Origin of the sequence: Amycolatopsis rhizosphaerae (assembly GCF_007713715.1) — a bacterium.
Lineage (GTDB): Bacteria > Actinomycetota > Actinomycetes > Mycobacteriales > Pseudonocardiaceae > Amycolatopsis_E > Amycolatopsis_E rhizosphaerae.
In genome coordinates this window covers 1-54,458 of sequence record NZ_VJWX01000003.1, presented here as the reverse complement: position 1 = coordinate 54,458, position 54,458 = coordinate 1, and the positions used below count along the sequence as shown (strand labels likewise).

Here is a 54,458-nt window from a genome sequence, read left to right as displayed (position 1 = left end):
GGGAGGACCATCCTCCGTCCTCGTGGTCCGGGCGGGGTTCGGAGAAGAACTTCTCGATTGCGGTTTGCCAGTCCTCGACCGAGTCCCAGCGGGCGATGTTGACCACGGGATATTCGGCCTCGGGATCGAGGGAACGGTGCAGCCGGGTGCCTCGGAAGCCTTTCGCATCCCTGGACGACAGGGTGCTGCGCTCCCAGTCGGCCACGAACCTGTCCACCATCTCGGGGGGCATGGAGAAGAGGTTGATCAGCACGAGTGGCTCGTCCTGCGCGGTCATGATGACTCCTTGATGAATTCGTGGACAAGATTTCGCCAGGTCGACGATGGTGAGCGGGTACGCCGTGACCTTCCGCGAGTGATCTGAAGGTGGCTGCGGTGCCCCTTGGCGTCCCGAGACTCACTGTCACCGTAACTTTACTGCGACTGAAGCTTTGACCGCAAGCCGCGAACACTTCTGCCGCTAAAAAATTTGCCTTGCTGTACTTAGTGGGAGACTGGACTACACTGAGGCCGTGAGAGTGAAGACTGTGGACTGGACGGCCCGGTCCGGCGCCTCCGGGACCGAGGGGCTGCGCGAGCGCAAGAAGCGTCAACTGCGGCAGCAGTTGACCGACACCGCCACCGCGATGTTCCTCGAGCGTGGGTTCGAGGCCGTCCGCGTGGCGGAGATCGCCGAAGCCTGCGACGTATCCGAAAAGACCGTCTTCAACCACTTTCCCACCAAGGAGGCGCTGGTCCTGGACCAGCCCGACGCCACGATGGCCGCGCTGCGTACCGGGCTGGCCGACCGCGACGTCAGCCCCGTCGAGGCGGCCCTGCGGATCCTGGCCGGCGAGTTGAAGGCCATGACGTCCTGGCTGGCCACCCACGACGACCCCGCCGAGGCCGGCGTTCAGCTCAGCCGGTTCAACACCATGATCCAGACCACCCCGGCGTTGCGCGCGTACCAACACGAGATGACCGTGCAGCTCGCGGCTGTCGCCGCCGAGGTGCTGGCCGATCGGGCCGGGATGCGTGCCGAGGATCCCGAACCGCGGATCGCCGCGACCGCGCTGATGGGGCTCTGGCAGATCCAGTTCGCCGGCCTGCGAACACATCTGGACGGCAAACGAACACCAGGCCAGGTCGAACGCGCGGTCAGCGCCGACGTCCGGAGGGCGGCTCGGCTGATCGATGCCGGACTGGCGACGTTCGCCACCACCCAGCAGACCGTCGCGGGTTCTGCCGGGCAGCGCAGGAAGACCCCGGCGAGCGCCACGACCGGCGACAAGCGGGTGGCCCGCGCGTCGGCAACCGCCACCGGGACCGGCCGGCGGCGCAACCCGAAGTAGCGGCGGGCGTCCGGAGGCGGGGGAGGAGTGCCCCTCGCCGCGCAAACCACTCCGATACCGGCCTTAGCGGTCTTCGGGGGCGGTCGCGCCGGAGAGGCGTTCCAGCCAGCGATCGAGCAGTGCGGTCTCGGCGGGTTCCAGTGCGTCGGTGCCGGTGAGGGAGAGTTGGGCACGGAGGCGGACGGCCGCCGCGGGTACGGGATCGGTTCGCGCCGGTGGCGCGGGTTCGGTGAGGACCGTGCCGAACATCGCGTCCCGCATCCGGTGGGACAGGTTCGTGTCGTCGAACAGGTCCGGTTGCGCGATCAGGTTGAGTGCCACTCCCACGTTGGCCGACAGGATCAGCTGTGCGGCGGCCTCGGGTTCCACCTTGAGCGCCCCGGCGGCCGCGCAGCGGACGAGGCCGCCCTGCAGCAGGTCGAACACGCGCTGCCGGGCCGCCGAGCGTGATCGCGTGCGAGGCGCGAACATCAACTGGTAGAGCGCGGGGTTCCGGCGGGCGAAGTCCATGTGGTTGTCCCAGCCCGCCCGCAGGTCGGCCACCGGGTCGGCCGTCCGCGGCTGGGCCGCCTTGCCCGACGCATACCGCTCGAAGCCGTGCTCGGCGACCGCGTCGAGGAGACCTTCCTTGTCTCCGAACAGGCGGTAGAGCACCGGCTGGGTGACCCCGGCGGCGTCACACACCGGGTGGAGATGTCGTTGTCGGCGGATCCCGCGAGCTGCCGCTCCGCCGCCTACGCAGGTGGCTGACGTAACTGCTGTCTCACGAACATCCGGTAGCGGTACGGTGCTCGGCGTGACCGGGCGAGAGCACGATCAGGACGTGGACGGTGAGGGCCGGCAGGCTTGCGAGACACAGGCATCGGACGGTAGGGCACCTAAGGTGCGGATCGACTGGAGGCTGGATCGCCGGGACATCGATGACGGCGGCATCGACGGGCCGCCTCTCACGTACAAGGGCGTGCCGTTTACCGGCGAGGTGGTGGAGGCCATCGGTGATCAGTTGCTTTGGCAGGACTTCTATGTCGACGGCTACCGGCACGGACTGGCCCGCGAGTGGTGGGCTGACGGGCCGTTGATGGCCGAGGGCCTCATGGTCTGGGGTCATTGCCGCGGTGTGTTCCGGTCCTGGAACCACGATGGCACCCTGGCCAAGGAACAGGTCTTCGACGATGAGGAAGAGCTGATCGAAGTGCGCGAGGATTTCGGCCCGGCCCGTCCCGACGCACTGCCCAGGTCCTGCCCGCAGTGCGGGCAGGACCTGGTGCAGGAGATCACTCGTTATGCGGCCTACGGGGGCCACGAAGGCACCGACGAATGGTGGAGGTGCCCCGGCTGCGGGTTCCTGGGGCGTCCTGATCTCGGGGGTCGCTCGATCCTTCACCCCTTCGTGCGCCCGACCGGCGAAGACGGGGATTGCGTTTTCTGCGGCGGGGAGGAGTGCAACCGGGCGAGCGAGACGTTCGTCCGGGACGGCTGGCTGTGCGGGTGGATCGTCTGCGTGGCCTGCGGCCGGGAGAACGTACGCCGGATCAAGCGCGTCCGGTAGTCTCAGCGACGGGCGCACGTTGCCCCGCCCGAAGACGTTCCGTCCTTGTCCTTCTGGTTTGCCCGTGACCGATCGCGGACGCCGGGCCGAGCCCGGCGATCTCACGGGCGGCATCACCGCCGACCTCTTCGGCACCCCGAAGGACGTGGAGGCGAGGGTGGGGAGTGGATCCAACGGTGAAGTCTCCACGCCCGGAGTTGTTCCGCTCGGCGCGGGACCGGACGCTGTTCGTGAATGGGGACGGCCGGTCATTGGCTGTCACCGATCTCATGACACGGACTGGCCAAGGATCTCGGTGAACGCTCACGCGGCGAGCCGCGCGTGGGATGCAGCCGTATAGGGGGTCGAGGATCCACTTTCGAACAGGTCATAGCGGCTTCTGACCCAGTTTGGGGTAGTAGGTCAGCTGGTACGGCGACAGCTCGGAGACGGCCAGCTGGCCCGCGCCCCGGCAGATGGGGCAGACGTGTTTCCCGCCGCATTGGAGGCAGTTACTACGCCCGTGGGGCTCGCTGGGCACCCAGCCGCGTCCGCCGCAGTCGTGGCAGGCGCCGAGGCCGTCGCACTCATAGCAGAGCACGAAGCCGGACGTCAGGGTCTCGGGCGTTCGGACCGGCTCCGGCCACTGGAACTCCTCCAGTTCGTGCAGGGCCAGGGCGGGGGTCCACCCGGTGTAGAGCACGGACGAGCTGCGGTCGCTCGTGCGGATCTCTAGGTGAGTACCGTTGGAATGTCGGGCGGTGAGGACATACCTGCGCTTCGTGCCGTCGATCTCCTCTTCCGGCCCGGCGATGCTCCACACGGCCGGGTTGAACAGGCTGGCTGCCCTGGAGGCGACGTCGGCAACGCCGACCCCTTCGGGGCGTTTCCCACGGAACACGGCCGAGTAGCTGTAGCGCAAAGGCTCGTGCCAGTCGGCGACGTCCGGCCAATCGAGGAAGAGGAGGCCGAGGTCGGCACCCGGGGTCAGGTCGTTGATCAGCTCGACGAGGTGCGCACGCAGGGAACGCCCGAGCCGGTCCAACTCCTCACGCGCACCAGGTATTTCTCCCACGGGAGCCCCCTTCTCTCGCCTGATTACGGGCATCCTATGCGGGTGAGAACGGCGAAAACACAGGCAGAGGCACGTACTCAGCTGCTACGGCACTTCACGGAGACGCTCTGTGCGCTGCCCCCGGAAGTGTCGCTGGCGCTACGGCACCCGGACCTGCCCCACGCGGGCCTGCACGGCGGGGTTGTCCTGTCCGGGGACCTGAACCATCCCGAAGACGGGTGGGCCACCTTCGACATCAGGTACTGGATACTGGGAACCACGCCGAACACATGCGACCGATACTTCGACCTGGTCACAGGGGTGTGGCGCGAGTGGGGCTGGGCGATCAGGGACGAAGGGGATGCCCTTACACGCACGGGTTGGGCGGACACCCCCGACGGGTACGGCTTCGCCCTCACGCGGAGTGTGAACGGCTACTTGAGCATGGCCGGCTCGACACCGCTGTTCCTGCGGGACTCGGTCGTAGGGGAACCGATGCCGACGCGGATTGCTTGGCAGAACGGGGAGGCGGTGTCCTCCTTGTAGTCGGGCTCGCGGAGTGAGTGGTGCGCATCGTGAAGTGGCGGGTCACGAACCTGGTGTGCGTCGGTGCCACTTGTCCCACCGCAGGACGCCGCCTGCGGCACCCTGTCGTGCGGAATGGCCGAGCAACTCGGCCATTCCGCACGACGGCCCTCCCACCCAGCGGCGCGGCAGCCCGGGATCAACGGCCCAGTCCGGCCGGCGAGGAATGGCTGTGCGGGCTCCGATCAGCGGGCGGACTCGTAGAGGGGGTACTTGCCCGCGAGGGTGGCGACCCGGTCGCGCAGCAGCACCGTCGACTCGTCGCCGACCGGCGAGATCAGCGTGTCGGCGATGATGTCGGCGACCGCGCGGAAATCTTCGGCAGCGAAGCCGCGAGTGGCGAGCGCGGCCGTGCCGATCCGCAGACCGGAGGTGACCATCGGCGGCCGCGGGTCGAACGGCACGGTGTTGCGGTTCACCGAGATGCCGATCTCCTTCAGCCGATCCTCGGCCTGTTTGCCGGTGAGCTCGCTTTCCCGCAGGTCCACCAGCAGCAGGTGCACATCCGTGCCGCCGGTGAGGATCTTGATGCCTTCGGCGGCCAGATCGCTGCCCGCGAGCCGTTCGGCGACGATCCGCGCGCCTTCGATCGTGCGCCGCTGGATGTCCCGGAACTCCTCGCCGGCCGCGATCTTGAATGCGACCGCCTTCGCGGCGATCGTGTGCGCGAGCGGTGCCGCCTGCTGGCCGGGGAACACGGCGCTGTCGATGGCCTTGGCGAACCGCTCCCGGCACAGCACGAGGCCCCCACGCGGTCCGCCGAGCGTCTTGTGCGTCGTGGTGGTCACGACGTCGGCGTACGGCACGGGATTGGGGTGCTCCCCGGCCGCGACGAGTCCCGCGAAGTGAGCCATGTCCACGAGGAAACGGGCACCCACCTCGTCGGCTATCGCGCGGAACGCGGCGAAATCGAGGCGCCGGGAATAGGCGGACCAGCCCGCGACGATCAGTTTCGGCCGGTGTTCGCGGGCGAGCCGCGCGACCTCGTCCATGTCGACCTGCGCGTCGGCTTCGTTCACGTGGTAGTTGACGCAGTTGTAGAACTGCGCTGAGAAGTTGAGGCGCATGCCGTGGGTGAGGTGACCGCCGTGGGCGAGATCCATCGCGAGGATGGTGTCCCCTGGTTCGAGGAGCGCGGCGTAGGCGGCGGCGTTGGCCTGGGCGCCGGAATGCGGCTGGACGTTGGCGTGCTCGGCCCCGAACAGGGCCTTCGCGCGTTGCGTCGCGAGCTTCTCGATCACGTCGATGTGCTCGCACCCGCTGCAGTACCGGTGGTCGGCGTACCCTTCGGCGAGCTTGTTCATGAACGCCGAACCCTGCGCCGTCATCACCGCCAGGGGAGTGTAGTTCTCGGACGCGATCATGCTCAGGGTGGACTGCTGGCGGAGCAATTCCCCGGACAGCTCGGCGGCCACCGCCGGGTCGACTTCGCTGATCGTCCGGTCGAGTAGTCCGGTCTGGACCTTTACGGGCATGCGGGATCTCCTTCTGAATCGGGAAATGGTGTACGACGTCAGGCGTGCTCGACGGTGAGCACGAATTCCGAGAGAACCGGTGCGGTGAAAACGGCGTCGATATCGAGCGGCGTCGCGAGTTCGCTCCGCAGTCGCCGCACCACGTCGACCGCCTCCCGCGGATCTCCGCCCAGTTCGAAGAAGTGGTCGTCGGGGGCTATGCCGGCGAGCCGCAGCACTTCGCACCAGACGTCGGCGACCTTCCGCGCCACCGGACTGCGAGAAAACGCGTCGCCTTCCGTGGCCTGCTGCTCGGCGAAAAGGGTTCGCAGTGCGCGCCGGTCAAGTTTCCCGACGTCGTTGACCGGCAGATCGGGCAGGAGCCGGATGTGGTCGGGCAGCGCCGCAGGCGGAAGGTGCGCGCGCAGTGCCCGGCGGATCTCCGCGGGGGTCGTCGCGCGAGGGCGGTCGAGTACGACGAAGGCGGCGAACCGGGGAAGCGGCTCCGCGCGGTCCAGCCGCACCACCGCGGAAGCCCGGACGCCGCGCTGCCGGGCGAGCAGCGCATTGACCTGTTCGGGATCGACCTTGCCCGCACGGCCACGCTCGCCGTCCGACGAGCGGCCGAAAACCTCCAGCGTCCCGTTCGCCCGGAGTCGCGCCCGGTCGCCCGCCCGGAAGACGCGGGCAGCGGGATCGTCGCCGCTTCGGACGAAAGCCGAGTCGGTCCGTCCGATGTAGCCGGCACTGGCGTAGGGAGTGTGGATGTGCACCTCGCCGATCTCGCCGGGTCCGCACGATGTTCCGCTCGGCGTCCGCACGAGCAACTCCGCACCGGCCATCGCCTGTCCCGCCGGATGCACAAGGGTGTCCTGGCTCCGGCCGACACGGTGGAATGCCTGGATCATCGTGCATTCGCTGGTCCCGTACAGGTTGACCAGGCCGGCGCCCGGTGCCACGGCATGCCATCGGGTGGCGAGTGCCCCGGTCAGGGGTTCACCGGAGAAGAAGAGCAGCCGCAGGTCCTCCAGTGGGCCGACGGCCGCGGTCTCACCCAGCCAGCGGCTCGACAGTGCGGGCATGGTGTGAGCCCGCGTCACCGCCGATTTCTTGAGCCACCCGAGGATTGCGGGGTCGCTGGGGTGGACGGCGCCGTCGGCGGGGATGTGCACCGAGGATCCGCTGGCCAGCGGCGTGAAGATGTCGCGCAGCATGCCGTCGGTGAACAGGCTGGTCAGCTGCGCGCAGCGGTCGGACGGCCGGAACTCGAACTCTTCCTGCTGCCAGAGGATGAAATGCGACAGGCTGTTGTGCTCGCCGAGGAGCGCTTTCGGGGTTCCGGTGGTGCCCGAGGTGAAGAAGATGTAGGCCGGATCGTCGCCGGAGAACCGGGTCCCCGCGCTGCCGTCGCGGCGCACGGTCGAGAAGCCCTGTTCGTCGTCGAACACCACCACGGTGCGGGCTCGCGCCTGGTTCAGCCGTTGCTCGCGCGCCTGTCCGGAAAGCGCGGGGTCGACGAGCACGAGGACTCCGCCCGCGCGCCACACCCCCAGCAGGCTCGCGTACAGGTCGAAGCTGCGTGTCGCCGTGCACAGCGCCACGGTTTCTCCAGTACGGTGTCCCGCCGATCGCAGCCCCTCGGCGAACTCGCCCGCCCGCTCGTGGAGTTCGCGGTAGGACCACGAACGGTCGCCGCTCACGATCGCCGGGGCGCCGGGATCGTTCGCCATCGCCCGCTCCACGAGTTCGGTGACCCGCGGATACCGGCGCACCGTCCTTTGTGGTCCTCTCGGCTCGACGGCCGCGAGGCGCACATCCTGGACGGCCAGGCCGGGGTTCGCCGCCACGCGCTGCAGCAGCGTGCGATACGCACGCAGAAACGTGGTGGCGAAACCCTCGCTGTAGCGATCGGCGCGGTAGAGCAGTTCCACGATCGGCTCGCCGGCCAGCGCCTTGACGCGCAGTGTGAACGGGTATTCCGGGTTCGGGTGTGCGATGTCGAGGACAGTCATGCGGAGTCCGGCGGACTCGGCGCTCTCGGGAAGAGGAGCGGCGAACTCGAAACCCGCCTGTGCCAGCGGCCCGTGCGCGAGGTAGTGCTCTGGCGTGAGCTCGGCGAGCAGGATCTCAACCGGAACGCTGTCGTGTTCTCCGGCGGCTGTGACGACCGAATTCACCCTCCGTGCGGCCTGCCGGAACGCCGGATTGTCTGTGAGGTCGACGCGCAGCACCATGCCGGGCAGCGCGACGGTGAGGTCGTACTCTCCGGTGTACCGGGCAAGCAGCTGAACGTAGGCGGTCAGCAGGATCGCCGACAGCGGCGCCTCACCGGTCAGTCGTCCGGCGAGGCTCGTCAGCACCTGACGATCAAGCGAGACACTGCTTCGTCCGGTCTCGGCGGCCGGTTCGGCGGCCGGAGGCAGGTCCGGCGGTGGCACCACCCCGTAATCGGCGTCGGCGAGCTGCGTCAGCCAGAAGCCGAGGTCGGCGTCGCGGATCGGTGCCTGTTGCCCGCGCCGCGTCGGCGCAGGGCGATCCTCGCCCTCGGCCGGGCTCCGGTAGGCCGCGACAAGATCGTGGAAGAGGACGCGCATCGACCGCTCGTCCACCGCCGCGCGATGGGCCACGAGCACCAGTACGTGCTCACGTGCCCCCAGGGGCAGCAACACCGCGCGGAGTACGGGCGTCATCGGAAGCGGCTGACGGATGACTTCCCGGACCCACCGGGCCACCGATTCCGGATCGGACGACGTGGGCGCATTCGGACGATCGTCGAAGGCCAGTTCCGCGGCGTTCGCCGTCGCGACGGCGTCGAGCGCACGTCGCAGACTCGCCACCTCCAGTTGCCCGGCGAGCTCGACGACCAGTTGGGTGCGCTGCCGAACCTCGCCCGGGCGTGCCTGTTCGAGCAGCCAAAGGCGTTCCTGCGCGGGTGAAGAGGCGGTCGGTGTCATGTCGGCGATCACTTCACTCTCTGCCGGCCGTGTCGGGTTTCGGGCTTTCTGCGGGCAGGGGGAACCGGTGCCACGAAGAACTGGACCGTTGCCGCATCCGTCCAGTGGCGGACGACGGGAAGCACGACCGTGTCGGCGTGCATCAGCTCGGCGGCGGGCAGCTTGGCCAGCAACACCGCCGCGGCGGCCGAAAGGGTGACGACCAGCAGCGCCAGCCCGAAGATCGACGCGACGATGTTGAGCGTGGTGGCGAGCAGACCGGTGGCGATGGTCGGTATCGAGGCGCCGAGATACAGAGCGGCGAACAGGCGGGAACTCATGTGCGCCCGGGTCTCGGCGGGGCTACGGGCGAGCAGCCGGGTGCTGCCGGCACGCAGACAGAGACCGCCGCCGATACCGCACACCACGACGGCCAGAGCGAAAATCGGGAGCGAACCCAGAAACGCGGCCGCGCTCAACAGAGACGCCGCCAGCGGCAGCGGAATCACCGTCACGGCCGGGTTCCTCGCCGAGGTGATCCGCCCCGCGAGTAGCTGCCCGACCGCACCGGTGGTGAACAGCACCGCGGTGGCGATGCCCGAGACCGACGTGTTCGCCACGTGCATCAGCTGCTGGAGGATCTGGCCGGTCATGGCGGTCAGGAAACCGAACATGGCGAAGGCGGCGACCATGGTGGCGGCGGTGGCCCGGTAGGCCGTGCGGAGCCGGACCGGGATCCGTTTCTCCTGGTGCTGTCCGGCGAGCCGGGACGGCAAAACGGTCTCGGGAACGCGGGCCATCGGCACCAGTATCACCGGGGTGAGCAGGAGTAACCCGACGGCATACGGGGCCGCGAGCACGGAGTGTGTCAGCTCGTTCAGCCATCCGGCGAGGAAGGTGCCGAGTGCCTGGCCGCCCATGTTGGCCGCCACGCCGAGCGTGGTCGCGCGCCCGACATGGTCGTCCCCCGCCAGATCGGCGAGATGGGCGGGCAGAGCGGAGATCGCCAGCCCGACCGCGATTCCCGTCAGGACCCGGCTCACGTACAACCCGGGAAGTGACGGCGGCATCAACAGCACGGCCTCGCCGGAAGCAGCCAAAAGGACCGCCAGGTACAGCACGGGGAGCCGGCCGATCCGGTCCGACAAGAAGCCGAATCGGAGCAACGTCGCCAGTACCACGAGCGCGTAGCAGGCGTAGAGGACGGTGATGTCGAGCGCGGCCAGGCCGAGCCGCTGCCGGTAGATCGAGTACAGCGGGGTGGGCAGGGCGCTCGCCGCCATGATCGCCAGATAGATCCACGTCACCATCAGCTCGTGGCGCAGCCGTCCGCCCCGCATGAGATCCCCGCGAACTACCGCGGGCAACGTATCGTCGTACCGGTCGCCGCGGGTGCGTCCTGCCCATGTCTCCGGCGTACGAACCGGCCGCGAAGTCGCGGCGCTCATCACGATCCCCCTTCATTCGTCCACTTCGGACATCCAATGGCCGACGGGAAACGTCGGGTACGCGTGATCGCATGGCCGTGCCTTGCCTTCCCCGACTCCCGTTCATACAAGCCTCCCTTCGAGACGTACGCGACAGAGAAAAGGTTGCGTGCGTCTCCAACACCGCGGCACTACCGCACTGCTCCTGGGACCGATCGCCGTTCGGCCGGTCCGCAGGAGTTTCACCGGTCCGGGCAAGCGAATCCGCACGTATATCCTTCGGACTGTCGAAGTGGCAGGGGTGCTGGGTGAAGGAACGCGAACGTCCGCATCGGCACGCTGGCTTCCTTCCCGGCGATGCCGATGCTCCCGGAACGTCCTGACCGCACCAGAAGGGGCCGGGGATGGTGGCCCGGCGGATTTCCTCAGTGGACTCTTTCGGATGATCTTGCGATCAGCGTTGCAGACCCGGCGGGCGAGGGGCAAGGTTCGGCTGCGCAAGCTGGCCGAACGACCCGCGGGAATTGCCTCTCCAGGCATCGCCGCCGTGCCGGGGACCGGAGGCGGGTTCCTTCGTCGTTTCCCGTGTCCTATCCGTCGTGTTCGCGGCGTGCGGGCCGGCCGGGGCGGTTCACTCCCACCAGTCGAACAGAGCACCCGCCCTGCGGGCGGCCAGGACGTGCTGACCATGACCTGGGGTCGCGACGGCGTGCGACCGGTGAGCCGGCTCGAAGCCTGATCGGCACCGTCGTCATCGTCGCGGTCACTGATCGGTGATCCTGATGAGACTGTGGTGATCGAGCCGCGGTTCTGCCGGGAATGTGCGTTGTCGCTTCATGATTCGGCTGAGGCGGGCCGTGAGCGGCGCCAGGTGGTGGACGCGGGTCCGGTGCCACCGCTGGAGGTCACCGAGTGGCAGCGGGTGTCGAAGGTTTGTCCGGGGTGCGCGACGGTGATCGGCAAATTCACCGGTGTCCTGGTCCGCGACGGCTATCCCGGCTACGAGCACCTGACCCAGGCCGTGCATGCCTGGGTGCGGTGGTGTACGTGGCGTGCGCGATGTTTTCCGGGCCGTTCCGGGGTGGCCGGATCCCGCGTTGGTAGGACTCGCGCCACCCGGCATAGTAATACCGGGCGGTCGGCGTTCTTGTCGTGAACGCCGACCGCCTGTCATCCGCCTCGCGTGGATCGCTCACCCCGCGGTGATCGCGCTGCGGAAGCCCCGCAGCCGCAGGCTGTTACTGACGACGAACACGGAGCTGAACGCCATGGTCGCGCCGGCGATCATCGGGTTGAGCAGGCCGGCCGCGGCCAGTGGCAGCGCCGCGACGTTGTAGGCGAAGGCCCAGAACAGGTTGCCCCTGATCGTGCGGAGGGTCCGCCGGGACAGCCGGATCGCGTCGGCCGCGACCCTGAGGTCGCCGCGCACCAGGGTCAGGTCGCTGGCTTCGATGGCGACATCGGTGCCGGTGCCCATCGCGAGCCCGAGGTCGGCCTGGGCGAGTGCGGCTGCGTCGTTGACGCCGTCACCGACCATCGCCACGACCTTGCCCTCGGCCTGCAGCCCTTTGACGACCTCCACCTTGTCCTGGGGCAGGACCTCGGCGATCACCTGCTCGATGCCGACCTCGGCGGCGACGGCCTTCGCCACCGATGCGTTGTCCCCGGTCAGCAGGACCGGGGTGAGGCCGAGTTCGCGCAGCTGGCGGATCGCCTCGGCGGAGGTGGACTTGACGGTGTCCGCGACGATCAGCACGGCCCGGGCCTGGCCGTCCCAGCCCACCGCGACGGCCGTCCTGCCCTGCTGCTCGGCCATGGCCTTCGCCTGGGCCAACGTGGGTGGGAGGTGCTGACTCCAGTCCTCGAGCAGGCTGGTGCGGCCGACGAGGACGGCCTTGCCATCGACGATTCCCTGCACGCCGAGACCCTCGATGTTGGTGAAGCCTTCGACGGACGGCAGGTCGCCGACCCTGTCCCGCGCACCGTTCGCGACGGCCTGGGCGATCGGGTGCTCGGAGGCGTTCTCCAGCGCGCCCGCCAGCCGCAGCACCTCGCCGGGCTCGACGCCGTCGGCCGTGTGCACGTCGATGAGCGCCATCTTGCCGGTGGTGACCGTGCCGGTCTTGTCGAGCACGATCGTGTCGACCCGCCGGGTGGACTCCAGCACTTCCGGTCCCTTGATCAGGATGCCCAGCTGGGCTCCCCGGCCGGTTCCGACGAGCAGAGCGGTCGGCGTGGCGAGCCCGAGCGCGCAGGGGCACGCGATGATCAGCACCGCGACGGCCGCGGTGAAGGCCGCGGACGCGGTCCCGCCCGCGCCGAGCCAGAACGCCAGGGTCCCGACCGCGAGGGCGATCACGATCGGCACGAACACCCCGGAGATCCGGTCCGCGAGCCGCTGCACGGCCGCCTTGCCGGTCTGTGCCTCCTCGACCAGCTTCGCCATCTGCGACAGCTGCGTGTCCGAACCGACCCGGGTCGCCCGCACCACCAGCCGCCCGCCCGAGTTCACCGTCGCGCCGACGACCGGGTCACCAGGGCCGACCTCGACCGGCACCGACTCGCCCGTGAGCATGCTGGCGTCGACCGCGGAGCTGCCCTCCTCGATCACGCCGTCGGTGGCGATCTTCTCGCCGGGCCGGACCACGAAGCGGTCGCCCACCACCAGCCGCTCGACCGGGATGCGCTCTTCCCGATCGCCTCGCAGTACCGCCACCTCCTTGGCGCCGAGTTCGAGCAGCGTGCGCAGGGCGGCTCCGGCCCGCCGCTTGGAGCGGGCCTCGAAGTAGCGGCCGGCGAGGATGAACGTGGTGACCCCGGCGGCGACCTCGAGGTAGATATTGCCGTCGCCGCCGATGCGCTCGATGGTGAGCTCGAACGGGTGCGTCATGCCGGGTGTGCCGGCGCTGCCGAACAGCAGGGCGTACAGCGACCAGGCGAACGCGGCGAGGGTGCCCATCGAGATCAGCGTGTCCATTGTGGCCGCGCCGTGCCGCAGGTTCGTCCATGCCGCCTTGTGGAACGGCCAGGCGGCCCAGACGATCACTGGCGCGGCCAGCGTCAGCGAGATCCACTGCCAGTAGGTGAACTGCAGCGCCGGGACCATCGCCAGGGCGATCACCGGCACCGACAGCACGAGCGAACCGATCAGGCGCTGCCGCAGCGGTCGTGTCGGATCGTCCTCTTCGGCGTCCGTCTCCTTCCGTTCCGTGGATTCGGGCTGCGGCACGGTGGCCGAGTAGCCCGCCGCTTCGACCTGACTGACCAAAGTGGCCGGGTCCAGGCCGACGGGGAAAACGACCTTCGCCTTCTCGGTGGCGTAGTTGACGGTCGCGGTGACCCCGTCGAGCTTGTTCAGCTTGCGCTCGATGCGCATCGCGCAGGAGGCGCAGGTCATGCCGCCGATCGCCAGTTCGATGTCCCGCTGCTCGCCGGCGGGCCGCAAGTCGGGCGAAGTGGAAGTCATCGTGGTGTTCCCTTTCTCGATCGCCGGATCAGCCGTGGCCGCCGTGACCGTCGTCGGACGGTTCGGGGTGCGAAGACGCGGACTGCGGGTGGGGTTCGGTGGTGCCGGTGTCCGAATCGGACACGGTGGACACGGTGAATTCGGCCGTGTGGACCGTGCCCTCGTGCTGGAAGTCGAGGAACAACCGGTAGGTACCGGCTGAGGGGACTTCCGCGCGGAACGTCACATCCGGGCCGGGGCGGGTGGCCCCGTCGCCCGGCGACCCGTCGGGATGCACGTGGAGGTAAGCCAGGTCCCCGTCGCGAAGCGCGACCAGGTGCCCGTAGGCGCCGAGGTAGGGTTGCAGGTCGGTGATCTCCCGGCCGTCCTTGGTGACGGTCGCCGTCACCTTCGCGGTATGCCCCGGCGTCAGGTCACCGTCGAGGCGGACCTGGTAGCCCGCCACTTCCGCCACCCGCGACGGCGGGTAGGCCACCGGCTGGAAGTCTCCCGCCGCGGCCAGGTCGACCCCGAGCGTGGTGGCCCGCCCCCCGGTCGGGGCGAAGTCGGCGAAGGCGCGGTAGCTGCCCGGGTCCGCCACGGCCAGCGGGACGGTCCATGTGCCGTCGGCGGCCATCGCCGGGTGGACGTGCTGGAACCCGGCGGTGTCGCGGCGCACCACGATGAGGTGCATGCGCTTTTCGTGCTCGACGTCGAACCCGGTGACCGGCTTACCGTCGGGCCCGGTGATCCGGAAGGAGAACTCGTTGGTGGTTCTCGGGGTCAGCGTGGCGCTGGCGGGGGAGAGGGTGTAGCCGTCCTTGGACGACGACAGTCCCGCGGGTTGGTCGGGTGCGGTCTCCCCGGCGGTGGTGTGGTGGTGGTCCCCGTGCCCGGTGTCCTTGGTGCCGAGCGAGCCGGCTTCGCTGGTGAAGGGACCGGCAGCGGTGCCGATCGCCCAGCCGCCACCGGCGACCAGGGCGAGCGCCGCACCGTAGACGGAGAGCTTTCCTGCAGTGTTCATGACTTTCTTTCCTGTCCTCGGGCTGTCCGTTGTGCGGTCACCTACCCCTTACCGGTATTCCGGGGAGCGGCGGTGAGCTCGTTCGCCGACAGGGACATTTATACGGGTGGGGGGTATCGATGTCAAGATCGAATCTGTGATCGCCTGCTGGTGTCGGAGCCCTGAGGAGGACCACCTTCGGCAGATACCCCCCTGGTGTATTTGAAGATATGCGTGCTAGCGTGATCGACATACCCCCCACCCCTAGGGGGCAGTGAGTTGGATACGGCTGACCAGGAGGCAACTGATGAGCACCGCCGTCTACACCGTCAAGGGCATGACCTGCTCCGGCTGCATGAACAAGGTGACCACCGCGGTGACCGGCGTCGCGGGCATCACCGACGTCGACGTCGATATCGCGACCGGCGAGGTCACGGTGACCAGTGACGCGCCGATCGACGAGCGGCAGGTCACCACGGCGATCGCCGGTGCCGGTTACGAGGTCGTGAGCCGAGGATGAGTGAGCAGCCCCCGGCCCGGCCGGAGGTCGTGATCAAGACAGTGGACAACGGCCCGTACCAGATCAGGGGGCCGGTCCGCCTCGTCGACCACGACAACAACGTCTACGACCTCGGGCCCGGCCGGACGAAGCTCCTCTGCCGCTGCGGAATGTCGGCGAAGAAGCCCTTCTGCGACGGCGCTCATGCCAGGAACGGGTTCGTCGCAAGCGAGAGGTCGTCGTAGCCCGGTCACGTCAGGTGGTCCCGTGCGTCCTCGGCGCACGGGACCGCCTGCTGTTTTCATGGCCTGGTGGCGCGGGGAAGAGGGGCATGCCGAGGTTCGATCTGCGGTCGATTGTGGACGATTACATCGCGCTGGGTGCCATCAACCATGGCAGTGTCGTCGTGGACGCGATGTGCCCGCCTGTGGTCGGTTGCGCGCCGGCGCTGTGGCAGCAAACCTACAACTCGCACTACACCCAGGCGATGAACTCGATCCAGGAAACCTTCCCCGGGATCTCCTACACCAACATCTACACCCGCACCGACGAGTTCGTGCAGCCCAACCTCGACGATCACGGTACGACCAGCCTGCACGGTGGCGACGGTGCCATCACCAACGTCGCGATCCAGGAGGACGTGGGCTCGGACCTCGTCCCCCATGTGTTCGTCGCGATGCGCCTACCCGCATGAGGGGAAGACTGAACCGGGTTCGATCTCGACGGTGGAAAAGAAGTTGAACGTCGGCTGGAAGCACGTGGCCGGCTGAGGAAGCGGACCCAGCGACCGGTCCTGACTGGCGTTCTCGTTGGTCAGGACCGGTTTTCTTACCGACCCAATGGTCTAGACCGTAGCCGCACCGACTTGGGCACGAATGGCGAAGTCGAGGTCCGTGGCGGTCAGGCCGAAGGCCTGGGCCGTCTCGGTCGCGTCCATGTGGAACGGGGCATACCACTGGTAGTCCATCTCGGCCATCTCGCGGGCCATCGGCACGAACTGCCCGGTCACGCGCATGACGAAGCGCGGTAGCTGAATCAGCTTGATCGGGGGCTTGCCCGCGGCGGCGGCACAGCGCCGCGCGAACTCGCGGATGGTGATGGCCGGCGGGGACGGCACGTGCCACGCTCGGCCCCACGCCCGTTCGTCCAGGGCGAGCGTGACCAACGCTTTGGCCATGTCGCCGTTGTAGGTGAAGGTGTGCGGCATGTCCAGGTGCCCGGTGATGACGGCGGCGCGGCCCTTTTCCATGGCCGGGGCGATGAGCAGGGAGTAGATACCTGCCGCGTCCTTGCCGATGTAGTCGGAACCGCGGGCCTCGAAGGTGCGGATGCCGGCGTTTTCCGCCTGCTCCCACAGGCGCTTGCGCAGGCGGCCCTTGTGTCCGGTGGCGGCCATCGGGGTGTGCTCGTTCATCCGGCCACCGGGTTGCTTGCCGTAGGCGTAGAGGCTTCCGGTGAGCGCCAGGACCGCGTCGTTGGCCTTCGCTGCTTCGATCACCGCGGTCTGCAGGGGCGGTAGCTGACGCTCCCATAAGGTGTATGCGGGCGGGTTCGCGCAGTGGTAGATCACCTCCGCGCCACGGGACAGCTCGGTCAAGCGGGCCGCGTCGGAGGCGTCCGCGGCGACCCGCTCGATCAGGGGGTGCTCAGGTCCCGAGCCGCTGCGCGTGACGATGCGGACCTTCTCGCCGCGCTCGACGAGCAGCCGCGCGACGTTCGTGCCGATGGAGCCGGCCCCGATGATGATGTGTTGAACCATGGTGGGTTTTCCTTTGAGAAGAGTTCGCCCTGTCGAGAGCGACCGTTGCCGGAGCGGCGTTACGAGGATCAAGAGCGCGGCCGGACGAAGCGGAGTCGAAGGTCCAGTGCCGCGAGGTCCGGGGCTTGCGGCACTGGACCTTCGGTTCCGGAGAGGGTCAGTCGGACACGCCGGCGCCGTGGTAGGTGGGCACGTCGGCCAGCATCGCGGCCACCTCGGGGTTGAGTTCGTTGCGGCGCCGGTGTAGCTCCTGGATCTTCGCGTTCAGCTCGGGATCGTCGTCGTCGCTGACGTCGAAGATGTGGAGGTCCTCGGCCAGGTTCAGCCCGAGGTGGTCGGTCCGGTAGGTCGCCGGGTGCGTGAGGTACTCGAAGAGGCCGTCGAGGTCCTCGACGGCGAACACCGCGCTGTACTGGAAGTCACCGCCGTGGTCACGGCCGACGATGAACGACTTCACCGAGGGGACCGACCGGCCCAGGTAGCGCCAGCTCTCCAGCGCCGCTTCGATCTGCACCGGGGTCGCGCTGGCCTTCACCTTGACGCGATTGATGTGGTAGATCATGGCCCGCACCTTCACTTCTAACGAGGTTAGATTTTCTAACGTCGTTAGACTAAGGATGCCGCGAGATCATTGTCAAGAGGGACGGTTACCGTCCTGGGGACCACCTGAGCGGAGTGATGGACATGCCGAGCAGCACACGACGCGCCCGCGAACGGGCGAGCACTCGCGACCGGATCATCCAGGCCGCACTGCACGTCCTCGAGACCGAGGGTGCCGCCGCACTGACGATCCGCCGCATCGCGGCCGACGTGGAGTACACGCCGCCGATCGTCTACCAGTACTTCGCCAACAAGGACGCGCTCGTCCTGGAACTGGTCGCACACGGCTACCGCCTGATGACGGAAGAGGTCGGGCGAGCGGCCGCCGAGGAACCGGACATCGACCGGCGCATGCTGCGCGTCGCGTCCGAGTACGTGCGGTTCGCCGACGAGCACCCGCACCTTTACCAGGCCATGAACGACACCACAGTCGACGCGGACGGGCGCCGGCTCGCCGCACTGCCGACCATCAACCTCCTGCTGGGCCTGCTCGCCACCTGGTCGGACGCGCATGGCGTCGTACTGGCCGACAGCGCCGACGCGTGCGAGATCGTGTGGGGGACGCTCTACGGCATAGCTTCACTCGGCCGCCACGACGCCATCGGGACCGAGCGGGCGCAACGGCTCGCCAGGCAGGCGCTCAGCGCGCTCCTCCGCGGCTGGCACGCCGGGGGATCGGACAGCGCGTGAACCGGCCCCACACGCCTGTTCATGCGGTGTTTTTCGACCATGATCTTGCCCGGCATATCGGGCCATAATGTACGTTGATAACCAGGGGCGGACCCCGCTCCATGCTGCGGCTTTGCGTGGGGATCCTGCTGAAGTCGAGCAACTGATTGCTGCTGGCGCTGACCCCAGTACTGCCGACAATAATGGGTTCACTCCGTTGCATCTCGCGGCGCAGGAGGGTCACGTCGGTGCAGCGCGGGCGCTCCTGGATGGTGGCGCGGAGATCGATCGGAGAAATCGATTTGGAAACACCGCGCTATTTGTTGCGGTGTTCAATTCCCGGGGCAGGGGCGATCTTATTCTCCTACTGCGAGAGCGTGGTGCTGACCCCATGGCTGAGAACGCGAGCGGGCAGACTCCGATTGGTCTCGCCCGTTTGATTGCCAATTTTGATGTCGCTCAGTATTTTGCGGACTTGGGGGAGTTTTGAGTAGTTGCGTCGATCCGGTCACCTTCACCACCGACTACGCCTCCTCGGCCGCCGTGGTCGCGAAAGAGCTCGCGCTCCACCCGCATGTGGCCGCCGAACCGCGGTTGGCGTCCTACGTGTACGCCGACAACAGCTGAAGCCGCCGGGTGCCCGGCCTTCGAGTGACGCCCCAACCGCAACGTGTAGTAACTGCAAAGTTGTACTGGGCGCTGCCCGAATGTCCAATGGCGGTCAGGTACCGGTCTACCCGGGCGACGTAGCCCGGCAGAACCTGCTCCTCGACGCCCGCCCATTTCCCCTTCTTACTCAGTGTTTTCTGCGCTCCAAGCGTGCTCAGGTAGTAGCGATCGTTGGCCCTGCCAAGGACGTGGAGACGCGCCGCCGAGCCCGAGCCCCGACACGCGGATCGACCAGACACCAGATGTTGGCCGTTGCTTGCAGCGCCGCGCGAGCCAATGCGTCGGCCGGCACGATCGCGGGAGCCTCTGCTTCATCAAGTCCCGACGCGCCTGGTGATGGTCCGGCGGGATGGGCACGCAATTCCGTCCCGCGCGCGTTCAGAACCGGAGCGACCGCTGGACGCCGTCAGGGTCCAATGGCCCTCGTGCCGGCGACCGACGCGGTGGAGTATGCGCCTTGATGGAACGCCGTGGGCGTCGCAAAGGAGGCTTGCGATGAAGCGGGTGGTTGTTGACCATTTCGGGGGGCCCGAGGTGCTGAAGGTGGTTGAGGAGAAGGTTCCTCGACCGGCGCCGGGTGAGGTGCTCGTGAAGGTTCTGGCGGCGGGGGTGTCGTTCACCGATTCGCAGTTGCGCGCTGGGACGTACCTCCCTGGCGCCCCGAAGCCGCCGTTCACGCCGGGGTACGAGCTTGTCGGCGTCGTCGAAGAGGTCGGGCCGGGTTGCTCGAGGGCGCGGGTGGGTGACCGTGTCGGCGCGCTGACCGTCTGGGGTGCGGACGCGGAGCACGTCTGTGTGCCGGAGTCCGGCGCCGTGGACGTTCCCGAGGACCTCGATCCAGGGGAGGTCCTGAGTTTGCTGTTCCCGTACATGACCGCCTACCAAGTGCTCCATCGCACGGCCAAGGTGAAGCCCGGGGAGACGGTCCTGGTGCACGGCGCGGCGGGCAGGGTCGGCGTTGCGGCTCTCGAGTTGGGAAGGGAGGCCGGGCTCCGCCTCTATGGGACCGCGGCCGCTCGCGACCGAGCCAAGGTCGAGGCGCTCGGCGCGGTGGCGATCGATTATCGGAACGAGGACTTCCTGGCGCGCGTTCGTCAGGAGGCCGGCGGCGTGGACGTTGTCGTCGACAGCCTGGGTGGGCCGATCTCCCGGCGCTCGTTCCGGGCGCTGCGGCCGGGCGGAAGGCTGGTGGTGTTCGGCCGCTACAGCACGATCAAGGAAGGGCACAAGGACTGGCAGGCGGTATTCAAGTGGTACGTCGCGATCGCGACCGTCTGGCTGTGGGACAAGGTGTCGCCTCGCCGGCACGTGTACGCCTACCACGTCCAGAAGTACCGCGACAAGGCGACGAGGCGAGACGGAGCAGCCGGCGGGGAGCCGATGAACGCGGAGCACTTCCGGGAGGACTTAGCGGTGCTGGTCGGGCTGCTTCGTGCCGACAAGATCCACCCGGTGGTGGCCAAGCGCCTGCCGCTCACCGAAGCGCGTCACGCGCACGAGATGCTCGAGAGCTCGGCGGAGAAGGGAAAGATCGTCCTCGTCCCGTAAGCGACGAGGACGCGTATCGGAGGGACGCGTATCGATGGCACGCGACGGGCGTTCTGGTCCCGCGACGGCCGCCGTGTCCGATGGGGCTCGGCAAAGACCGCGGGTGCGCTACCTGCCCATCGCCGAGCACGGCCTGATCGGCGACCTGCACACCGTCGCGCTCGTCGGCACCGACGGGACGATCGACTGGTACTGCTGCCCGCGCTTCGACGCGCCGAGCGTCTTCGCCGCAATCCTCGACGCCGAGCGTGGAGGTGTCTTCCGGATCTCGCCCGGCTACGAAGGCTGGAGCTCCAAGCAGCTCTACCTCCCCGACACCAATATCCTCATCACCCGGTTCTTGATGCCCCACGGGGTAGGCGAGGTGCAGGACTTCATGCCCCCGCCGAGTACCGTCGAGTCCGCGCACCGCCACCGGATAATCCGGCGGGTGCTTGCCGTGCGCGGAGAAATGCGATTCGTGGTGGACGTCGCGCCCCGCTTCGACTACGCGCGCGCCCGTCACGAGGTCGCGCTCACCCCGCACGGCGCGCACTTCGGCACGCCCGAGCTGGAACTCAACCTCTCGACGCGCTGCCCGATCGAGATCGTCGACGGTGACGTACGCGCGTGCGTCACCCTCCGGGCCGGGGAGACCGCCGCCTTCGTGCTCGAACGCATCGAGCCCGGCCAGCCGCCGGTGCCCTACTCCGATGCCGACATTGCGGCCGCGTTCGACTCCACCGCGCAATTCTGGCGGCGCTGGCTGAGCCGCTCACGCTACGGTGGGCGCTGGCGCGAGATGGTGCATCGCTCGGCGCTCACACTCAAGCTGCTCACGTACGCGCCCACCGGCGCGATTGTCGCCGCGCCCACCACCAGTCTGCCCGAGGTGCTCGGCGGCGCACGCAACTGGGACTACCGCTACACATGGATGCGCGACTCCGCCTTCACGCTCTACGCGCTGCTCAGGCTCGGGTTCACCGAGGAGGCCGGCGCGTTCATGAACTGGCTCGAGGGGCGCGTCCGCCACGCGGCCGCCCGCGAGTCCGGACCGCTGCAGATCATGTACGGCATCGACGGGCGCGAGGACCTGCCCGAGGAGGAGCTCTCACACCTCGAGGGCTATATGGGCTCGGCGCCGGTGCGGATCGGCAACGGGGCGGCAACCCAACTGCAGCTCGACATCTACGGCGAGCTGGTGGACTCCCTTTACTTGTGCAACAAGTACGGCCTGCCCATTTACCACGACGGCTGGATCGAGATCACCCGAACCCTCGAATGGCTCATGGGCCACTGGGACCAACCCGACGAGGGGATCTGGGAGACGCGCGGTGGACGGCACGACTACACCTACTCCCGACTGATGAGCTGGGTCGCGGTCGAGCGCGCCATCCGGATCGCCCGCCAACGGGGCCTGCCCTGCGACATTCCCCGCTGGAGTGCGGTCCGCGATCGCATCTACCACCAGATCATGGAGCGCGGCTGGCATCCCTCCCCCCGGGCCTTCGTCCAGCACTACGACACCGACGTGCTCGACGCCTCCGTGTTGCTCATGCCCCTGTGCAAGTTCGTCGCACCCACCGACCCGCGCTGGATCTCCACACTCGACGCCATCACCTCCGAATTGGTCTCCGACAGCCTTGTCTACCGATACAACGTCGACGCGTCGCCCGACGGGCTCGCCGGCAGAGAGGCGACCTTCTCGATGTGCTCCTTCTGGTGGGTCGAGGCGCTCGCCCGCGCCGGGCGGCTCGACGAGGCGCGGCTGGCCTTCGAGAAGATGCTCGGCTACGCGAACCACGTCGGGCTGTACTCGGAGGAGACCGGGCCGGCCGGCGAGCAGCTCGGCAACTTCCCCCAAGCCTTCACGCACCTGGCGCTGATCAGTGCCGCCTACAACCTCGACCGTCAACTCGGTTGAGCACCGCCGAATGTCGGACCGAACCAGCGGACCGTACCTATCCGCGATGGGGTCGAGAGCGGCGCCTTGGTACCGGGGCGGACGCGGTAACGTCGCCCCGCTATTGGTTGGAGACTGGCGTGTCCGTGCCAGTGCCTGTCGGGAAAGGGCCATGTTCGGAAAGAGTGAGGACCGAGCGGACTACCAGGAAACGCCGGGCCCGATGGCGGCGATGGCCCGCGACCTGCCTGATGGCCACGTGATCCCGGCACACGAACATCGCCGCGCTCAACTCATCTACGGCACGTCCGGAGCGATTGTGGTGACCACTCCGGACGGAAGCTGGGTGGTGCCACGACACCGGGCGGTCTGGGTGCCTCGCGGAGTGCGGCACGCCATGCGCACCTGCGGTGCGGTCACCCTGCGCACCCTCTACATTGACCAGGATGCCCGGATCGGCCTGCCGGTCCGGTGCACGGTGATCGCGGTCAGCGCGCTGTTGAAGGAGCTGATCGAAGCGGCGACCCGCGTTCCGGTGCACTACGACCCGTTCGGCCGGGACGGCAAAGTGATGTCTCTGCTGCTGGACGAGTTGCGGCCGTCCGCGGTGCCGGCGCTGCACCTACCGATGCCGGACGATCCCGACCTCGCCCAAATCTGCGAAGAGATCGTGAAGGCCCCGCACGAGAACCGGACACTGGACGAGTGGGCGGCGCGTTGTTACCTCAGCCGGCGCACCCTGGCCCGGAGATTCCGCGACGCCACCGGCTACAGCCTGGGCAAATGGCGGCAGCAAGCGCTGCTGCTTGCCGCGGTGCAGATGCTCGCCGAAGGCCGGTCGGTCAGCACGATCGCGGCCGAACTCGGCTACGACAGCCCCAGCGCGTTCACCGCCATGTTCACCAGGGCCCTCGGAGTACCGCCCAGCCGCTACTTCCAGAACTGACCCGGTCGCGACGATGCCCGGCACGAATACGGCGGCGCCGGCAGCCGACCGAATCTAGCGTATTCCTCCGTGACAGCCCCAGCACCGACTCGATGCATCACCGCACTGTTGACCGTCACCTGCGCGGTGACGTCATCGAACATCTACCTGCTCCAACCGCTACTCGGTCAGGTCGCCCACGATTTCGGAGCCTCGCAAACCGATGCCGGGCGGTGCGCGACCCTGATCCAGGTGGGTTACGCGGCCGGCATCCTGTTGCTGGTGCCACTGGGCGATCGAGTGAACCGCCGTCCGCTGATCCTGACCATGATGACACTGACCACGATCGCGCTGGTCTGTGTCGCGGTCTCGCCGACCATCACCTGGCTGGCGGTCGCGGCGACCGCACTCGGTTTCCTCACACCGATTCCGCAAGTAGTCCTGCCGCTGGGCGTCGCACTGGCCGGGCACCAACCCGGCCGTATCGTGGGCACCCTGCAGGCCGGCCTGCTCGTCGGGCTACTGGCGTCCCGCTCCTACGCCGGTCTGCTGGGCCAGTTCGCCAGTTGGCGCCTGGTGTACTGGTGTTCAGCCGCTCTGATGATCTTCACCACCGTCGCGCTGAAGGCGAAACTACCGTCCATGCCGGGCGCCGACACGGCCCTGCGCTACCCCGCGCTGCTGCGATCGTTGTCCGTCATGCTGTTCGGCAACGTCCGTGTGGCCGGGGTATGTCTTTCCGGTGCGTTGATCGGCTGTGCGTTCGGCGCCTTCTGGAACACCCTGTCGTTCGTGCTCGCCGGCGAGTTCGGCTTCGGGCCGGCGGTCATCGGCCTGTTCGGACTGGTCGCCGCGACCAGCGCGACCACATCACCGTTGGCAGGCAGGCTGGCCGACCGGTGGGGCGTGCGCCGGAGCCAGCTCATGCTGATCTGCACCGTGGCCACCGGCTGGATCGTCCTGCTGATCAACCCGCACGCCGTGGGATCGTTCGTGGCGGGCACGGTCCTGCTGGACGTCGGCGTGTGGGGAAACCAAGTGGTCAACCAGGCCACGCTGTTCCAGTCCGATCCGGCCATCCACAATCGGCTCAACACCCTCTACTTCGTCACCCGCTTCCTGGGCATCGCCGCCGGTTCGGCGTTGGGCATCCAGCTGTGGAGCGTCGCCGGCTGGCCCGCCGTGGCAACCGGTGGGCTGTTGGCCGCCCTGCTCGCGCTACCGATCGCCCTGTTTGCCGCGGGTACCCGAGGAACCGGAGGTGACCTCGATCGCGGCGGCCACGAACGAGGCGACCAGCGGCCGACGATCCTGCTCGTTCCAGGCGAGCACGAGGCGGCTGGGCGGTGCGTCGGTCACCGGGACGCAGGTCAGGCCGGCCGGGACCGGTTGGACCAGTGAGCGAGGCAGCACTCCGATCATCCGGCCTACCTTGATCATGTCGAGCAACTGGACCACGTCGGCGACCTCGGGGCCGGCGCCGTCGCCTCCGGGGATCCCTTTCCAGCGCGGTAGCGTCTCACCGGCCAAATCGGACATTCGCGCGGCAGGACGGCCGGCCAGCCGGTGTCCGGACGGGACGATGGCCACGCGGTCCTCGGTGAACAGCGTCTCGTGGGCCAAGCCGTTGAGGTCGTCGAAGGGCGCGAAGAGCAGTCCGACGTCGGCCCGGCCGTCCTGAAGAAAGTCGGTGCGGTCGGCGGGGCCGCTGAACAGGATGTCCACCCTGCGGGCGTGGGGCTGGAGGGCGTAAGCGGCCAGGATCTCGGACAGCAGCCCGGCGTCGCCGCCGGGCTTGAGCACGAGCCGCAGGCGGGCCTCGGTGTCGCCCGCGCGCCGCGCGCTGCGGACGGCGGCGCTGACCGCGTTGAGCGCATGCCGTCCGTGTTCTCGCAGCGCCTCTCCGGCAGGGGTGAGCTCGACGTGCCGGCTGGAGCGGACGAACAGCGGTACACCGAGCCGGGCTTCGATCCGCTGGATCGCCTTCGAGAGAGCGGGCTGGGCGATCGAGAGCCGGACGGCGGCCCGGCCGAAGTGCAGCTCGTCGGCGACGGCGAGGAAGTACGCGAGTTCGCGGGTCTCCAGTTCGACCATTCCTCTAGGTTATCGCCGAAGACCGAGTCGATCTTGGACACGAGTGGCTCAGTGCGCCGAAAATCGAAGCATGATCCACCACACGATGATCGTTTCGTTCGATCAGCCGATACCCGATACCGAACTCGATCAATATCTCGCAGACATTGAACAGGCGATGCTCGACACCGGTTTGGCGCAGTCGGTCGCGGTCCGGCGCCACCTGCCCATCCCCGGCGAGGAGGCCATTCCCGCCCTGATCGCGACCGCGATCGTGCAGGTCGCCCTCGCCGACACCGACGCGCTGGCGAAGGCGTTCACGGCACCTGGCCTGCACGAAGTCATCGACCGCTGGCAGTCGAGGCATCCGTACCAGGTCGCCTGGGCGAACCACGAGCCGCTGGCATGAGCGACGTTTCGCGGCGGGTCGGACTGGTCACCGGTGCCGGCAGCGGGATCGGGCGCGCGACGGCGCTGCTCTTCGCGCGCAGCGGTGCCGCGGTGGGCGTGTTCGACATCAACGAGGCCGCAGCCGCCGAGACCACCGGGATGATCAGGGACGAAGGTGGGGAAGCACTGGCCGTCACCGTCGACATCGCCGACGAACGCTCGGTGCGGGCGGCCATCGAGCGCGTGAGCACGGAGTACGGTGGCCTGGATTTCGCGGTGAACAACGCCGGACTGTCCTCGCGCCGGAAGCTCGACGAGCTGACCCCGGACGAGTTCGACCGGGTGGTCCGGGTCAACCTGGCCGGGACGTTCCTGTGCATGAAGTACGAACTGCCCCTGCTCCGGAAACGTGGCGGTGCGATCGTCAACATCGCCTCCAACGGCGGGTTGTACGCGATTGGGCAGGCCCCCGCCTACGTGGCCGCCAAGCACGGCGTCGTCGGGCTTACCAAGGTCGCCGCGGTTGATTACGCCCCGGAGGGCGTCCGCGTCAACGCCGTCTGCCCCGGACCGACCCGCACACCCGGGTTCGAGAAGTGGGCGGGCGATACGGACATGATCGTGCGGCAGGAGGCGATCACGCCACTCGGCCGCCTGGCCACGCCGGAGGAGGCCGCCGAGGCGGCGGTGTGGCTCTGCTCGGACGCCGCGTCCTACATCACCGGGATCGCGCTGTCGGTCGACGGCGGACGACGGGCTTGAGGGGCATCGCGGCCGCGGTGGCCGCCGCCTTCCCGGGGGCGGCCACCGCAGTGCGGCGATGTCGTCCGAACTGCCGCCGTGCGCTTTCCGGTAAGCGTCGAGCAGCAGTTTCGTGGTGAGCCTCCGTGGCGACGATCCACATGCGGTGCGCTGCGTGAAATGTCAGGCGTCGATACGGGTGCCGCAACGTTTACCACAACGGCTGATCACCAGCAGCCGGGATCAGGCCGTACTGCTGGTGATACAACCGCAACCACACCAGGCATCCGGCAACGTCGGCAACGTCGGCAACGTTGCTGCCCGGCATTCCGCAGCGCCACAACGGTTTGACAGGGGTGCGCCGCTGAACTGGCTACTGGGCGTCGACCTTCGGCAGGATCTCTTCCTTCAACCGCTTGAGGTCGTCGAGCGTCTTGGCGACCGGGACGTCCTGGAACGGCGGCCACAGCAGCGGCATCGTGAGCCCGGCCTCCTGGTACCGCTTGAGCCGGTCGGTGAGCTGCGCGGCGGTTCCCACCAACAGGTTGGTGAGCTTGCCGTTCGGCGACTGATCCGTTTCTTCGTCCGTGATGACGAACCAGAGCATGCTGCAGATGTCGAGTTCGTCGACCCGCCGCGAGCTGCCCATCTCTTCGAGTTCCTGCTGGATGGCGCCGCGCCACCGGCTGAGTTCGTCTGGCGTGTCCTGGATTCCGATCCAGCCCGACAGGCCATATTTCGCGATGCGCAGGGCTGAGCGCTTCGGATCCTTGAGTCCGCTGAAGTAGATCGGCGGATGCGGATCCTGCACGGGTTTCGCACCGAACCCGCAACTGTCGAAGTCGGCGAATTCTCCGTGGTATTCGAAGAGCTCGTTGGTCCAGATACCCTGCATGATCTCGAGCGTCTCGCGCACATGCTTGTGCCGCTTCGGGTAGATGTGCGAGGCGCTCGCGGCGGCGAACTCCTCGGGCATCCAGCCGGCCCCTACGCCGACGTTGAGCCTGCCGTTCGAGAGGTGGTCCATGGTCGCGAGCTCCGCGGCGAGGACTCCGGGCGCACGGAACGGGGTGTCGATGATGCTCATGCCGATCCGGACGTTGGTCGTCTTCGCGGCCAGCCAGGGAATCAGGGGCATCCCCTGGAGGAACTCACCTCGCGCGGAGACCGGCAGGCCTTTGGGGAAACCGTCCATCATGCCGAACGAGTACTGGAGTTCCTCGCGGTCGGAAGCTTCCGGGACGACGATCCGGTCGAGTGTCCACACCGAGTCGAAATCGAGCTGCTCGGCGGTTTTGGCGAGGTCTTCGAGCTCCTGGACGGTCACTTTGTCCCGGAAGTTCGGCAGGTAGAGAGCAAGCTTCATGACCGACGTCCTCCTTGGCGCCTGGAATGGTTTGTCGATGACTGCGTCATCGTGGAGAATCAATGGCCCGGAGGGCCTTCTTGTCGAGCTTGCCGACTGAGGTCAGCGGCAGGGTTTCGATAAGCCTCACCTGCTTGGGGACCTTGTAGCGGGATAGCTGCTCTCGGCAGTGGGCCGTAACGACATCCGGATCGACGGTGCGGTTGGGGGAGGCGACGATGAACGCGACGACTGCTTCTCCCCACACCGGGTCCGGTATTCCGACGACGGCGACCTGCCCAACGCCGTCGACCTGGGCGATGACGTTCTCGACCTCGCTGGAATAGACGTTCATCCCGCCGGTGATGATCATGTCGTTCTTGCGGTCGACGAGGTAGAGATAGCCTTCGTCGTCGACCCAGCCGAGATCGCCTGTGTGCAGCCAGCCGTCCCGGACGGTCTGCGCCGTCTTCTCCCGCAGGCCGTGGTATCCGATCATCGTGTACGGCGTGCGGGCAGTGACTTCGCCGACGGCTCCGGTAGGGCATTCGTTGCCTTCGTCGTCGACGATCCGAACCCGCGCGAGGGCGACCGGGCGGCCGCAACTGGTCAGGCGTTGCGGCTTCGTGGGATCGTGGTCTTCGCGAGTCAGCCGGGTGATGAAATTCGGCGCTTCGGATTGGCCGTATAGCTGCATGAAAACCGGACCGAAGGTCGCCAGGCCCTGGGTGAGCCGCTCCGGGGTGATCGGTGCCGCGCCATACAGAATCGTCCGCAGTGCCGAAAAATCGAGGTCGCGCTCGCGGGAGACCGTCGCGACGTGGTCGAGCAGCCGGTAGATCATCGTCGGCACGGCGAACAGGAAGGTCACGCGGTCGCGCTCGATGCGCTCCAGGACCACGCCGGGAGAGAAGCCCGGCTCGGCGAACGAGTGCGCGCCCTTCAACATCCCGGCCTGCAGGTGGAACCCCGCCGAATGAGGAAGCGGCGAGGTGAGCAGAAGCCGTTCGTCGTCGCCGAACCCGATTTCGACGACGTGGCCGAGCACGTTGACCGCGAGTCCCTGCTGGGTGTGCACGACACCCTTGGGGTCGCCAGTGGTTCCCCCGGTGTAGATGATCAGGCCGACGTCGGACGGCGCGACCTCGACCTCGGGTGGGGTCGCCGCACCGTGCCCGATGGCTGCTTCCCACGACACCGTGCCCGGCGGGGACGGTGTCGGTGCCGGCCCAACGATCACGAGCGTGCGCAGCGGAATCTCGGGATCGGCCAGCGCGGCGCGGGCATTGGGCAGCTGCGAGGGAGTCGCGATCGCGACCACGGCTCCGCTGTCGCGCAGGATGTACTGCGACTCTCGGCGGCCGAGCATGTCATTGAGCGGCACCTTCGCGCCGCCACACCGCAGCACCGCCTGGTCGGCGACGACGTACTCGACTCCGTTGCCCATCATGAGCGCGACCGGCATGCCGGGAGAGATCCCGTTTTCGTGGAGGAATCGAGCCAATCCGTTGGCCTGTTCGACGACCTCGCGGTAGGAGAGCGTGATGCCCTCCGAGGTGACGGCAGGCTGGCTGGCGAAACGGTCGAGCGCGGGCACGAACAGGTCGCGCAGTGTCAATGAACCGGAGGTCATCGGGCTTCCTCTGCGGAGATCGTCAGGGCGCCGTCCTGGTGCTCGGCGCGGGGACAGCGGGTGTGACGCGGTGGCCGTCGGCGGGAACGCCGAGGTCGCGGGCCGAGGTGCCGTCCGGCATGCCCGGCCCGCGACGCCAGGTCAGGCCGCCGTGATCCCACCGTCGATGACCAGCTCGGAGCCGGTCACCCAGGACGCTTCGTCAGAGGCGAGGTAGAGCACACCGTAGGCGATGTCCATCGGTTGGCCGGGCCGGCCGATCGGGTGTGCCTGGGCGAGCGCTTCGTAGAACGCGTCGCGGTCACCGGTGTTGTCACCGAGGTGCTGGACCATCGGCGTCCAGGTGTAGCTGGGGTGCACCGAGTTGACGCGGATGCCGTAACCCGACTTGGCGGCGTGCAGCGCCGCGGACTTCGTGAAGAGCCGCACTGCGCCCTTCGAGGCGTTGTATGCGGCCAGGTTGTCGATCCCGACGAGACCGGCGATCGAGGAGATGTTGACGATCGAGCCGCCTTTCGGGTCCTGCGCCTTCATCACCCGGATGGCCTCTCGCGTCCCCAGAAAGACCGCTTCGTTGTTGATACCGTTCACTCGGCGCCAGCCCTCGAGGGTCGTGTCCTCGACGGTTGCGTCAAGGACGATACCGGCGTTGTTCACCACGATGTCGAGACGTCCGTGCTCTGCCACGATCCGATCGGTGATCGCGGCCCACACCGCCTCGTCGGTGACGTCCTGGTGCAGATAGGCGGCTTTGCCGCCGTTGGCCAGGATGTCCTTGGCGACGGCCTCGCCCTCGGCATCCAGGACATCGGTGAGGATGACCGTCGCGCCTTCTTGAGCCATGACGCGACCCGTCGCCTCGCCCAGGCCACGTGCGCCGCCGGTGATCAGGGCGACTTTGCCCTCGACTCGTCCCACTGGGTCCTCCGCTAACCACTGCCGGATATGATGGGGATCACGCTAGGGACGCGTCCGGCGCCGCAGAAGGGCTCATCGCATCACCTGCAACTGGTGCATTCGCACCATCTCCGCACCCGCCGCGCCATTTAGGGTGGTGGTGCGCGGAAGGAGGAGGTGGCCGGAGATGGACGTGGTCGCCGTCGACGACGACGCCGCAGGCTTGGCATTGCTGAGACTGGTCATGGAGTCGGCAGGCCACCGGGTGCGGACGAGCGTCGACGTCACTGGGGGCCTGCGGCTGCTCGCTGAGGGGACGCCCCCCGCGGTCGTGGTCACCGACCTTCTCATGGGCGCCCGGCGAGACGGTGGGTACCGCCTGATCAGCAAGATCCGGGCGGACCCGGCGCACGACCGCGTCGCGGTCGTGGCACTGACCGGCGTGACCAGCGTCGAGGATCTGGAACGAGCGCGGGCGGCCGGCGCCGACGCGTGTCTGCCCAAACCCTTCGATATCACCGAGTTCCTGGCGATCCTGGTCGCGGTCAGCTCGGCGCGCTCGACGTCAGCCGACGGCTGATCGCCCCGAGGATCTCGTCGACCACCCACGGTTTGCCGAAGACTTCGACGTCAGCCAAAGCCGGCGGCGCAGTGCGGGGGCCTGCCGTCACGACGAGCGTTGGTGGGAGATGTCCGTTCGCATGGGCGGCAAGTTCCTGCACGAACTCCCAACCGTTGCCGTCGGGCAGTCCGATGTCGATCAGCAGCAGGTCGGCCGGGCTCTTCGCGAGCAGCGACCGCGCTTCCGCGCACGTGGCCGCCAGGTCGAGCGTTACCGTCGGCCACCGAGACAGGGCCGACGAGAGCAGCAGCCGGCTCGCCGGATCATCCTCGAGGTAGAGGACGCGCCCCCGAGGTTCGTGATCCGAGACCGCATCTCGGGTTCGTGCCGGGTTGGCGTGCTTCGGCGCACACGCGGCCAGTTCCACCCGGAAGGTACTGCCGACGCCGAGTTCGCTGGCAACCGTGAGATGCCCGCCCATCGCCGCAGTCAGCCGCTGCGAAAGGGCCAGGCCAAGTCCCGACCCCTCAGCGCCTGTCTCGCTCGCGCGGTGGAAGGGCAGGAAAAGCTGTTCGAGCTGTTCGGGAGCAATGCCGGGCCCGGTGTCCGTCACCACGATCGCGCCCCGCTCGACTCCGATCGTCACTCGTCCGCCCGCGGGGGTGAATTTGATGCCGTTGCCGATCAGGTTCAGCAGAACCTGGCGCAGCCGTTGGGGATCCGCCTCGGCCCATTCCTCCGGTACGTCGTCGGGACCGCTCAGCTTGACGGATCGTTCGTCGGCCAGCCCGGCGACGATCTCCAATGCCTCGCGCACGGCGTGCGACAGTGCGACGGGTTCTGGCGTAAGCCGCAGCTGACCGCTCTCCGCGCCGGTCAGGTCTATCAGGTCGTTGATCAGCCTCAGGAGATGCCGCCCAGCGCTCAGGATGTGGCCCACGCCCTCTCGCTCCTGCTGTTTGGTCAACCTGTTCGCGCTGAGGAGCTGCGCGAACCCGATGACGGCGTTGAGCGGTGTCCGCAGCTCGTGGCTGACCAAGGCGAGCAGCTCGCTCTTCGCGTGGTTGGCGGCCTCGGCAATCGCCCGGTCCTGGTATGCCTGGGCCACCCGCCGGCGCTCGGTCAGGTCGAACAGTTCCACGCAGAAGTGTCGCGGATCGCCGTCGCGGCCGCGGATGAGCGATCCGCTCAGCGCTGCCCACAGCGGCTCCTCCTGCCCGGCAACCCAAACCCGCACTTCCGCGGAGGGCAGCCGGTCGCCGGGCACACCGGGCCCCGACTGCCGATCCGACATGGCCGACATCGCCGCCGCGACCGCCCGCGCGTCGCCGGGATCCACCACGTCGGCCAGCCGCAGACCGGTGACTGCCCGGCCGGCCATGGCCGAGAACGCCGCGTTCGCCTGCTGAATGTGACCGTCCAGGTTGACCAGCGCGATCCCCAGTCCGGTCGTTTCGAAGGTACTGCGGAATCGTGCCTCACTCTCGAGCAGGTGTTCGTACAGCTCGGCGGTACCGATCGCGATCGCGGCCACGTGGGTCAGGCGCTGGACGAGTTCCGTCGCCGCTGCGTCGGGCACCCAGCTGACCGCGTGATACACCGCGAACGTACCGAGGACGATCCCCCGATCGACGTCGAGAATCGGTGTCGACCAGCACGACCTGAGCCCATGAGGCAACGCGATGGCACGGTAGTCGATCCACCGTTCGTCGGTACCGATGTCGGCCGCGATGACTTCACTGCGAGTGAAAGCGGCCGTGCCGCACGAGCCGGCGAAGGGGCCGACGCGCACTCCGTCGATCGCCGCGCGGTACGGTGCCGGGAGGCGCTCACCTGCACCGTGGTGCAATGTGCTGGCCGACTGGTCGAGCAGCAGAATCGAGCAGGTGCTCCCCGGCAGGTGCTGTTCCATCGCCGTGATCAGTGCCTGAAGGCTGTGTTCGAGCGGATCGCGACGTGCGATGCCTTCGAGAATCCGGGCGATCGCCCAGTCACCGTCCGAAGACGGCGAGGCGATCGGGGCCCGCTGGCCCCGGGAGTGTGGCGTTGCGTCAGGTAGCTGCAACCGCACCACGGACCCCGCCGCGCACGCGCGGGATTCGACCGTCAGGGTGCCGCCGTGATCAGCGGCGAACTCCGCGGCCTCGGTCAGTCCGAGTCCGTCGCCAGGAGTTGCCCAGCCGGTGGTGAACGGCCGTAGCGCGGTGCCCTCGTCCCAATCGCCCGGCAGACCCTGACCGTTGTCGGTCACCGTGAGCTCCACCGTGTTCCGATCGGGCGAGCCGCGGCTTATCCGTACTTCGATGGAGGTCGAGCCGGCCCGTCGCGCGTTGTCCAGCACACTCGTGATCGCCCGCGCGAACCTGAGCCGGTCCACCAGCACTCGGACGGACCGGCAATCGACGGCATCGACCGTGGGCACCACCTCGCCGGGGCGCGAATTCCGGCACAGTGAGCGGACTGCCGCGACTAGGTCCAGCTGCACCAATGGTGAACGACCGGATCGGGCCGCTCGCCCGGCACGCCATGCGAGTTCGGCACCCTGGTCCGCCAGTGTCTGCAGTTGCAAAGACTTCGTGGGCACCTCGGCAGCGAGAAGCTGGGCAGCCATCGAGACCGCGGAAGCGTTGCCTGCGATCTCATGGGCCGCGCGTCGCGTCTCACCGCGCTGGACGGCTGCCCTGGCGGCCAGCACTCTGGCAGCCGCGCACGCGGCCGCCAGATCGTCCGGTGCGGGCCTTTCCCCGTCGGCGCAGGCCAGGACGATATCGGCTCCGGCCAGCTGCGCCGCGATAATTTCGCCCGGTGAACTCGACCGGACCAGCGCAACAATGGGAAGATCCGGCGACGACTGCCGCAACGACGGGACCTCGCCGACGCGGACCACTCGGACTTCCTCCGGGGCGAACCCGGTGGCGACGTCGGACCGGAGGATCTCGTGCATGACATGTCACCTCGTCGTAACCTGCGCAGCGAGCCGGCGGCGCGGGGGATACCCCCGGCCGTAGCTCAGACCGTAACATCGCGAGCGGCGCCGACCGTGCTGCTCGTGGACGACCACCCGGTTTTCGCCGAGCTGCTCGGGGAGGCCTTGACAGCAAGCGGGATGGACGTCATCGGGTGCTGCGGGACTCTCGCCGAGGCGCTCGACTCCGTCGCCGCCACCTCGCCCGACATCGTTGTCCTCGACCACCACCTGCCGGCCGAGAGCGGGGCCAGCGGGATTGCGGCCGTCCGGCGACGTGCGCCGCGGACCCGCGTGCTGATGCTGACCGCCGCCGACCAACGCAGCGTGCTGCAAGAGGCAATGGACGCCGGCTGTGACGGTTTCGTCACGAAGCGACAGAACGTGGCCGCTGTCATCGCGGCGGTCGGGGCAGTCTTGAGGGGCGAGACACCGATCTCGCCCGACGTGGCCGGCGGTCTGGTCGGTCGGCGGCCCCCGTCGGTCGGAGGCGATCTGACCCGCCGCGAGGTCGACGTTCTCGACCTGATCAGTGCCGGCCTGTCCAACCAAGGCATTGCCGACGAGTTGCACCTCAGTGTCAACACGGTGCGCAACCATGTGCAACGCGTGCTCACCAAGCTCGACGCCCACTCAAAGCTCGAAGCAGTGGCGATCGCTGCCCGCAACAACCTGCTGAATCCCGGCCGCGGATGCAGCGGCAGACCGGACTGACCGCCGTGGCCGGAGGTGTCGAGGCGCCGCCTCGTGCGATGACAGAAACGCCTCACCGGGATCGATGAGATGGTGATCTCCCTGGCCGCGAAGGGTTAGACCACGGGGGAGATCGCCGCACACCTGGCCGAGGTGTACGGCGTCGCGGCAGACGATGTCCACGAGCGCCGACAAGGTGTGTTTGCGTAGTTTTTTGCAGCAGGTAAGACTGGCTCCGGCCCCGGGGGCGCCCGATGGATGATGTGCTGGAAGCCCGTCCTGAACGCGCTCGCCGCCACCTGCGGTGACCACTGGCCTGCCGCCGAACTCGGACCACGGGTTCGCCGCGGCCTCGCGGGCGGCGGCCTCGTCCTCCGGTTGGAGCCGAAGGAATAGGTCTGGAAGTAGAACGATCTCTGCCGCTTCGGCGGGATCGTGAGGTCGGCTCTCCGATGACCGGCCGGGTTCTTGACCAAGCCGATGGCGCCTTTGAACAGCTCCATCGTGGCAACCGTTTCGCCGGGGTCACTGCCGGCTTGCCGGAAAGCGCCTGCATTTCACGAGAATTTAATCGGCCGGGATCACCCTTGTGCGGTACGTCCAAGAATTGCTCACAACGAGCAGAAAGTGAAGGGGGCTCATGTATTTCAGGCGAGGGTGGCGCACCGCGGCAGCGGTGCTGATGCTCTGGAGTCTGCTCGCCATGACGTGTACCGCTACCGCGAGCGCCGCGCCGGCTCGCGCGGCAAACGCGTGCGGGCCGATCATGTTCGTGATTCCGGGTTACCAGGACGGGGGCCATGAGATGTTGGACCACGCCCCCGCGGGGGCGAATCCGGTCCGCATCCCGTATCCCAACTCGGCCACCGACATCAACCTCTACACTGACGTCGACGCCGGCGTCGCGAACCTGCGCACCGCGTTGTACAACCTGTACGTGAAGTCCAATTGCGACCTCGGCACGAAGGTGTACATCGCAGGGTTCAGCCTCGGCGCGCTCGTCGCGGGCACCGTGCTGGAGACCGAGCCGCCTGGGCGGAACATCCAGGGCATCCTGTTCTCGGACGGTCGCCGTCAGTCGCAGGAGTCCAACTGGCCAGGCGACCCGGGCGGCCTCATCGGGCACATCCCGGTCTCCGGCCCCGGCGGATCCGGGCTCCGGCCGCTTGACGGCTTCAAGTACCCGACGCTCAGCCTGTGCAACGGTCCTCGTTCCGCGGGTGGCGCCGACGGTATCTGCTTCATGAGCAGCATCACGGACCTTGGCGGCTATTTCAGCTCGCACCCGTTCTACAGCTTCGACGTCGCCGATGAACTGCGTATCCATGGTGAAGGCCCGTACCCGAACAACCTGCGCAACCGCGTAATTCCCTGACAGGTAAGGTTTTCTGAACAGCCGGTGTGGTGCCGTGACTGGGTGGGCACGACACCGGCCTGGGTGCACCAGCGGCCCGCTTTCATTGCGACGCTCCACCGTGCCTTCTGCGGCCACGGGAGCAGATCATCGCGGTCACGAACAAGGCCGAGGCGTTCCACGGCTGCTCGGAATGGCTGATGATCGGTGGCAATCCGATCGGCCACGATGATCCCGAGCACCAGGAGCGGTGATCGCCCTACATCACCTCCACCATCCGCAGGATGGGCGATCTCGGTGACCCGGCTGGACCTGGAACAGCGGGGCTGTTCGCCCCCACGTACCCCTGAGCCGCCTGTTCACGCGGGGCGCGTGGGTCTCAGCAACGGTGTTTCCAGCGTTGCTGATCGATTGGGGGAGCGGTCGAGGGGAGTCGCTGGTGGTCGGGCGGTTGCCTGGCAGGATGCGGGAGTGCCCGGACATGAAGATCGGCTCGTTGAGCTTGCGCGTGGACAACTGCCGGACGCGGTTGCTGAGGCCTGGATCGCGTTGTTCCGTCCCGCGGTCCGTCTCATCGCTGTTGGCAGTGGGGTGGCTGTGGGCCACTTGGGGGGTAATCCGTCGTTGCCGGTGGGGATGCCGTGGCCGGTATGGCCGGACGTTGGGCCACTCACCCACGTGGCGAGTCTGGACTGCGGGAGCTTGCCCCGGGAGGCGCTCGATATTCCCCTTCCTGCTGCCGGGCGCCTGTTGTTCTTCTACTTCGACGGGCGTTACCAACTCGACCACGACGATCCTTGGCTCGACATGGCGGAGCCCGATCAGCCTGAGGGTGCCCAAGTGGTCTTCATTCCGGACGGGGTGGCGGTGCGGGAGCGGTCCGCGCCGCCGGGGTTGCGGCCCTATCCCCGTGTTGATCTGGCTGGGGTGCCGATGATGACGGGGCCGCAGCGGGAGCACATTCTGCTCGACCAGGTCAGCGTGCCCGGCGGGCTGTCGTTGGCTGAGGCCGTTGATGGTCTCAGTGTGAACGGATATGCCGGCACTGATGTGTTCTGTGAGGTCGTCTACCAGGTCGATGAGGGCCGGTGGCCCAATCATCAGGTCGGCGGGTTTTCCGATCCGTGGCAGGGTGCCGCGGAGAGTGAAATCGCGGGCCTGGTCCTGGATGGGGTTCCCTGGGGTGATCCGCGGTTTGCCGAGGAAGCTGCCCGGTGGGTGCTTCTTGCCCAGTTCGACAGTGATGGCGAGATGTTGTGGGGAGACGCGGGAGCACTCTACTGGCTCATCCGGCGTGATGACCTCGCTGCCGGTCGTTTCGACCGGGCGAGATTCACGATGCAATGCGGTTGAAAATCGACGGTCGTGGAAGAGTCTGCTGACATGGGTATCGGCCCGGGTCAGGAGGTTCTCTTCGTGCGCACACCCGTTCGTGCGCAGGATCGTTTACCGTTTGGGTTCGGGATCGTTTTGGGGTCCGGGTGTGGTGAGAAGGAGCCGGGTGTGTGGGATGTGACCCAAGTTCGTGATCGGCTCTCCGGCATGGCGGCGGCTGATGCGGGGTGTGTGGTGTTCGGTGCCTCGAAACACCGTTATCGGTTTGGTGCGCCTTTGCGCGAGTCCGCCGTGATCGAGTTCGAACAGCGCCACCAGGTCACGCTGCCTGAGTCGTATCGTGCCTTCCTCGTCGGGATCGGAGACGGTGGCGCGGGGCCGTACTACGGACTCTTTCGGCTGGACGGCTCGGACATTGCTGAACGAGATCGCGAGGACCGCTGGGTCCCTGGTCTCCTCGCTACCCCGTTTCCGCATGTCACGGCCTGGAATCCCAACGGCCCGGACTCTCTGGATCGGATGAGCGACGAGGAGTATTTCGCGCCTGAGTGGGTCGCCGGCTCTTTGGTGATCGCCGAATACGGTTGCGGCGCGTTCTTTCGTCTGATCCTGTCCGGTCCCGCGCGCGGGCAGGTGTGGTTCGACGACCGCGCGAGCGACGGCGGGCTGACGCCCGGCCCGCACTTTCGTGACTGGTACCTGGGATGGCTGTACGACGAGAATTAGACCAATACGCTGGGGATCCTCTTTTTTTTGCAGGTCAAAGCCGGCTCGGGAGATGCCCGGCGTGCCGCGACCCGAGTTCGCGACCGTGGACGTGCGAGACGCGGCCGTAGCGCACCGGCTGGCATTGACGAAACCGCAGGCCGCGGGCAACCGCTACATCCTTGCCCGCGAACAGATTTCGTTCCCGGACATGGCTCGCATCCTGGCCGCCCGCTACCGGATCAATTGAGTGCCCCACTCACAGCTTCCCCGCCTTGGGATCAGCGAGCCTCGTCAGAAATTCTTCGACCGCCAGGGCGATCATGTCTTGCAGCGAGTCGTGTGCTGAGGGTCAGGGCTGGTCGCCCACGAGAGCGAGTGCGCGCGTCTCGGGAACTCCCAGCATCAGCAGGCTCGTGATCGTCGCTGCCCGGGCGCCGAGGGTTCCGTTCGAGAGGTCGTTGTCGGCGATGGCGAACACGGCGCCGTAGGCGAGCTGGCTCAGAATGCCTGCCGGCAGGTGCTGTGCGAACACGTCGCTGTCCTGGCCTCGTTGCACGAGGTCGGCGAGGAGTTCATCGACTGGCCCGAGCAGGCTGTGGATCGCCTCGCCGTACTCGCCGCGGCGCAGCGCCAACAGCACTCGGTACCGGTGGGCCACCGGCCAGATGCGGGCGATGAAGTCGACCCACGTCGCGTCCGCTTCCGTGTCGGAGGCGTTGACTTCGGTGAGCACGGCTGTCATCTCGGTGACGGCCCGTTCCGTGAGTGTCCGGACCAGGTCCAGGCGTGAGGGGAAATGGCCGTAGACGGTGCGGCGGACGACGCCGGCAGCGGAGGCGATGTCGCCCATTCCGGCGTCGGGGTTCTCTCCCAGCACGTCGAGGGCGACGTCGAGGATGCGATCGCGTGTCTCGTTCATCGAGCGCGCACGGGAGGACTCGGCAGGCACGACACCATTGTTGCACACTGGTGTGCAATGAAGTAGGTTGCACACCAGTGTGCAACGGAGAGTTGCGCCGCGCTTCGACGCTCAGGAGAAGAAGGCCATGACCGCACCGACGCCGCCGACCTCGGCCCTCGTCCGCCCGTTCACCGTCTCGATCCCGGATTCGCAGATCGACGACCTGAAGCAGCGACTGGCCAGAACTCGGTGGCCGGATCCGGAAACGGTGGGCGACTGGTCGCAAGGGGTGCGCGTGGAGAACGCCAGATCTCTGGTCGACTACTGGGAGCGTGGCTACGACTGGCGGCGCTTCGAGTCCGAGCTCAATCGCTTCCCCCAGTTCCTGACCGGGATCGATGGGCTGGACATCCACTTCATCCACGTCAGGTCCAAGAATCCCCACGCGCTGCCGCTGATCCTCACGCACGGATGGCCGGGCTCGATCGTCGAGTTCCTGAAGCTGATCGGCCCGCTGACCGATCCGATTTCGTTCGGAGGAGACGCCGCCGATTCCTTCGACGTCGTCGTCCCGTCGCTGCCCGGGTTCGGGTTCTCCCAGAAGCCCACGGAGACCGGATGGACCGTATCGCGCATCGCCAGCGCGTGGGTGGAGTTGATGAAGCGTCTCGGCTACACGAGATGGGCCGCGCAAGGCGGCGATTGGGGTGCCGTCGTCACCACCGCCCTCGGGGCCATGCAGCCCGAGGGGCTTGTCGGAATTCATCTGAACACCCAGTACGCCTTTCCCGCGCAGATACCCGACACCTTGTCGCCCGAACAGCGCCACGCCGTGGAGACCCTCGCCCTCTACACCGGCGATCTCGGCGGGTCGAACCACCTTCAGGGCACGAAGCCGGAGACTGTCGGATTCGCCCTGGCGGACTCTCCCGCTGGTCAGGCAGCCTGGATCTACGAGAAGTTCCAGTCCAAGACCGACAACCACGGGCTCGCCGAGGACACCCTCGGCATCGACGACATGCTCGACGCGATATCCCTCTACTGGTTCACCAACAGCGCAGCGTCGTCCGGCCGCATCTACTGGGAGAACAGATCGCTCACTTTCGCCGGCCCGAAGCTGACGCTTCCGGTCGCGGTGACCGTCTTCCCCAGGGACATCCCACGCCTGCCACGAACCTGGATCGAAGACACCTACAGCAATCTGATCCACTACGGCGAGGCCGACAAGGGCGGACACTTCGCGGCCCTGGAACAGCCCGAGATCCTGGTCCGCGAAATCCGCGCCGGCCTGCGCACCCTTCGTTCCTGAACCGACCAGAGCCGGGTATCGGTCTGTTGTCGTATTCGGGTGGAGATCCTTCTCCACCCGAATACCGCAGGAGAAACGAAGTGTTTCCCCGACCGTGTCGAGGCCTTCGAGTAGCAGTCGGCGGCCGCGTTCGTCCACGGAGAACCGGTGCGCGGGGTCGGTGACCTTCGTCTCCAAGCAATAAGTCTCTTTACACCACCCCGCCGGACATGACCGCTGGGTACCTCGGACGGTAATATCCGATCATGTCAACTGATCCGCGGGTGAAACCGGTCGGGGAATGCCAGGATCTCTACGATCTGCTGGAGCAGATCCGGCTGCGCCCGAGCATGTGGATCAAGTCCTTGCGGGACCTTGAGTTGATCCTCCATGGTTACGGCGTGGCGTTGTCCGTCCATGGAATCGACGACACATTCGTCTTCGCGGCGGGTGGCGGTGCCTTTGCCAAGTGGGTACAAGCCCGTCACGGATGGTCGATGGCCTGCGGGTGGGCACGGGCCATCGAAGACCACGCGGAGGAAGAAGAGCCGCTGGCACTGTTCTACCGGTTGCTGGACGACTACCGGTCCCGTCGCAGTGACCCCGGCCGGAATTCCGATGTCGTCTCGACGTGTCAGTGAACTCGGTCGCGGCCGCTCGGTGAGACGCCGTGAAACGGGCGCTCCAAGTTTACGGTGCCTTCAACGCGCCGCGTCGGCGACTCGAAGGAGCACAAAGCCCTATAGCGGGCTTTCTCGCGCACGTCCTCGCCGACAAACCGAGCGCCGCGGTCGGCTTCGCACTGTTCGGCTCCGCCGACCTCGCCGGTCCTCAAGGACCTGATCAACATGGAGAAGTCGGCCAGCAACACCTCGCGAGCGCCAACAGGCGCTCAGACCGACTTGGTCTCTCCGCCGTCAACGCGGAGGTTCTGTCCGGTCATGTAGGCCGACTCCTCGCCGGCCAGGAAGCGTACGACCCGGGCGGCCTCCGCGGTGCTCTGCGCTCGACGCAGTGGGATGCCGCTCGTCCACCCGGCCGGGACGACGCTGGGGTCGTCCTTGGTCAGCCCGGTGAGCACGTTGTTCATCCGGATGCCCTGCGGGCCGTATTCGTTGGCGTACAGCTTGGTGAAAGAGGCCAGCGCCGCTCGCATCGTCACCGAGACGGGGAACATCGGGCTGGGCTCGAAGGCGCCTGCGGTGGAGATGTTCACGATCGCGCCGCCGCCGGAGGCGATCAGGTGGGGCGTCACGAGGCGGGCCATGCGCACGACGTTCAGCAGGTAGAGGTCGACGCCCTCGAACCATTGCTCGTCGGTGATCTCAAGTACCGGCCCGCGTGCCGCGTGACCGCTGCTGTTGACGACCGCGTCGACCCGGCCGTACCGCGACACCGTGAGGTCGACGCACGCCTGAAGGTCCTCGATGCTGGTGTTCGAGCCGTCCAGACCCGCGCCACCGAGCGATTCGGCCAGGGTTCGGGCCCGGCCCGACGGCGACATCGCGACCACCCGGTAGCCGTTCGCGGCGAACTCCCGCACGCACGCGGCGCCGATTCCGGATCCGGCACCGACGATGATCGCGACCTTCTCGGATGCGGACGAGGTGGTCTCAGCCATGCGCGTACTCCTTCAGGCGGGTGGAGACCAGGGACTCGAGCGCGTCGGCAGCCAGCTCGGCGTACCGGGCGAAGTCGATGTCATCGCCGGCGGCCGCGGCTACCCGGAAGCCGTCGGTGAGCGCGCGCCCCATGACGGCCATGTCGTGCGCCAACTCTTCCGCGACATCCTCCGGTACCTCCGGGTACGAGGCCCGCAGCTGGCCGGTGACGAACTGGAACATCTCCTTGCGGATGGCCAGGTACCGCTGCCGTGCGAGGTTGTCCTCCAGGCGCCGCTCGAACGCGAAGACGAGACCGATGCTCCAGAACGCGGCGGCCGGCTCGGCCAGGCTCGCCGAGGCTGCCGCCGACTCGCTGATGCTGCGTCGTAGCAGGTCGCGCATGCTACCGACGGACGCGTTGGCCTGCTTCCAGACCTCGAAGCAGTAGTCGAGCAGCTCGACGAAGAGTTGCTCCTTGTTCTGAAAGTGCCAGTAGACCGATCCGATCGGCAGACCGGACGCGCCGGCGACATCGGCCATGGTGGTGCCCTCGTACCCGGCCTCGACCGCGCGCGAGAGCACGGCTTCGAGAATCGCCCGCTTCGACGACTCGGACGCCTGGCGGGTCTTCCGCCTCGTGGTCATCGGTCCCCTCGCTGCTCTCGGACTGCAGTAGTTCTACCAAATCGGCGCCAACCCTTGACACCGGCGATGGCCGTGGTCATTGTAATGGCGATTCTAGAACCCTGCTTCTAGGTTAGCTCTGACGGAACGCGACCCGGTGCGCGGTCCACCTCATCCCAGCGGGCCACTGCGATGGCGCATGTCCGCTCGAGCCGAGATAGAGAGACCTTCATGAGGATCAATGACCAGATCACTCAAGAGAAGATGAGCGGCCTACAGATCCGCGCCGTCAGCGTCGCGATCGCCCTGGTCGTACTCGACGGCTACGACGTCTCGCTCTCGTCGTTCGCCGCCCCGTACGTCGAGAAGGGCTTCGGGATCTCCAAGGCCGAGCTCGGACTCGTCATGTCCGGCGCCCTGATCGGCATGCTCGTGGGCTCGATCATCGTCGCGCCGCTCGCCGACCGCATCGGCAGACGCAAGTTGGGCGTCATCTCCACCGTGACGATTGCGGTGGGCATGCTCATCGGCCCGTTCGCGACGCCGGAGACCGGGACCGGGCCCCTCGTCGTGAGCCGCATCATCACCGGCATCGGCGTCGGGTCCCTGGTGGCCGCGGTCGGCGTCATCCTCGCCGAGTACACGGGCAAGCGCGTGTACTCGCTGGTGATGGCCGTCTACGCCGCCGCGATCAACATCGGCGGGCTGCTCGGCTCCATGATCGTCGGCCCGATGCTCGGCGCACACGGCTGGCAGTTCGGCTGGTGGGTCGGATTCGGCATGAGCGCGATCGCCGCGGTCGCCACGTTCGCCTTCCTCCCCGAATCGCTCGCCTGGCTTTCCGAGGGCCGTCACAGGGACTCCCTGCAGCGGCTCAACGCGCTCCTGACGAAGATGCGCCGCCCCGCACTCGAAGCGCTCCCGGAGTCCGACTCGACGGGCGTCAAGGCGAAGGGCTCGCTGCGCACCGTGTTCACCGGCCGGACCGGCTTCTACACGCTGCTGATGGTCGTCGGGTACGTCGCGTACATGCTCAGCTTCTACTTCATGACGACCTGGGCACCGAGCGCTGTCGCGTCCGCCAACCACAAACCGGCACTCGCCCCGCAGCTCGTCACCGCCTTCAGCATCGGCGGCATCCTCGGCAACGTGCTCTTCGGCTTCCTCGGCGGCAAGCTCAACGTCCGCTTCCTCGCCCCGGTCTTCCTGTTCCTGGCCACCGCCGCCCTGTCGCTGTTCGGCATCGCCGGCCCGGGGATGCCGACCGCCTGGTGGACCCTGTTCCTGGCCTCGTTCTTCGTCTGCGCGGGCACCGCCGCCTTCTACGCGATCGTCCCCACGCTGTACCCGACACTGGCCCGCTCGACCGGTTTCGGCGTCGTCATCGGCGTCGGCCGGTTCGGCGGCATCGCGGCGCCGATCCTCGGCGGGGCGGCCTTCGACGCGGGCATGGGGATGGGGGAGGCCTTCACGGTCTTCGCTTTGCCCCTGCTCGTCACCGGCCTCTGCGTCGTGGGTCTGCACCTGGGCCTGCGCCGCTCCGATGCACCGGATGCCCAGCTCGCCGGTACGTCCGCGTAGCAGCCGTCCACCATTTTCGAGAAGGGAAACAGGCCATGCCGCTGGCCGTCGCAGCGCTCTCCCATGCACCGTCCTTCGGCAATGTCGACCCGGGCGGGGAGACGTTCGCCGAGATCAATGCCGCCATCGACGAGGTCAGGGGGTTCGTCGCCGAGTACGACCCCGACCTGGTCGTGGTGTTCGGGCCCGACCACTTCAACGGCCAGCTCTACTCGCTGATCACACCGTGGGTGATCGGTGCGGTCGCCGAAGGCGTCGGTGACTACGGCACCACCGCGGGTCCGCTCCCCGTCGACGGCGGCGCCGCCCGGGCCTTCCACACGGCAGTGCTGGGTGAAGGCATCGACATCGGCCGCAGCGAGCAGATGAAGGTCGATCACGGCGTGGTGCAGCCGCTCGACTTCGTGTTCGGGAAGGATTTCACGCAGCCGATCGTGCCGGTGTTCGTGAACTCGATCGGCCTGCCGCTTTCCCCCATGCAGCGGGTGCGCCTCATGGGGGAGGCGTTCGGCCGGGCCGCCAAGGCGATGGACAAGAAGGTGCTGTTCCTCGCCTCGGGCGGCATCTCCCACAGCCCGCCGATCCCGCGCTGGGAGGGTGCCCCCGACACCGTGCAAGAGCGCCTGGTCAGGTACGCGCCCTCGCCGGAGGAACGGCACGAGCGCGAGCAGATGATCGTCAAGGGCATCCAGGCGATCGCCGACGGCAAGGCCCCGAGCGACCCGCTGAACGAGGAATGGGACACGCTCGTCCTCGACGTGCTCCGCTCCGGCGACCTCGATCCGGTGGACGGCTGGGAGAACGGCTGGTTCCTGGCGGAGGGCGGCTCGGCCGCGCACGAGATGCGCAGCTGGATCGCCGCCTACGCGGCACTGTCCACGGCGGGCCCGTACCGCCTGGCCGTCGACCACTACTGGGCGGTCGAGAAGTGGGGCGCCGGCTTCGCGATCCAGGCGGCGGTGACCGCGTGAACCGCGGAGGAAAGAGGCACCTCGCGACCTTCTGGGAGGAGATCGCGGACCTGGAGCACACGCTGCGGTACGTGGACGTGCGCGGCTACCGCACCCGGGTCCTCGACTTCACCGGAGCGGGCCCCGGGGCGCAGACGGTCATACTCGCCAACGGCACCAGCGGCCACATCGAGGCGTGGACGCAGAACGTCCGCGCCTTCGTCGAGGCGGGCTTCCGGGTGGTCGGCTACGACTACCCCGGCCACGGCTACACCTCGCCAGCAGATCATCCGCTGGAGATCCGCGACTACGAGGAGCACCTGCTCGCGCTGCTCGACACGCTGGAGCTGGAGCGTGTGCACCTCGCCGGCGAGTCGCTGGGCGGGTGGCTCGCACTGAAGTTCGCGCCGAAGCACCCCGAGCGGCTGCACACGGTGATCCTGTCCGCGCCGGGCGGGCGGATGATCGCCGAAGCGCGGCTGGACAAGACGCAGTCGGTGAGCACCCAGGCGGTGAGCGAGCCGACCTTCGACAACGTGAAGAAGCGCTTGCAGGTCGTCATCCACGACCCGGACAACATCACCGACGAGCTGGTACGCGTCCGCCAGGCGATCTACGCCCGGGACGGGTTCAGCATGGCGAACGTGTCCGCGCTGCGGGAGCCGGAGCGGCGGTGGCGCAACCGGGTCACGGACGAAGACTTCGCCGCGGTGCCGGTCCCGGCCCTGATGGTGTGGACCGACAACGAGCCGACCGGCGACGAGGCCGAGGGCGAGCGGCTGTGCGGGCTGCTGCCGGACGGCGAGTACCTGCTGGTCCGCGGGGCCGCGCACTGGCCGCAGTGGGAGGGCGCGGCGGAGTTCAACGCCGCGGCGGTCGCCTTCCTGAAGAAGCACGCGAGCGGAATGGACCGGCAGTGAGTGTCACCAAGGAGACCATCGACCGGATCGCGCGCGAGCTGTTCGAGGCGAAGCGCGGCGTGTACACCGTGCCGTACGTGAGCCCCCGGCTCCCCGAGCGTGATCTCGACGCGGCGTACGCGATCTCCGCCGAGTTCGCCGCCCTCCGCGAGCGCGAGCTGGGGGTGAAGCGGGTGGGCCGCAAGGTCGGCCTGACCAACCCCCTCGTACAGCAGCGCGTGGGTATCGATGAGCCCGACTACGGGATCATCCACGACGACATGGTGCACCCCTCGGGCTCGCATCTGCCGCTGTCGCAGTACAACCGGTTGCTGATCGAGGCCGAGGTCGCCTTCGTGCTGAAGAGCGACATCCTCGAGGCCTCTCGCGAGGGCGTCGAGGCCGCGATCGACTACGTGACACCGGCGTTCGAGGTGGTCGACTTCCGCTACGGCGGCTCGGTCGGGCAGATCGTCGACACCATCGCGGACAACGCCGGCTGCAGCGGCATCGTGCTCGGCGAGGAGCAGCACCCGTACGGCGAGGTCGACCTCACCAAGGTGGAGATGATCATCACCGGCGGCGCCACGGAGATCACCCGCGGCGTCGGCGGCAACGTGCTGGGGGACCCGGTCAACGCGGTGATCTGGCTGGCCGGGACCGCGATCCGCACCGGCGAACCGCTGCGGGCCGGCGAGGTGCTGCTGTCCGGGTCCATCGGCTACATCGAGCCGTGGCCCGCCGACGTCGAGTGCGTCGCCACCATCACCGGGCTCGGTCGCGTGGTCGCGACCGCGGATTCGAAAGGCTGAACATGAGCGACTACCGCCCCGTCGACGCGACGACCCGCGTCGAGATCGAGCAGCTGATCGCGGAGATGCTGTACCGCCTCGACCACAACCGGGCGGACACCACCTGGGAGCTGTACACCGAGGACGGCGTCTCGGCCGGCCCACTGGGCGACATGGACCGCGAGGCCATGAAGGCCTGGGGTACCAGGCGCGCCAAGCAGACCGACATCGTCAGCCGGCACTTCATCGGCGGGATCCGCCTCGTGTGGGACGGCGAGGAGGTCGACGGCACGGTGCAGTACCTGACCTTCCGCGACACCAACGAGCCGCAGACGCAGCCCGCTTCGGTCGGCGAGTTCCGCGAGCGGTACCGCAGGGTCGACGGGCAGTGGCGGTTCGCCCGCCGCGAGATCGTGCCGGTCTTCGGCGGCAAGGCGGCCGCGGCGCACGCCGCGCGGCTGGCCGGGCGAGAGGGGCCGGCACAGTGAAGCAGGCGGCTCTCGGCGACGGCAACCCCGTGCTGTACCACCAGTCGGTGCCGTCGTTCTCGATGCCGGAGTGGGCGGCGGCAGCCGGCTACGACGGGGTGGTACTCGACCTCCAGCACGGCGAACTGGGCCTGGAGGCGGCATGCGGGATCCTGCGTTCGCTGCCGCGTCAGAACGCGTACTCGTACGCGCGGGTGGGCTCGCTGGATCCCGCGCCGGTCCTGCGGCTGCTCGACAGCGGGGCCCGCGGCATCATCGCGCCCGCGATCGAATCCCGGGCCGAGGCCGAGGCGCTGGTCGCCGCGGTCCACTACCCCCCGGTCGGCAACCGCAGCCTTGGCCCGTCCAGACCGGCGCTGTACCAGGGCGCCTCGTACACCGAGGCAGGCAACCGTGCCGTATCCGCCATCGCCCAGATCGAGACGAAGACCGGCGTGGACCGGGCCGAGGAGATCATCTCGACCCCGGGACTGGACTCCATCTACATCGGCCCGGCCGACCTGGCCGTCTCCCACGGACTGCCCGGGCGGGGCGACTGGGCGGACGGCCCCGTGCGGGAGGCGATCGCGCACCTGCGTGAGGTGACGACGGCGCACGGCGTCACCCTCGGCATCTACTCGGGGCAGCCGGCGTACGCAGCCGGCCTGTTCGCCGCCGGCCTGGTCGACTACGTGGCCCTCGGCATCGACCTCGTCCTGCTGAACCGTGCGTTCGCCGACACCATCGCCGGGCTGGACTCGGCACGATCTTCTGGGAGCACCGCATGAGCAAGACCGCCGTCGATGTCGTCGTCATCGGTGCGGGGCCCGTCGGCCTCACCCTCGCGAACCTGTTGGGGCAGCAGGGGGTCGAAGTCCTCCTCGTCGAGCAGGGCGAGAAGCTGATCGACTACCCACGGGCCGTCGGTGTCGACGACGAGGCGCTGCGCGCGATGCAGACCGCCGGGCTCGTCGACGAGGTGCTTCCGCACACCATCCCCGACCAGAAGATCTACATGGTCAACGGGGAACGGATGATCCTGTCCGAAGTGAACCCGACGACGCGTGAGTTCGGCTGGCCGCGCCGCAACGGATTCGTGCAGCCGCTGGTCGACCAGGTGCTGCTCGACGGCCTGGACCGCTTCCCGAACGCCGCCGTACGGTTCGGCGCCGAGGTCACCGACCTCGTCGAAGACGCGGACGGCGTGGTGGCCACCCTCGCGGGCGGCGAGACCGTCCGCGCACGGTACGGGGTCGCCGCCGAGGGCGGGGCTTCACCCACCCGCAAGCGCCTCGGCATCTCGTTCGAGGGCGAGACCCGGCCGACCGACGGCATCGTGATCGACGTCGCCAACGACCCGATCGGCACGCCCCACGCCGTCTTCGGCGGGGACCCGGCCCGCAGCTACGCCTCCATCGCGCTGCCGCACGGCATCCGGCGCTGGGAGTTCACACTCTTCGAGCACGAGACCGCCGACCTCGTCGACGACGACGCGTTCATCTTCGGGCTGCTCGCCCCGCACGTACCGGACCCGGGCAAGCTCGACATCATCCGCCGCCGCGTGTACCGGCACCACGCCCGTATCGCCGGGCGGTTCCGCCATGGGCGGATCTTCCTCGCCGGTGACGCCGCCCATGTCATGCCGGTCGTCGGCGGCCAGGGCTGGAACTCGGGGATTCGTGACGCCTTCAACCTCGGCTGGAAGCTGGCCGCCGTTCTCAAGGGCCTCTCGACCGACGCTCTGCTGGACACGTACGAGACCGAACGGCGGGGCCACGTCACGCAGATGGTGGCCGTCTCCCTCGGGATGGCGAAGGAGATGACCGACCACGATCCCGAAAAGGCCGCCGAGCGCGACCGGCTCGCCGCCAACCGCACCCCGGAGGAGCGGGAGGCCCAGAAGCGGCAGGCGTTCAAGCCGCAGCCGAAGTTCGAACGGGGCGTCGTGGTGCACACCCCGCTGCCGACGTTCAAGACACTGCCGGCTCGTGACGTGCCGCGTCTCGCCGGCTCGATCTTCCCGCAGCCGAGGGCCACCGACGCGGACGGCGTGGAGATGCTGCTCGACGAGGCCACCGGGCAGGGCTGGCGGGTGATCACCTGGAACAACGACCCGACGGCCTTCCTGCCGGGGGAGCGGCTCGCCGTGCTCGAGCGTCTCGGCGCCCACCTCGTGCAGGTCGTGCCGACGACACAGTTGCCGTGGGCGCGCAAGCACGCCGCGGCCGGCGTCACGGTCGTCGGCGACCTCGGTGGGGAGTCGAGCCTGCAGGCCTGGTTCGACGCACACCCGGTCGGCGCGGTCATCGTCCGCCCCGACCATGTGATCGCCGCCGAGTGCCTCGCCCAGGAACTCGGCGACGTACTCGGCAAGGTCTTCGAGGCCGCCTGCATCGCGTGATCCCGGCACATCCCTGATCGAACCCCGAACACGATGGAGCGCTGATGCCCGACCCGAGCGAGGCCGCCGAGATCGACGACGTGTACTGGCGCGACGAGTACACGCCCATCACGGAGGACGACGCCTTCCTCGAACGCATCGTCGCCGAGGCCGACCTGCCGTCGCTGCTCACGGCGTTGGCAGCCCTGACCGGAGATCACGCGTTGATCCCGGCGGAGCTGCGCCCCCCGCTTCCTCCCGTCGACACGACCCCGCCTGCACATGGCGGCATGAGCGAGGCCGCGCAGGCTCATGCGCGTGAGCTCGCGCTGCCCGCGCTCAAGCGCGTCCGCGATGAGCGGCTCACCAGGCCTCGCCTGCTGGAGCCCGAGGAAGCACGCACCATTGTCGACTTCGTTACGGGCGGGGCCAGTGCCGAGGATGCGGCACTGATGATGCACGAGCTCGACCTGGTCACACAGCGTCCGGGAGCACCGACTTGGCACATCGACGAGGTCGCACCCGACCGTGACTTCGAAGTCGCGGTCATCGGCACCGGGATGAGCGGCATCGCAGCCATGTACCGGCTCAGGCAGGCGGGCGTACGGTTCGTCGCGTTCGAGAAGCACCCCGAGGTCGGCGGCACCTGGTGGGCCAACACCTACCCAGGAGTACGTCTGGACACCCCGACCTTCGGCTACAGCTTTTCCTTCGCCCAGCGGGCCGACTGGCCCAACGCGTACGCCGAGGGCGCGGAGATCGAGGCGTACGCCGTCGAGATCGTCGATCGCGCCAAGCTGCGTGAGCACATCGAGTTCGACACCGAGGTCATCTCGATGACCTGGGACGAAGCATCGGCCACCTGGGAGGTCGTCGTACGGCGCGACGGCGTCGAGCAGCACCGGCGGTTCCACGCCGTCATCGCCGCGACCGGGCAGCTGGAGAAGCCGAACATCCCCCAGATCCCCGGACAGGACGACTTCGGCGGCGTACGGATGCACTCCGCGCGGTGGGACCACAGCGTGGACCTGACCGGGAAGCGCGTCGCCGTGGTCGGCACCGGCGCCAGCGCCTACCAGATCGTCCCGGGCATCATCGACCGGGTCGCCCACCTCGACGTCTTCCAGCGGTCCGGACCGTGGACGGTTCCCGCCCCGAACTACCACGACCCGGTACCGCAGGCCCTGGCCTGGCTCAGCGACCACGTCCCGCACTACGGGCAGTGGTTCCGGTTCCAGGCGTTCTGGGGTGCGCGCACGGGACGGCTGCACACCGTCAAGGTCGATCCGGAGTGGAACCGCACCGACTCGGTATCGGCAACCAACCTGCGGGTGCGTGAGGCACTCACCGCGATCATGCGCGAGCAGTGGGCGGACCGCCCCGACATGCTCGACGTCGTCGTGCCCGCGTATCCGCCCGGCGGCAAGCGCATGCTCCGCGACAACGGCGTGTGGGCGCACGCACTGCACCGCGAGCACACCAATCTCGTCACCTCCCCGATCGAACGGTTCACGCCGGACGGCATCGTCACCGCCGACGGCGAGCGGCACCCGGTCGACGCCGTGATCTACGCGACCGGGTTCAAGGCGTCCGACTACCTCGACCCGATCGTGGTCACCGGGCCGTCCGGGCAGACACTCAAGGAGCAGTGGAACGGTGATGCGACGGCCTGGGCCGGCATCTCCGTGCCCGGCTTCCCGAACCTCTTCCTCATCCAGGGGCCCAACACGAACTACGTCGTGCACGGCCAGTTCCACTTCATGATCGAATGCGGGGTCGAGTTCACCACCGAGGCGATCCACCAGTTGCTGCGCCGCGGGGCGGCCTCGCTCGAGGTCAAGCAGGAGACCCTGGACCGCTTCCTCGCGTGGATCGACCAGGGCAATGCCGAGTGTGCCTGGGGGCAGCCGCAGGTACGCACCTGGTACAAGAACTCCCGCGGCCGGGTCTCGCAGGTATGGCCGTACAGCCATCTCGAGTACTGGGCGCTGACCCGGGGCGCCGACTTCGACACCGACTTCACGCTCCGCCCCCGACCGGAGGCGACGCCGTGACAGCGCGGCGTGACGTGCTCGTGGTGGGTGCCGGTCCGATCGGGCTCGTCGCCGCCCTCCTGCTCGCCGATGCGGGTGTGCGTACGACGCTCGTGGAGAAGGAGACCGAACCGGGCGACCAGCCTCGCGCGATCAGCCTGCAGGACGAGTCGTTCCGCACCCTCGAACAGCTCGGTGTGGCCGACGCGCTCAAGGCCGAGTCCCTGCTCGACACGGGCAGTCGCTACTTCGGGCTCGGGGACCGCCTCCTGCTCGAAGCGAGGCCGGTCGCGTCCCGGCTGGGGCATCCCGCCAAGACCCAGTTCGACCAGCCGATCCTGGAGCGGCTGCTGTGGGAGCGAGCAGCCGCGCACGAGGGACTCGAATTCCTGCGCGGCGCCGAGGCAACAGCGATCACGCAGGACGGCGACGGGGCCAGCGTGACCGTGACCATCGGAGCGAAGACACGGACTCTGACCTCCGGCTGGCTGATCGGCGCCGACGGCGGACGCAGCTTCATCCGCCGGGCGGTCGGGATCGAGCTGGCCGGCACCACCCAACCGCAGCGGTGGATCGTCGTCGATCTGCACAACGAGCCGCGCGCGCGGGGCCCGTTCGCCGAATTCCACGGCGACGGGCAGCGGCCGTACGTGCTCGTGCCCGGCGTCAAGGGACGCCTACGGATCGAGTTCATGCTCTTCGACGACGAGGACCCCGAGGAGATGACGACGCCGGAGCGGATCCGCGAGCTGGTCGTGCCGCGCTTCCGGGCCGAGCTGGCGCCGGATGACGTGCGCCGCGCGGCCGTGTATATCGCGCACCAGCGTGTCGCGCGGGCCTACCGTGCGGGGCGCACGTTCCTCGTCGGTGACGCCGCACACCTGATGCCGCCGTTCGCGGGCCAGGGCCTGAACGCCGGTATCCGCGACGCGACCAACCTCACCTGGAAGCTGATCGAGGCGATCAGCGGCGGTGCGACCGAGCGGCTGCTGGATTCGTACGAGGTCGAGCGCCGCACCCACGGAGCCGCGATGGTGAGGGTCTCGCGCCGCATCGGCGCGGTCGTCATGGCGACCCACCCGGTCGTCACGCGCTTACGCGACACCGTCGTCCGCACGGTCGGCCTGATCCCCCGTGTCCGCGAATTCCTCGCCAACATGCGCTTCATCGCACCACCCGACTACTCCGCCGGAGTCGCCGTTGCCGCGCACGGCGTCACCCTCGACGCCGTGACGGTCGGCCGCGCCCTGAGCCAACCGGTCGTACGCGACGCCATCGGCGCCGAGCGCGGACTCGACGCCCACCTCGGGCGCGGGTGGACGCTGCTGCAGATCGGAGGTCCGCCCGACGCGGCGGTCGACGCGTACTGGGACGCGATCGGCGCGAACCGGCTGTGCGTCCGTGCACCGGGCGGCGAGCCGGCCGACAGCGTGGTCACCGAGACCACCGCGGTGCTCACCTCCGGCACCGGCACCCTTCCGGTCTTCGTCGCGGTACGTCCCGACCGCTACGTCGCGGCGGTATTCGATTCCGCCGGCGAGCAACGCGTCGTCGAGCGCCTCCGCGCCTTCATCGATGACCGCTCCCGACCGGACTGATCCATGCTCCGAGATCCCGCACTCTCGCCCACCACTGAACAGGAACCCGATGAGCAAGTTCGTCAGCTACTACCGCGCCGACCACAGCATTGCCTGGGGGCGTCTCGACGCCGAGACCATCTATGACGCGACCCCGACAGCGCCTTCGCTTGCCGAAGCCATCGCAGCGGGCGCCCTCGATTCGTTGGCCCACTACACCGATCGCCCGGTGGCGCTCGACGAAGTGCGGCTCGCTCCGGTCATCCCGGAGCCCGGCAAGATCATCTGCATCGGGGTCAACTACCGCAGCCACCAGGACGAGATCGGCAAGGCGGCTCCTCAGGCCCCGGTCGTCTTCGCCCGCTACGCCGACAGCCAGATGGGCCATGGCGAGGACGCCCGCAAGCCGGCGGGCTCCGCGCAGTTCGACTACGAGGGCGAGGTGGCTCTGGTCATCTCCAAGCCCGCGCACCAGGTCTCCAAGGCCGAGGCCTACGACCACGTCGCCGGCTATGCCGTGTACAACGACTTCTCGGTGCGCGATTGGCAGCGTGCCGCCAGTCAGTGGCTGCCCGGCAAGACCTGGCCGGGGACCGGAGGCTTCGGTCCTTGTCTGGTAACAGCCGACGAGGTCGGCGATGTCACCGAACTCGAGCTCACGACCCGGGTCAACGGTGAGGTACGCCAGCGCGGCAGGGTCGCCGACCTGATCAACGATATTCCCTCGATCATCGAATACGTCACCACGTTCACGCCGCTCGCCCCCGGCGACGTCATCGTCACCGGCACGCCGGGCGGTGTCGGGCTCTTCATGGAGCCGCCGGGATTCATCGTCGACGGTGACGTCGTCGAAGTCGAAGTCGGCAAACTCGGGACGCTTCGCAACACCGTCCGCGACGTCTCCTGACTCGCTCATTCGAACGGCCATCGCGGCGGCTTGCGGTGCGATGGATGGTTCCGCGGCGAGAGCGGATTCGGTGGCCGGTTGCCCGTCGGAGTCGCTGATAGGGCGTTGATCAGCGGTTTTGTGTTTAAGGGACCCCCTGTTCCAGGGGGGTTTTCGGCCCGTGTAATCTTCTCTTCGTCGCCAGGGAGACCGGGCCGGCGGGCGAAAGTCCAAAGGAGCGGGGTACCAGGCTGCCGGGTTGGACACCCCCCGGTTGAATCGGAAGATTCGACTCGGGGTAGAGTCTGGCCTGACAACAAGAGCAGAAGGCAACTGCGGTTGCGTGTTGTTTGAGAACTCAACAGTGTGCTAATGAACTAAGCCAGTAGAGCTTTGTATATTTGAACCCTTTGTGGGTTCCTTTGAGATTGACTGTTTGAGTCGATCGGATTTTCTGACATTGTTGGAGA

At 68.0% G+C, this 54,458-nt stretch carries 50 protein-coding genes and 1 pseudogene; 33 read left to right on the top strand and 18 right to left on the bottom strand.

Going from position 1 to position 54,458, the window contains the following annotated elements; genetic code table 11:
- On the bottom strand, nt 1-277 hold a 277-nt coding region (locus FNH05_RS00860; protein ID WP_144584860.1), incomplete at its 3' end, for an antibiotic biosynthesis monooxygenase family protein.
- Between the two features lie 235 nt (nt 278-512).
- Between FNH05_RS00860 and FNH05_RS00855 the strand changes: the two genes are divergently transcribed.
- Nucleotides 513-1,331 carry a TetR/AcrR family transcriptional regulator gene (locus tag FNH05_RS00855; RefSeq protein WP_342781515.1) on the top strand — a complete coding sequence of 273 codons (819 nt, stop codon included), beginning with the start codon at nt 513-515 and terminating at the stop codon, nt 1,329-1,331.
- A 63-nt stretch (nt 1,332-1,394) separates the two neighbouring features.
- Here FNH05_RS00855 and FNH05_RS00850 read toward each other — a convergent pair whose 3' ends face one another.
- Nucleotides 1,395-2,015 carry a TetR/AcrR family transcriptional regulator gene (locus FNH05_RS00850; protein ID WP_246127390.1) on the bottom strand — a complete coding sequence of 207 codons (621 nt, stop codon included), beginning with the start codon at nt 2,013-2,015 and terminating at the stop codon, nt 1,395-1,397.
- Nucleotides 2,016-2,127: 112 nt separating this feature from the next.
- Between FNH05_RS00850 and FNH05_RS00845 the strand changes: the two genes are divergently transcribed.
- On the top strand, nt 2,128-2,880 hold the full coding sequence (locus FNH05_RS00845; RefSeq protein WP_144584858.1) for a toxin-antitoxin system YwqK family antitoxin: 753 nt from the start codon (nt 2,128-2,130) through the stop codon (nt 2,878-2,880).
- A 367-nt stretch (nt 2,881-3,247) separates the two neighbouring features.
- Here the strand turns inward: FNH05_RS00845 and FNH05_RS00840 are convergent, their stop codons facing one another.
- A complete protein-coding gene (locus tag FNH05_RS00840; protein WP_144584856.1) occupies nt 3,248-3,934 on the bottom strand; it encodes a hypothetical protein in 687 nt (228 codons plus the stop codon).
- 42 nt (nt 3,935-3,976) lie between these two features.
- Between FNH05_RS00840 and FNH05_RS00835 the strand changes: the two genes are divergently transcribed.
- Nucleotides 3,977-4,459: a hypothetical protein gene (locus FNH05_RS00835; RefSeq protein WP_144584848.1), complete on the top strand. Its 483-nt coding sequence runs from the start codon at nt 3,977-3,979 to the stop codon at nt 4,457-4,459.
- A 224-nt stretch (nt 4,460-4,683) separates the two neighbouring features.
- Here the strand turns inward: FNH05_RS00835 and FNH05_RS00830 are convergent, their stop codons facing one another.
- The 5 genes from FNH05_RS00830 to FNH05_RS00805 form a co-directional block, all read right to left on the bottom strand.
- Entirely contained in the window at nt 4,684-5,973 is a 1,290-nt protein-coding gene (locus FNH05_RS00830) for a serine hydroxymethyltransferase (protein ID WP_144584846.1), read from the bottom strand.
- A 38-nt stretch (nt 5,974-6,011) separates the two neighbouring features.
- Nucleotides 6,012-8,906, bottom strand: a complete 2,895-nt coding sequence (locus FNH05_RS00825) for an AMP-binding protein (RefSeq protein WP_144584844.1) — start codon at nt 8,904-8,906, stop codon at nt 6,012-6,014.
- An 8-nt stretch (nt 8,907-8,914) separates the two neighbouring features.
- Nucleotides 8,915-10,333, bottom strand: coding sequence for an MFS transporter (locus tag FNH05_RS00820; RefSeq protein ID WP_144584842.1), 1,419 nt, complete (start codon nt 10,331-10,333; stop codon nt 8,915-8,917).
- Nucleotides 10,334-11,504: 1,171 nt separating this feature from the next.
- On the bottom strand, nt 11,505-13,778 hold the full coding sequence (locus tag FNH05_RS00810; RefSeq protein ID WP_144584840.1) for a heavy metal translocating P-type ATPase: 2,274 nt from the start codon (nt 13,776-13,778) through the stop codon (nt 11,505-11,507).
- A 28-nt stretch (nt 13,779-13,806) separates the two neighbouring features.
- On the bottom strand, nt 13,807-14,781 hold the full coding sequence (locus tag FNH05_RS00805) for a hypothetical protein (protein WP_144584838.1): 975 nt from the start codon (nt 14,779-14,781) through the stop codon (nt 13,807-13,809).
- A gap of 286 nt (nt 14,782-15,067) precedes the next feature.
- Between FNH05_RS00805 and FNH05_RS00800 the strand changes: the two genes are divergently transcribed.
- The 3 genes from FNH05_RS00800 to FNH05_RS00790 all read left to right on the top strand — a co-directional run bounded on the left by FNH05_RS00800 (nt 15,068) and on the right by FNH05_RS00790 (nt 15,953).
- The gene (locus FNH05_RS00800; protein WP_144584836.1) at nt 15,068-15,280 is read left to right on the top strand and encodes a heavy-metal-associated domain-containing protein; all 213 of its coding nucleotides are present in this window, start codon (nt 15,068-15,070) and stop codon (nt 15,278-15,280) included.
- Entirely contained in the window at nt 15,277-15,504 is a 228-nt protein-coding gene (locus FNH05_RS00795) for a CDGSH iron-sulfur domain-containing protein (RefSeq protein WP_144584834.1), read from the top strand. Before FNH05_RS00800 ends, FNH05_RS00795 begins: the two co-directional genes overlap by 4 nt.
- Before the next feature lie 86 nt (nt 15,505-15,590).
- A complete protein-coding gene (locus tag FNH05_RS00790; protein WP_246127389.1) occupies nt 15,591-15,953 on the top strand; it encodes a hypothetical protein in 363 nt (120 codons plus the stop codon).
- Nucleotides 15,954-16,103: 150 nt separating this feature from the next.
- On the opposite strand, the gene FNH05_RS00785 is transcribed toward FNH05_RS00790, so the two are convergent.
- The gene (locus FNH05_RS00785) at nt 16,104-17,018 is read right to left on the bottom strand and encodes an NAD-dependent epimerase/dehydratase family protein (RefSeq protein WP_144584832.1); all 915 of its coding nucleotides are present in this window, start codon (nt 17,016-17,018) and stop codon (nt 16,104-16,106) included.
- 157 nt (nt 17,019-17,175) lie between these two features.
- Nucleotides 17,176-17,580 (bottom strand): Dabb family protein, encoded by a 405-nt coding sequence (locus FNH05_RS00780; protein ID WP_144584830.1) that lies wholly within the window; start codon nt 17,578-17,580, stop codon nt 17,176-17,178.
- A gap of 122 nt (nt 17,581-17,702) precedes the next feature.
- Here FNH05_RS00780 and FNH05_RS00775 point away from each other — a divergent pair, with 122 nt between their 5' ends.
- The 7 genes and pseudogenes from FNH05_RS00775 to FNH05_RS00750 form a co-directional block, all read left to right on the top strand.
- Nucleotides 17,703-18,308: a TetR/AcrR family transcriptional regulator gene (locus FNH05_RS00775; protein WP_144584828.1), complete on the top strand. Its 606-nt coding sequence runs from the start codon at nt 17,703-17,705 to the stop codon at nt 18,306-18,308.
- 67 nt (nt 18,309-18,375) lie between these two features.
- Entirely contained in the window at nt 18,376-18,777 is a 402-nt protein-coding gene (locus tag FNH05_RS00770; protein WP_144584826.1) for an ankyrin repeat domain-containing protein, read from the top strand.
- Entirely contained in the window at nt 18,774-18,914 is a 141-nt protein-coding gene (locus FNH05_RS37705; protein WP_186382299.1) for a hypothetical protein, read from the top strand. Before FNH05_RS00770 ends, FNH05_RS37705 begins: the two co-directional genes overlap by 4 nt.
- A gap of 492 nt (nt 18,915-19,406) precedes the next feature.
- Nucleotides 19,407-20,504: a medium chain dehydrogenase/reductase family protein gene (locus tag FNH05_RS00765; RefSeq protein ID WP_144584824.1), complete on the top strand. Its 1,098-nt coding sequence runs from the start codon at nt 19,407-19,409 to the stop codon at nt 20,502-20,504.
- Nucleotides 20,505-20,607: 103 nt separating this feature from the next.
- Nucleotides 20,608-22,407, top strand: coding sequence for a glycoside hydrolase family 15 protein (locus FNH05_RS00760; RefSeq protein WP_144584822.1), 1,800 nt, complete (start codon nt 20,608-20,610; stop codon nt 22,405-22,407).
- Between the two features lie 151 nt (nt 22,408-22,558).
- Complete coding sequence (locus FNH05_RS00755; RefSeq protein WP_144584820.1) at nt 22,559-23,332, top strand: AraC family transcriptional regulator; 774 nt, start codon at nt 22,559-22,561, stop codon at nt 23,330-23,332.
- A 69-nt stretch (nt 23,333-23,401) separates the two neighbouring features.
- Nucleotides 23,402-24,490, top strand: a pseudogene (locus FNH05_RS00750) (MFS transporter); the annotation flags it as partial.
- 39 nt (nt 24,491-24,529) lie between these two features.
- Here FNH05_RS00750 and FNH05_RS39010 read toward each other — a convergent pair.
- Complete coding sequence (locus FNH05_RS39010; RefSeq protein WP_144584816.1) at nt 24,530-25,405, bottom strand: LysR family transcriptional regulator; 876 nt, start codon at nt 25,403-25,405, stop codon at nt 24,530-24,532.
- 70 nt (nt 25,406-25,475) lie between these two features.
- Between FNH05_RS39010 and FNH05_RS00740 the strand changes: the two genes are divergently transcribed.
- Nucleotides 25,476-25,793, top strand: coding sequence for a hypothetical protein (locus FNH05_RS00740; RefSeq protein WP_144584814.1), 318 nt, complete (start codon nt 25,476-25,478; stop codon nt 25,791-25,793).
- Nucleotides 25,790-26,536 (top strand): SDR family NAD(P)-dependent oxidoreductase, encoded by a 747-nt coding sequence (locus tag FNH05_RS00735; RefSeq protein WP_144584812.1) that lies wholly within the window; start codon nt 25,790-25,792, stop codon nt 26,534-26,536. Before FNH05_RS00740 ends, FNH05_RS00735 begins: the two co-directional genes overlap by 4 nt.
- Nucleotides 26,537-26,888: 352 nt before the next feature.
- Here the strand turns inward: FNH05_RS00735 and FNH05_RS00730 are convergent, their stop codons facing one another.
- The 3 genes from FNH05_RS00730 to FNH05_RS00720 form a co-directional block, all read right to left on the bottom strand.
- Nucleotides 26,889-27,881 carry an LLM class flavin-dependent oxidoreductase gene (locus FNH05_RS00730; protein WP_144584810.1) on the bottom strand — a complete coding sequence of 331 codons (993 nt, stop codon included), beginning with the start codon at nt 27,879-27,881 and terminating at the stop codon, nt 26,889-26,891.
- A gap of 46 nt (nt 27,882-27,927) precedes the next feature.
- Complete coding sequence (locus FNH05_RS00725) at nt 27,928-29,457, bottom strand: class I adenylate-forming enzyme family protein (protein ID WP_222426469.1); 1,530 nt, start codon at nt 29,455-29,457, stop codon at nt 27,928-27,930.
- A gap of 177 nt (nt 29,458-29,634) precedes the next feature.
- The gene (locus tag FNH05_RS00720; protein WP_144584806.1) at nt 29,635-30,411 is read right to left on the bottom strand and encodes a glucose 1-dehydrogenase; all 777 of its coding nucleotides are present in this window, start codon (nt 30,409-30,411) and stop codon (nt 29,635-29,637) included.
- A 166-nt stretch (nt 30,412-30,577) separates the two neighbouring features.
- On the opposite strand from FNH05_RS00720, the gene FNH05_RS00715 reads away from it, so the two are divergent.
- Nucleotides 30,578-30,970 (top strand): response regulator, encoded by a 393-nt coding sequence (locus FNH05_RS00715; protein ID WP_144584804.1) that lies wholly within the window; start codon nt 30,578-30,580, stop codon nt 30,968-30,970.
- Here FNH05_RS00715 and FNH05_RS00710 read toward each other — a convergent pair.
- Complete coding sequence (locus FNH05_RS00710) at nt 30,936-33,839, bottom strand: ATP-binding protein (RefSeq protein ID WP_186382296.1); 2,904 nt, start codon at nt 33,837-33,839, stop codon at nt 30,936-30,938. The genes FNH05_RS00715 and FNH05_RS00710 overlap by 35 nt on opposite strands.
- A gap of 162 nt (nt 33,840-34,001) precedes the next feature.
- Between FNH05_RS00710 and FNH05_RS00705 the strand changes: the two genes are divergently transcribed.
- From FNH05_RS00705 to FNH05_RS37700, 5 genes are all read left to right on the top strand, one after another.
- Nucleotides 34,002-34,631 carry a response regulator transcription factor gene (locus FNH05_RS00705; RefSeq protein ID WP_186382295.1) on the top strand — a complete coding sequence of 210 codons (630 nt, stop codon included), beginning with the start codon at nt 34,002-34,004 and terminating at the stop codon, nt 34,629-34,631.
- A 661-nt stretch (nt 34,632-35,292) separates the two neighbouring features.
- Nucleotides 35,293-35,985, top strand: coding sequence for a hypothetical protein (locus tag FNH05_RS00700; RefSeq protein ID WP_246127399.1), 693 nt, complete (start codon nt 35,293-35,295; stop codon nt 35,983-35,985).
- Between the two features lie 207 nt (nt 35,986-36,192).
- Nucleotides 36,193-37,317, top strand: a complete 1,125-nt coding sequence (locus FNH05_RS39680; protein WP_144584796.1) for a YwqG family protein — start codon at nt 36,193-36,195, stop codon at nt 37,315-37,317.
- A 150-nt stretch (nt 37,318-37,467) separates the two neighbouring features.
- Nucleotides 37,468-38,025, top strand: coding sequence for an SMI1/KNR4 family protein (locus FNH05_RS00690; RefSeq protein WP_222426467.1), 558 nt, complete (start codon nt 37,468-37,470; stop codon nt 38,023-38,025).
- Nucleotides 38,026-38,086: 61 nt separating this feature from the next.
- Nucleotides 38,087-38,254: a hypothetical protein gene (locus tag FNH05_RS37700; RefSeq protein ID WP_186382294.1), complete on the top strand. Its 168-nt coding sequence runs from the start codon at nt 38,087-38,089 to the stop codon at nt 38,252-38,254.
- Nucleotides 38,255-38,356: 102 nt separating this feature from the next.
- On the opposite strand, the gene FNH05_RS00685 is transcribed toward FNH05_RS37700, so the two are convergent.
- Nucleotides 38,357-38,956, bottom strand: coding sequence for a TetR/AcrR family transcriptional regulator (locus FNH05_RS00685; RefSeq protein ID WP_144584794.1), 600 nt, complete (start codon nt 38,954-38,956; stop codon nt 38,357-38,359).
- Nucleotides 38,957-39,053: 97 nt separating this feature from the next.
- On the opposite strand from FNH05_RS00685, the gene FNH05_RS00680 reads away from it, so the two are divergent.
- Both FNH05_RS00680 and FNH05_RS00675 read left to right on the top strand, forming a co-directional pair.
- Complete coding sequence (locus FNH05_RS00680) at nt 39,054-40,217, top strand: epoxide hydrolase family protein (protein ID WP_144584792.1); 1,164 nt, start codon at nt 39,054-39,056, stop codon at nt 40,215-40,217.
- Nucleotides 40,218-40,462: 245 nt separating this feature from the next.
- Nucleotides 40,463-40,837, top strand: a complete 375-nt coding sequence (locus FNH05_RS00675) for a hypothetical protein (protein WP_222426466.1) — start codon at nt 40,463-40,465, stop codon at nt 40,835-40,837.
- A 251-nt stretch (nt 40,838-41,088) separates the two neighbouring features.
- Here FNH05_RS00675 and FNH05_RS00670 read toward each other — a convergent pair whose 3' ends face one another.
- Both FNH05_RS00670 and FNH05_RS00665 read right to left on the bottom strand, forming a co-directional pair.
- Nucleotides 41,089-41,817: an SDR family oxidoreductase gene (locus FNH05_RS00670; protein WP_144584791.1), complete on the bottom strand. Its 729-nt coding sequence runs from the start codon at nt 41,815-41,817 to the stop codon at nt 41,089-41,091.
- Nucleotides 41,810-42,445, bottom strand: coding sequence for a TetR family transcriptional regulator (locus tag FNH05_RS00665; RefSeq protein WP_144584789.1), 636 nt, complete (start codon nt 42,443-42,445; stop codon nt 41,810-41,812). The genes FNH05_RS00670 and FNH05_RS00665 overlap by 8 nt, the downstream gene beginning before the upstream one ends.
- 210 nt (nt 42,446-42,655) lie before the next feature.
- Here FNH05_RS00665 and FNH05_RS00660 point away from each other — a divergent pair, with 210 nt between their 5' ends.
- Genes FNH05_RS00660 through FNH05_RS00615 form a run of 10 tightly spaced genes read left to right on the top strand, consistent with a single transcriptional unit; the run spans nt 42,656 to nt 54,009 of the window.
- On the top strand, nt 42,656-44,005 hold the full coding sequence (locus tag FNH05_RS00660; RefSeq protein WP_144584787.1) for an MFS transporter: 1,350 nt from the start codon (nt 42,656-42,658) through the stop codon (nt 44,003-44,005).
- A gap of 35 nt (nt 44,006-44,040) precedes the next feature.
- Nucleotides 44,041-44,976 carry a 3-carboxyethylcatechol 2,3-dioxygenase gene (locus FNH05_RS00655; RefSeq protein WP_144584785.1) on the top strand — a complete coding sequence of 312 codons (936 nt, stop codon included), beginning with the start codon at nt 44,041-44,043 and terminating at the stop codon, nt 44,974-44,976.
- Complete coding sequence (locus tag FNH05_RS00650) at nt 44,973-45,875, top strand: alpha/beta fold hydrolase (protein WP_144584783.1); 903 nt, start codon at nt 44,973-44,975, stop codon at nt 45,873-45,875. The genes FNH05_RS00655 and FNH05_RS00650 overlap by 4 nt, the downstream gene beginning before the upstream one ends.
- Nucleotides 45,872-46,666 carry a 2-keto-4-pentenoate hydratase gene (locus tag FNH05_RS00645; RefSeq protein ID WP_144584781.1) on the top strand — a complete coding sequence of 265 codons (795 nt, stop codon included), beginning with the start codon at nt 45,872-45,874 and terminating at the stop codon, nt 46,664-46,666. Before FNH05_RS00650 ends, FNH05_RS00645 begins: the two co-directional genes overlap by 4 nt.
- Before the next feature lie 2 nt (nt 46,667-46,668).
- Nucleotides 46,669-47,133, top strand: a complete 465-nt coding sequence (locus FNH05_RS00640; RefSeq protein ID WP_144584779.1) for a nuclear transport factor 2 family protein — start codon at nt 46,669-46,671, stop codon at nt 47,131-47,133.
- Nucleotides 47,130-47,900 (top strand): HpcH/HpaI aldolase family protein, encoded by a 771-nt coding sequence (locus tag FNH05_RS00635; RefSeq protein WP_144584777.1) that lies wholly within the window; start codon nt 47,130-47,132, stop codon nt 47,898-47,900. The genes FNH05_RS00640 and FNH05_RS00635 overlap by 4 nt, the downstream gene beginning before the upstream one ends.
- Nucleotides 47,897-49,513 carry a bifunctional 3-(3-hydroxy-phenyl)propionate/3-hydroxycinnamic acid hydroxylase MhpA gene (mhpA, locus tag FNH05_RS00630; protein WP_144584775.1) on the top strand — a complete coding sequence of 539 codons (1,617 nt, stop codon included), beginning with the start codon at nt 47,897-47,899 and terminating at the stop codon, nt 49,511-49,513. Before FNH05_RS00635 ends, mhpA begins: the two co-directional genes overlap by 4 nt.
- A gap of 44 nt (nt 49,514-49,557) precedes the next feature.
- On the top strand, nt 49,558-51,546 hold the full coding sequence (locus FNH05_RS00625) for a flavin-containing monooxygenase (protein WP_144584774.1): 1,989 nt from the start codon (nt 49,558-49,560) through the stop codon (nt 51,544-51,546).
- Nucleotides 51,543-53,123, top strand: a complete 1,581-nt coding sequence (locus FNH05_RS00620) for an FAD-dependent monooxygenase (RefSeq protein ID WP_186382293.1) — start codon at nt 51,543-51,545, stop codon at nt 53,121-53,123. The genes FNH05_RS00625 and FNH05_RS00620 overlap by 4 nt, the downstream gene beginning before the upstream one ends.
- Before the next feature lie 49 nt (nt 53,124-53,172).
- A complete protein-coding gene (locus tag FNH05_RS00615; RefSeq protein WP_144584770.1) occupies nt 53,173-54,009 on the top strand; it encodes a fumarylacetoacetate hydrolase family protein in 837 nt (278 codons plus the stop codon).
- Nucleotides 54,010-54,458: the final 449 nt, after the last annotated feature.

Coding starts and splice junctions, on each gene's coding strand:
- FNH05_RS00615 (WP_144584770.1), top strand. CDS start 53,173: ATGAGCAAGTTCGTCAGCTACTACCGCGCCGACCACAGCATTGCCTGG.
- FNH05_RS00825 (WP_144584844.1), bottom strand. CDS start 8,906: ATGACACCGACCGCCTCTTCACCCGCGCAGGAACGCCTTTGGCTGCTC.
- FNH05_RS00735 (WP_144584812.1), top strand. CDS start 25,790: ATGAGCGACGTTTCGCGGCGGGTCGGACTGGTCACCGGTGCCGGCAGC.
- FNH05_RS00660 (WP_144584787.1), top strand. CDS start 42,656: ATGAGGATCAATGACCAGATCACTCAAGAGAAGATGAGCGGCCTACAG.
- FNH05_RS00775 (WP_144584828.1), top strand. CDS start 17,703: ATGCCGAGCAGCACACGACGCGCCCGCGAACGGGCGAGCACTCGCGAC.
- FNH05_RS00680 (WP_144584792.1), top strand. CDS start 39,054: ATGACCGCACCGACGCCGCCGACCTCGGCCCTCGTCCGCCCGTTCACC.
- FNH05_RS39680 (WP_144584796.1), top strand. CDS start 36,193: ATGATCCCGAGCACCAGGAGCGGTGATCGCCCTACATCACCTCCACCA.
- mhpA (WP_144584775.1), top strand. CDS start 47,897: ATGAGCAAGACCGCCGTCGATGTCGTCGTCATCGGTGCGGGGCCCGTC.
- FNH05_RS00795 (WP_144584834.1), top strand. CDS start 15,277: ATGAGTGAGCAGCCCCCGGCCCGGCCGGAGGTCGTGATCAAGACAGTG.
- FNH05_RS00790 (WP_246127389.1), top strand. CDS start 15,591: ATGCCGAGGTTCGATCTGCGGTCGATTGTGGACGATTACATCGCGCTG.
- FNH05_RS00740 (WP_144584814.1), top strand. CDS start 25,476: ATGATCCACCACACGATGATCGTTTCGTTCGATCAGCCGATACCCGAT.
- FNH05_RS00755 (WP_144584820.1), top strand. CDS start 22,559: ATGTTCGGAAAGAGTGAGGACCGAGCGGACTACCAGGAAACGCCGGGC.
- FNH05_RS00640 (WP_144584779.1), top strand. CDS start 46,669: ATGAGCGACTACCGCCCCGTCGACGCGACGACCCGCGTCGAGATCGAG.
- FNH05_RS00675 (WP_222426466.1), top strand. CDS start 40,463: ATGTCAACTGATCCGCGGGTGAAACCGGTCGGGGAATGCCAGGATCTC.
- FNH05_RS00625 (WP_144584774.1), top strand. CDS start 49,558: ATGCCCGACCCGAGCGAGGCCGCCGAGATCGACGACGTGTACTGGCGC.
- FNH05_RS00805 (WP_144584838.1), bottom strand. CDS start 14,781: ATGAACACTGCAGGAAAGCTCTCCGTCTACGGTGCGGCGCTCGCCCTG.
- FNH05_RS00830 (WP_144584846.1), bottom strand. CDS start 5,973: ATGCCCGTAAAGGTCCAGACCGGACTACTCGACCGGACGATCAGCGAA.
- FNH05_RS00785 (WP_144584832.1), bottom strand. CDS start 17,018: ATGGTTCAACACATCATCATCGGGGCCGGCTCCATCGGCACGAACGTC.
- FNH05_RS00810 (WP_144584840.1), bottom strand. CDS start 13,778: ATGACTTCCACTTCGCCCGACTTGCGGCCCGCCGGCGAGCAGCGGGAC.
- FNH05_RS00780 (WP_144584830.1), bottom strand. CDS start 17,580: ATGATCTACCACATCAATCGCGTCAAGGTGAAGGCCAGCGCGACCCCG.
- FNH05_RS00765 (WP_144584824.1), top strand. CDS start 19,407: ATGCGCCTTGATGGAACGCCGTGGGCGTCGCAAAGGAGGCTTGCGATG.
- FNH05_RS00730 (WP_144584810.1), bottom strand. CDS start 27,881: ATGAAGCTTGCTCTCTACCTGCCGAACTTCCGGGACAAAGTGACCGTC.
- FNH05_RS00820 (WP_144584842.1), bottom strand. CDS start 10,333: ATGAGCGCCGCGACTTCGCGGCCGGTTCGTACGCCGGAGACATGGGCA.
- FNH05_RS00715 (WP_144584804.1), top strand. CDS start 30,578: ATGGACGTGGTCGCCGTCGACGACGACGCCGCAGGCTTGGCATTGCTG.
- FNH05_RS00670 (WP_144584791.1), bottom strand. CDS start 41,817: ATGGCTGAGACCACCTCGTCCGCATCCGAGAAGGTCGCGATCATCGTC.
- FNH05_RS00800 (WP_144584836.1), top strand. CDS start 15,068: ATGAGCACCGCCGTCTACACCGTCAAGGGCATGACCTGCTCCGGCTGC.
- FNH05_RS00770 (WP_144584826.1), top strand. CDS start 18,376: ATGTACGTTGATAACCAGGGGCGGACCCCGCTCCATGCTGCGGCTTTG.
- FNH05_RS00700 (WP_246127399.1), top strand. CDS start 35,293: ATGCTCTGGAGTCTGCTCGCCATGACGTGTACCGCTACCGCGAGCGCC.
- FNH05_RS00655 (WP_144584785.1), top strand. CDS start 44,041: ATGCCGCTGGCCGTCGCAGCGCTCTCCCATGCACCGTCCTTCGGCAAT.
- FNH05_RS00665 (WP_144584789.1), bottom strand. CDS start 42,445: ATGACCACGAGGCGGAAGACCCGCCAGGCGTCCGAGTCGTCGAAGCGG.
- FNH05_RS39010 (WP_144584816.1), bottom strand. CDS start 25,405: ATGGTCGAACTGGAGACCCGCGAACTCGCGTACTTCCTCGCCGTCGCC.